59 protein-coding genes (2 of these 59 cut by a window edge) are annotated in these 53,268 nt (G+C 66.9%); 29 read left to right on the top strand and 30 right to left on the bottom strand.

The genetic code is table 11. The annotated features are described in order from the left end of the window. Positions 1–145 carry the 3' portion of a hypothetical protein gene (locus VAPA_RS27925; protein WP_021003566.1) on the top strand. Its footprint begins 56 nt before the window's first position, so 145 of the gene's 201 nt are visible here — the last part of the coding sequence; its start codon lies off the left edge, out of view; it ends in the stop codon at positions 143–145. Between the two features lie 141 nt (positions 146–286). Beyond that, positions 287–733, top strand: a complete 447-nt coding sequence (locus tag VAPA_RS27920; RefSeq protein WP_021003565.1) for an SRPBCC family protein — start codon at positions 287–289, stop codon at positions 731–733. An 11-nt stretch (positions 734–744) separates the two neighbouring features. Here VAPA_RS27920 and VAPA_RS27915 read toward each other — a convergent pair whose 3' ends face one another. Beyond that, a complete protein-coding gene (locus VAPA_RS27915; RefSeq protein WP_041946649.1) occupies positions 745–1,494 on the bottom strand; it encodes a TerC family protein in 750 nt (249 codons plus the stop codon). Between the two features lie 191 nt (positions 1,495–1,685). Between VAPA_RS27915 and VAPA_RS27910 the strand changes: the two genes are divergently transcribed. The 5 genes from VAPA_RS27910 to VAPA_RS27890 all read left to right on the top strand — a co-directional run bounded on the left by VAPA_RS27910 (position 1,686) and on the right by VAPA_RS27890 (position 5,033). After that, positions 1,686–2,054, top strand: a complete 369-nt coding sequence (locus VAPA_RS27910) for a hypothetical protein (protein ID WP_021003563.1) — start codon at positions 1,686–1,688, stop codon at positions 2,052–2,054. Positions 2,055–2,114: 60 nt separating this feature from the next. Further along, the gene (locus VAPA_RS27905) at positions 2,115–2,528 is read left to right on the top strand and encodes a GNAT family N-acetyltransferase (protein ID WP_021003562.1); all 414 of its coding nucleotides are present in this window, start codon (positions 2,115–2,117) and stop codon (positions 2,526–2,528) included. A 79-nt stretch (positions 2,529–2,607) separates the two neighbouring features. Beyond that, positions 2,608–3,162, top strand: a complete 555-nt coding sequence (locus VAPA_RS27900; RefSeq protein WP_329604104.1) for a P-loop nucleotide/nucleoside kinase family protein — start codon at positions 2,608–2,610, stop codon at positions 3,160–3,162. A gap of 148 nt (positions 3,163–3,310) precedes the next feature. Next, on the top strand, positions 3,311–3,733 hold the full coding sequence (locus VAPA_RS27895; RefSeq protein ID WP_021003560.1) for a VOC family protein: 423 nt from the start codon (positions 3,311–3,313) through the stop codon (positions 3,731–3,733). Between the two features lie 175 nt (positions 3,734–3,908). Next, a complete protein-coding gene (locus VAPA_RS27890; protein ID WP_021003559.1) occupies positions 3,909–5,033 on the top strand; it encodes a 3-deoxy-7-phosphoheptulonate synthase in 1,125 nt (374 codons plus the stop codon). A gap of 166 nt (positions 5,034–5,199) precedes the next feature. Here VAPA_RS27890 and VAPA_RS34615 read toward each other — a convergent pair whose 3' ends face one another. Next, positions 5,200–5,352, bottom strand: a complete 153-nt coding sequence (locus tag VAPA_RS34615) for a hypothetical protein (protein WP_155248130.1) — start codon at positions 5,350–5,352, stop codon at positions 5,200–5,202. A 119-nt stretch (positions 5,353–5,471) separates the two neighbouring features. Between VAPA_RS34615 and VAPA_RS35635 the strand changes: the two genes are divergently transcribed. Further along, positions 5,472–6,326 carry an acyl-CoA thioester hydrolase/BAAT C-terminal domain-containing protein gene (locus tag VAPA_RS35635; protein ID WP_413470493.1) on the top strand — a complete coding sequence of 285 codons (855 nt, stop codon included), beginning with the start codon at positions 5,472–5,474 and terminating at the stop codon, positions 6,324–6,326. Positions 6,327–6,621: 295 nt separating this feature from the next. Here the strand turns inward: VAPA_RS35635 and VAPA_RS27880 are convergent, their stop codons facing one another. Further along, positions 6,622–7,506, bottom strand: a complete 885-nt coding sequence (locus VAPA_RS27880) for an AraC family transcriptional regulator (protein WP_021003558.1) — start codon at positions 7,504–7,506, stop codon at positions 6,622–6,624. Between the two features lie 136 nt (positions 7,507–7,642). Here VAPA_RS27880 and VAPA_RS27875 point away from each other — a divergent pair, with 136 nt between their 5' ends. The 5 genes from VAPA_RS27875 (at position 7,643) to VAPA_RS27855 (ending at position 12,421) form a co-directional block, all read left to right on the top strand. After that, positions 7,643–8,395 carry an SDR family NAD(P)-dependent oxidoreductase gene (locus VAPA_RS27875; RefSeq protein ID WP_021003557.1) on the top strand — a complete coding sequence of 251 codons (753 nt, stop codon included), beginning with the start codon at positions 7,643–7,645 and terminating at the stop codon, positions 8,393–8,395. Positions 8,396–8,410: 15 nt separating this feature from the next. Then, entirely contained in the window at positions 8,411–8,812 is a 402-nt protein-coding gene (locus VAPA_RS27870) for a VOC family protein (RefSeq protein ID WP_021003556.1), read from the top strand. After that, positions 8,809–9,801, top strand: a complete 993-nt coding sequence (locus VAPA_RS27865; RefSeq protein ID WP_021003555.1) for a saccharopine dehydrogenase NADP-binding domain-containing protein — start codon at positions 8,809–8,811, stop codon at positions 9,799–9,801. The genes VAPA_RS27870 and VAPA_RS27865 overlap by 4 nt, the downstream gene beginning before the upstream one ends. Before the next feature lie 148 nt (positions 9,802–9,949). Next, on the top strand, positions 9,950–10,432 hold the full coding sequence (locus VAPA_RS27860) for a nuclear transport factor 2 family protein (RefSeq protein ID WP_021003554.1): 483 nt from the start codon (positions 9,950–9,952) through the stop codon (positions 10,430–10,432). Positions 10,433–10,972: 540 nt separating this feature from the next. After that, a complete protein-coding gene (locus VAPA_RS27855) occupies positions 10,973–12,421 on the top strand; it encodes an IS1182 family transposase (protein WP_021003553.1) in 1,449 nt (482 codons plus the stop codon). Positions 12,422–13,094: 673 nt separating this feature from the next. Here the strand turns inward: VAPA_RS27855 and VAPA_RS27850 are convergent. Further along, a complete protein-coding gene (locus VAPA_RS27850) occupies positions 13,095–13,523 on the bottom strand; it encodes a hypothetical protein (RefSeq protein WP_021003552.1) in 429 nt (142 codons plus the stop codon). Positions 13,524–13,622: 99 nt separating this feature from the next. Further along, positions 13,623–14,102, bottom strand: a complete 480-nt coding sequence (locus tag VAPA_RS27845; protein ID WP_021003551.1) for a VOC family protein — start codon at positions 14,100–14,102, stop codon at positions 13,623–13,625. A gap of 98 nt (positions 14,103–14,200) precedes the next feature. Here VAPA_RS27845 and VAPA_RS27840 point away from each other — a divergent pair, with 98 nt between their 5' ends. Both VAPA_RS27840 and VAPA_RS27835 read left to right on the top strand, forming a co-directional pair. Beyond that, positions 14,201–14,695 carry a helix-turn-helix transcriptional regulator gene (locus VAPA_RS27840; RefSeq protein ID WP_021003550.1) on the top strand — a complete coding sequence of 165 codons (495 nt, stop codon included), beginning with the start codon at positions 14,201–14,203 and terminating at the stop codon, positions 14,693–14,695. Further along, positions 14,692–15,099, top strand: coding sequence for a VOC family protein (locus VAPA_RS27835; protein ID WP_021003549.1), 408 nt, complete (start codon positions 14,692–14,694; stop codon positions 15,097–15,099). The genes VAPA_RS27840 and VAPA_RS27835 overlap by 4 nt, the downstream gene beginning before the upstream one ends. 21 nt (positions 15,100–15,120) lie before the next feature. On the opposite strand, the gene VAPA_RS27830 is transcribed toward VAPA_RS27835, so the two are convergent. Genes VAPA_RS27830 through VAPA_RS27795 form a run of 8 tightly spaced genes read right to left on the bottom strand, consistent with a single transcriptional unit; the run spans position 15,121 to position 22,793 of the window. Then, on the bottom strand, positions 15,121–15,813 hold the full coding sequence (locus VAPA_RS27830) for a substrate-binding domain-containing protein (RefSeq protein ID WP_021003548.1): 693 nt from the start codon (positions 15,811–15,813) through the stop codon (positions 15,121–15,123). After that, on the bottom strand, positions 15,810–16,715 hold the full coding sequence (locus VAPA_RS27825; RefSeq protein ID WP_021003547.1) for a DUF1932 domain-containing protein: 906 nt from the start codon (positions 16,713–16,715) through the stop codon (positions 15,810–15,812). Before VAPA_RS27825 ends, VAPA_RS27830 begins: the two co-directional genes overlap by 4 nt. Positions 16,716–16,732: 17 nt before the next feature. Then, the gene (locus VAPA_RS27820) at positions 16,733–17,728 is read right to left on the bottom strand and encodes a Bug family tripartite tricarboxylate transporter substrate binding protein (RefSeq protein ID WP_021003546.1); all 996 of its coding nucleotides are present in this window, start codon (positions 17,726–17,728) and stop codon (positions 16,733–16,735) included. A gap of 4 nt (positions 17,729–17,732) precedes the next feature. Further along, positions 17,733–18,716, bottom strand: a complete 984-nt coding sequence (locus VAPA_RS27815; RefSeq protein ID WP_021003545.1) for a Bug family tripartite tricarboxylate transporter substrate binding protein — start codon at positions 18,714–18,716, stop codon at positions 17,733–17,735. Beyond that, positions 18,713–20,020 carry a gallate dioxygenase gene (locus VAPA_RS27810; RefSeq protein WP_021003544.1) on the bottom strand — a complete coding sequence of 436 codons (1,308 nt, stop codon included), beginning with the start codon at positions 20,018–20,020 and terminating at the stop codon, positions 18,713–18,715. The genes VAPA_RS27815 and VAPA_RS27810 overlap by 4 nt, the downstream gene beginning before the upstream one ends. A 24-nt stretch (positions 20,021–20,044) precedes the next feature. Then, positions 20,045–21,025, bottom strand: coding sequence for a Bug family tripartite tricarboxylate transporter substrate binding protein (locus VAPA_RS27805; RefSeq protein WP_021003543.1), 981 nt, complete (start codon positions 21,023–21,025; stop codon positions 20,045–20,047). A gap of 30 nt (positions 21,026–21,055) precedes the next feature. Next, on the bottom strand, positions 21,056–21,760 hold the full coding sequence (gene ligK, locus VAPA_RS27800) for a 4-carboxy-4-hydroxy-2-oxoadipate aldolase/oxaloacetate decarboxylase (protein ID WP_021003542.1): 705 nt from the start codon (positions 21,758–21,760) through the stop codon (positions 21,056–21,058). Between the two features lie 4 nt (positions 21,761–21,764). Beyond that, positions 21,765–22,793 (bottom strand): amidohydrolase family protein, encoded by a 1,029-nt coding sequence (locus VAPA_RS27795; protein WP_021003541.1) that lies wholly within the window; start codon positions 22,791–22,793, stop codon positions 21,765–21,767. A gap of 191 nt (positions 22,794–22,984) precedes the next feature. On the opposite strand from VAPA_RS27795, the gene VAPA_RS27790 reads away from it, so the two are divergent. Then, positions 22,985–24,286, top strand: coding sequence for a LysR family transcriptional regulator (locus tag VAPA_RS27790; RefSeq protein ID WP_021003540.1), 1,302 nt, complete (start codon positions 22,985–22,987; stop codon positions 24,284–24,286). A 21-nt stretch (positions 24,287–24,307) separates the two neighbouring features. Here VAPA_RS27790 and VAPA_RS27785 read toward each other — a convergent pair whose 3' ends face one another. From VAPA_RS27785 to VAPA_RS27745, 9 genes are all read right to left on the bottom strand, one after another. Continuing rightward, positions 24,308–25,162, bottom strand: coding sequence for an NAD(P)-dependent oxidoreductase (locus tag VAPA_RS27785; protein ID WP_196232605.1), 855 nt, complete (start codon positions 25,160–25,162; stop codon positions 24,308–24,310). Between the two features lie 61 nt (positions 25,163–25,223). Continuing rightward, on the bottom strand, positions 25,224–26,306 hold the full coding sequence (locus tag VAPA_RS27780) for an isocitrate/isopropylmalate dehydrogenase family protein (protein WP_021003538.1): 1,083 nt from the start codon (positions 26,304–26,306) through the stop codon (positions 25,224–25,226). Positions 26,307–26,412: 106 nt separating this feature from the next. Beyond that, positions 26,413–27,141, bottom strand: a complete 729-nt coding sequence (gene nanR, locus VAPA_RS27775) for a transcriptional regulator NanR (protein ID WP_021003537.1) — start codon at positions 27,139–27,141, stop codon at positions 26,413–26,415. A gap of 60 nt (positions 27,142–27,201) precedes the next feature. Further along, a complete protein-coding gene (oiaK, locus tag VAPA_RS27770; RefSeq protein WP_021003536.1) occupies positions 27,202–28,566 on the bottom strand; it encodes a 3-oxo-isoapionate kinase OiaK in 1,365 nt (454 codons plus the stop codon). Beyond that, entirely contained in the window at positions 28,566–29,834 is a 1,269-nt protein-coding gene (locus VAPA_RS27765) for a ribulose-bisphosphate carboxylase large subunit family protein (protein WP_051255414.1), read from the bottom strand. Before VAPA_RS27765 ends, oiaK begins: the two co-directional genes overlap by 1 nt. 65 nt (positions 29,835–29,899) lie before the next feature. After that, entirely contained in the window at positions 29,900–31,192 is a 1,293-nt protein-coding gene (locus VAPA_RS27760; protein ID WP_021003534.1) for a TRAP transporter large permease, read from the bottom strand. Beyond that, on the bottom strand, positions 31,189–31,701 hold the full coding sequence (locus VAPA_RS27755) for a TRAP transporter small permease (protein WP_021003533.1): 513 nt from the start codon (positions 31,699–31,701) through the stop codon (positions 31,189–31,191). The genes VAPA_RS27760 and VAPA_RS27755 overlap by 4 nt, the downstream gene beginning before the upstream one ends. Before the next feature lie 55 nt (positions 31,702–31,756). Further along, positions 31,757–32,749: a TRAP transporter substrate-binding protein gene (locus VAPA_RS27750; RefSeq protein ID WP_021003532.1), complete on the bottom strand. Its 993-nt coding sequence runs from the start codon at positions 32,747–32,749 to the stop codon at positions 31,757–31,759. 98 nt (positions 32,750–32,847) lie between these two features. After that, positions 32,848–33,678, bottom strand: coding sequence for a phosphogluconate dehydrogenase C-terminal domain-containing protein (locus VAPA_RS27745; protein WP_021003531.1), 831 nt, complete (start codon positions 33,676–33,678; stop codon positions 32,848–32,850). A gap of 226 nt (positions 33,679–33,904) precedes the next feature. Between VAPA_RS27745 and VAPA_RS27740 the strand changes: the two genes are divergently transcribed. Continuing rightward, positions 33,905–34,366 (top strand): GNAT family N-acetyltransferase, encoded by a 462-nt coding sequence (locus VAPA_RS27740; RefSeq protein ID WP_041946776.1) that lies wholly within the window; start codon positions 33,905–33,907, stop codon positions 34,364–34,366. Positions 34,367–34,448: 82 nt separating this feature from the next. Here VAPA_RS27740 and VAPA_RS27735 read toward each other — a convergent pair whose 3' ends face one another. The 4 genes from VAPA_RS27735 to VAPA_RS27720 all read right to left on the bottom strand — a co-directional run bounded on the left by VAPA_RS27735 (position 34,449) and on the right by VAPA_RS27720 (position 37,948). Next, a complete protein-coding gene (locus VAPA_RS27735; RefSeq protein WP_021003529.1) occupies positions 34,449–34,853 on the bottom strand; it encodes a nuclear transport factor 2 family protein in 405 nt (134 codons plus the stop codon). A 79-nt stretch (positions 34,854–34,932) separates the two neighbouring features. After that, positions 34,933–35,910 carry a Bug family tripartite tricarboxylate transporter substrate binding protein gene (locus tag VAPA_RS27730; protein WP_021003528.1) on the bottom strand — a complete coding sequence of 326 codons (978 nt, stop codon included), beginning with the start codon at positions 35,908–35,910 and terminating at the stop codon, positions 34,933–34,935. Positions 35,911–35,968: 58 nt separating this feature from the next. Next, the gene (locus VAPA_RS27725) at positions 35,969–36,940 is read right to left on the bottom strand and encodes a Bug family tripartite tricarboxylate transporter substrate binding protein (RefSeq protein WP_021003527.1); all 972 of its coding nucleotides are present in this window, start codon (positions 36,938–36,940) and stop codon (positions 35,969–35,971) included. 54 nt (positions 36,941–36,994) lie between these two features. Then, on the bottom strand, positions 36,995–37,948 hold the full coding sequence (locus VAPA_RS27720) for a 2-hydroxyacid dehydrogenase (protein WP_021003526.1): 954 nt from the start codon (positions 37,946–37,948) through the stop codon (positions 36,995–36,997). A gap of 111 nt (positions 37,949–38,059) precedes the next feature. Here VAPA_RS27720 and VAPA_RS27715 point away from each other — a divergent pair, with 111 nt between their 5' ends. Beyond that, positions 38,060–39,208, top strand: coding sequence for a citrate/2-methylcitrate synthase (locus VAPA_RS27715; protein ID WP_021003525.1), 1,149 nt, complete (start codon positions 38,060–38,062; stop codon positions 39,206–39,208). Positions 39,209–39,259: 51 nt separating this feature from the next. Here VAPA_RS27715 and map read toward each other — a convergent pair whose 3' ends face one another. After that, complete coding sequence (map, locus tag VAPA_RS27710; protein WP_021003524.1) at positions 39,260–40,051, bottom strand: type I methionyl aminopeptidase; 792 nt, start codon at positions 40,049–40,051, stop codon at positions 39,260–39,262. Further along, positions 40,051–40,305: a ParD-like family protein gene (locus VAPA_RS27705; RefSeq protein ID WP_021003523.1), complete on the bottom strand. Its 255-nt coding sequence runs from the start codon at positions 40,303–40,305 to the stop codon at positions 40,051–40,053. Before VAPA_RS27705 ends, map begins: the two co-directional genes overlap by 1 nt. Positions 40,306–40,489: 184 nt before the next feature. Between VAPA_RS27705 and VAPA_RS27700 the strand changes: the two genes are divergently transcribed. The 5 genes from VAPA_RS27700 to VAPA_RS27680 all read left to right on the top strand — a co-directional run bounded on the left by VAPA_RS27700 (position 40,490) and on the right by VAPA_RS27680 (position 45,372). Further along, positions 40,490–41,131, top strand: a complete 642-nt coding sequence (locus tag VAPA_RS27700) for a dihydrofolate reductase family protein (protein ID WP_021003522.1) — start codon at positions 40,490–40,492, stop codon at positions 41,129–41,131. Between the two features lie 86 nt (positions 41,132–41,217). After that, a complete protein-coding gene (locus VAPA_RS27695; protein ID WP_021003521.1) occupies positions 41,218–41,589 on the top strand; it encodes a VOC family protein in 372 nt (123 codons plus the stop codon). 70 nt (positions 41,590–41,659) lie between these two features. Continuing rightward, a complete protein-coding gene (locus VAPA_RS27690) occupies positions 41,660–42,313 on the top strand; it encodes a glutathione S-transferase family protein (protein ID WP_021003520.1) in 654 nt (217 codons plus the stop codon). Between the two features lie 258 nt (positions 42,314–42,571). Next, the gene (locus VAPA_RS27685) at positions 42,572–44,662 is read left to right on the top strand and encodes an O-linked N-acetylglucosamine transferase, SPINDLY family protein (RefSeq protein WP_051255413.1); all 2,091 of its coding nucleotides are present in this window, start codon (positions 42,572–42,574) and stop codon (positions 44,660–44,662) included. Then, positions 44,659–45,372: a glycosyltransferase family 2 protein gene (locus VAPA_RS27680; protein WP_021003518.1), complete on the top strand. Its 714-nt coding sequence runs from the start codon at positions 44,659–44,661 to the stop codon at positions 45,370–45,372. The genes VAPA_RS27685 and VAPA_RS27680 overlap by 4 nt, the downstream gene beginning before the upstream one ends. A gap of 187 nt (positions 45,373–45,559) precedes the next feature. On the opposite strand, the gene VAPA_RS27675 is transcribed toward VAPA_RS27680, so the two are convergent. Continuing rightward, entirely contained in the window at positions 45,560–47,047 is a 1,488-nt protein-coding gene (locus VAPA_RS27675; RefSeq protein ID WP_021003517.1) for a GAD-like domain-containing protein, read from the bottom strand. Between the two features lie 448 nt (positions 47,048–47,495). Here VAPA_RS27675 and VAPA_RS27670 point away from each other — a divergent pair, with 448 nt between their 5' ends. Continuing rightward, entirely contained in the window at positions 47,496–48,248 is a 753-nt protein-coding gene (locus VAPA_RS27670) for a DUF4336 domain-containing protein (RefSeq protein WP_021003516.1), read from the top strand. A 3-nt stretch (positions 48,249–48,251) separates the two neighbouring features. On the opposite strand, the gene VAPA_RS27665 is transcribed toward VAPA_RS27670, so the two are convergent. Next, a complete protein-coding gene (locus VAPA_RS27665; protein WP_021003515.1) occupies positions 48,252–48,686 on the bottom strand; it encodes a nuclear transport factor 2-like protein in 435 nt (144 codons plus the stop codon). A 145-nt stretch (positions 48,687–48,831) separates the two neighbouring features. Here VAPA_RS27665 and VAPA_RS27660 point away from each other — a divergent pair, with 145 nt between their 5' ends. The 5 genes from VAPA_RS27660 to VAPA_RS27640 form a co-directional block, all read left to right on the top strand. After that, complete coding sequence (locus VAPA_RS27660; RefSeq protein WP_021003514.1) at positions 48,832–50,013, top strand: CaiB/BaiF CoA transferase family protein; 1,182 nt, start codon at positions 48,832–48,834, stop codon at positions 50,011–50,013. A 64-nt stretch (positions 50,014–50,077) separates the two neighbouring features. Beyond that, on the top strand, positions 50,078–51,091 hold the full coding sequence (locus VAPA_RS27655; protein ID WP_021003513.1) for an AraC family transcriptional regulator: 1,014 nt from the start codon (positions 50,078–50,080) through the stop codon (positions 51,089–51,091). 98 nt (positions 51,092–51,189) lie between these two features. Further along, a complete protein-coding gene (locus VAPA_RS27650; RefSeq protein ID WP_021003512.1) occupies positions 51,190–52,692 on the top strand; it encodes a class I adenylate-forming enzyme family protein in 1,503 nt (500 codons plus the stop codon). Beyond that, positions 52,692–53,111 (top strand): PaaI family thioesterase, encoded by a 420-nt coding sequence (locus VAPA_RS27645; protein ID WP_021003511.1) that lies wholly within the window; start codon positions 52,692–52,694, stop codon positions 53,109–53,111. The genes VAPA_RS27650 and VAPA_RS27645 overlap by 1 nt, the downstream gene beginning before the upstream one ends. Before the next feature lie 46 nt (positions 53,112–53,157). After that, positions 53,158–53,268 carry the beginning of a tripartite tricarboxylate transporter substrate binding protein gene (locus VAPA_RS27640; RefSeq protein WP_021003510.1) on the top strand. It continues 870 nt past the right edge of the window, so 111 of the gene's 981 nt are visible here — the first part of the coding sequence; its start codon is at positions 53,158–53,160; its stop codon lies off the right edge, out of view.

The raw sequence follows: 53,268 nt of genomic DNA, 5'->3' as shown, positions 1-53,268 counted from the left end.
GCACTGCGACGATGGCCTGTGGGTGCCCGAAACCCCGGCGGCGCGCAGGGAGGCCCAGGTGATCTGCGAGGTTCAGAACGCGATCTACGGGCACGGGTCGCACTGGATCGAGGAGCGCGAGGCTCTTCTTCTGCGCTCCGCCTGACCAGAGCGCGCAGGCCCGACTGCGAACTTTTGGCCTCAAAAAATTCTTATCGCGCGGCGCTACAGTTCGCTGTCGATTTTCCGCAGCCTCGTTCGTCGTGTCAGTTGAGGGTCATCCTCTGCACTTCAGGAGAACACAGCCATGGCTACCAACACCGTCCGTCTGCACCGCGTGCTGCGCGCCCCACCGGAGCGGCTCTACCGTGCCTTCGTCGAACCCAGTGCCTTCGAGCGCTGGCTGCCACCGTTCGGATTCACCGGCAAGGTCCACAGCATGGAGCCCGTGGTCGGGGGTGCCTGGCGCATGTCCTTCACCGCTTTTGGCAGCGGCCACAGCCACTCGTTCGGCGGGAAGTACCTGGAGCTTATCCCCGGCCAGCGCATTGCCTACGACGCGGCCTTCGACGACCCCAACCTGCCGGGCACCATGAAGACCACCGTGACGCTGACGCCCGTGTCCTGCGGCACCGACATGTCCGTCGTGCAAGAAGGCATCCCCGAAGTGATTCCCGTGGAGATGTGCTACCTGGGCTGGCAGGAGTCGCTTGTCGCGCTCGCCCAACTGGTCGAGCCCGAGATTTCCGGCTGAGAAGCCAGGCTTCAGTCGCCCGGAATATGGGGCGGGTGCAGCTCCACGGGTTTGGCTGATTTCTTGCGCAGCCGGATGTTGAGCATCTCCACGGCCAGCGAGAAGGCCATCGCAAAGTACACGTAGCCCTTGGGCACGTGATGCCCGAAGCCCTCCGCCACAAGAACCACGCCCACCACCACCAGGAAGGCCAGCGCCAGCATCTTGATGGTGGGATGGTTCGAGACGAAGCGCCCGATGGGGCCGGCGAACAGCATCATGAGCAACACGGACACGATCACCGCAGCGATCATGACCCGCACGTCATCCACCATTCCGACCGCGGTGATGATCGAGTCCAGCGAGAACACCAGATCGATGACCATGATCTGGAGGATGACGGAGGCGAAGGTGGCCTTGACGGCGCTGGACTTCTGCTCGTGGCCGCCCTCCAGCGACTGGTGGACCTCGCTCGTGCTCTTCCAGATCAGGAACAGCCCGCCCAGGATCAGTATCAGGTCTCGCCCAGAAATGTCCTTGCCAAGCACCGAGAAAAACGGAGCGACCAGCCCCACGATCCAGGCGAGCACCAACAGCAGCCCGATGCGCATGAACATGGCCATGAACAGTCCGGTCCGGCGTGCGAATTCGCGCTTGGCGGCCGGCAGCTTGTCGACCAGGATCGAGATGAAGATGATGTTGTCGATGCCCAGCACGAGCTCGAGCGCGGTCAGGGTCGCAAAGGCGATCCAGACCTGGGGATCCGTCAGCAGTTCAAGCACGGAAGATCTTTCGGCACGGCAGCGCCGGCAAAAAAAGAAGGGTTGGAAGCAGGAACGAAGTCTGCCATGCGGCTTCCCGAGGGTTTTCGTGTGACATCTTGAAATGTTCTTCACCGAAGCGATGTGTGCGATCTTGCGCAGCCGAACGTTGGAAGAGGCATCGGGACCATTCCCATATCTCAGGAGACGAGATGACTTTTCCTCGAACCGTCCTCAAGCTGGCTCTCTCGGGCACGATTGCCGCAGGCGCTCTTTTCGGCGTGGCCGCCGCAACCGCGGGCACAAGCTGGTCCATCGGCGTGTCGCTGCCCGGCGTGGTGGTGAGCGAACCGGCACCGGTGTACTACGAACCCGCGCCGGTGTACTCGCGGCCGGCCCCCGTCTACTACCAGCCGGCGCCACCGGTGCGCTACCAGCCGCCCGCTTACGTTGCACCCGCCCCCGTTTACTACGAGCCGGGGCCGAGCTGGGAAGAACGCCGCGCGGAGCGCCGCGAATGGCGCCGCCGTGAATGGGAGCGCCGCGAGCACTACCGCCACTATCGCGAAGATCGGGACTGATCGCAGTCGCACGAACGGCTACAGTCGACCTCGATGCCTTTCAATTCTCGAGGAGCGGGTATGCAGATTCGCAGCGCTGTGGCTTCCGATGCCGATGCGGTTCATCGCCTTCTTTCGGCCAACGGATGGGCACACCGGATCGCCGGCCTCGAGCACCTCGGCCAGCTGATCTCGGCGTCGCAGCAGGCGGTGATTGCGTTGGCAGATGATGGTGAGATCATCGGGTTTGCACGCGCCATCAGCGATGGCATGTCCAACGGATACCTGTCGATGGTCGTGGTTGCCGAGCCGTTCCGTCGGCAAGGCATCGGGCAAGCGCTGGTCCAACACGTCTTGGGGTCGGAGACGGACATCACATGGGTGCTGCGGGCAGGCAGGTCGGGTGCCGCCGAGTTCTTCGCCAAGCTGGGCTTCAGCCCTTCGTCGGTCGCGATGGAGCGGCCGCGGGGGCAACGCCTGCGCATCGAGGTTTGATCCTGCTGCACAGCCTGAGCTCGTCGCGCTGCTTCAGCAGAAGGCCGGTCGACATCTTCACCAGCGGGGAATCACGCGCATGGCGAACCCGGTGCTGATTGTTCTCGGCGGGCTGCCGGGCACCGGCAAGACCACCATTGCGCGCGAACTCGTTGCCCGTTCGCCCTGCACCTATCTGCGCATCGACACCATCGAGCAGGCGCTCATGAAATCGAGCTCCCTCGAGGAGGTTGGCCCCGCAGGCTACGTCGTTGCCTGCGAGCTTGCCGGATCCATCCTCGCGCTTGGCATGTCAGTGGTCGCCGATTGCGTCAATCCACTCCCGGTCACCCGCGAAGCATGGCGCGCGGTGGCAACGGGCACATCCTCGGGCTTGCTCGAGGTTGAAATCGTGTGCTCTGACCAGGCCGAACACCGCAGGCGCGTGGAGAGCCGGACGACCGACATTCCGGGCCTCATTCCGCCGACGTGGGAAGCGGTTATGCGCCACGAATACGAGACCTGGACCACGAGCCGCCTGGTCATCGATTCGGCGCTCGTCGGCGCGAGCGAGGCGGCCCACCTGATTATGGAGCGGTCGCGCGGCCAGTTGCGGGCGAGTGAACGGCCTACATCCGGCTGCGAGCGAGGCTGATCAGCATGTACTTCGAGAGGCATACGGTGGCCCTTCGGCATGACCCATTCCTGCCGCTGCGACGTGCGAGGCGCTGCGGGCATTTCCATTTCGCGCTGAACTCGGGCGTGCAGCCTGATCCGGGCAACATCGTTTCTTGGAGACCTTCATGCAACCAAGAATCACCGTCATCACCCTTGGCGTCGAGGATCTGGAGAGAGCCGTCGCTTTCTATCGCGACGGGCTCGGCCTGCCTACCGTCGGCATCGTGGGCCAGGAGTTCGAAAACGGCGCCGTCGCCTTCTTCGACCTGCAGGACGGGCTCAAACTCGCCGTGTGGCCGCGCTCGAGCATCGCCGCCGATGCCGGCCTCGCGCTGCGCGCAGGCGGGCCGCTTGAATTCACCCTCGGGCACAACGTCGCGTCGAAGGCCGACGTGGACGCGGTGATGCAGCAAGCCACGAGGGCCGGTGCCACCGTGGTGAAAACTGCGGCGGACACTTTCTACGGTGGATACGCCGGCTACTTCATGGACCCGGACGGGCACCTGTGGGAGGCGGTCTACAACCCCCAGTTGCTACCCAAAGGTTGAAGCTGCGTGGGGACTCCCCGTTCCCACGTCGCCGCTTGCTTCCATTGCCCGCCGGCGCGGTGGTTGCATATCTCCGGCTCTGCCACAAGCGCATGCGTCGAACGCGTGTCGGCCGGGGGCGCCTTCGAGAGGACAATCGAAGAAACTCCGTTCGAAATCACAGCCTGCCACGACCATGCCCCGCCTCGACGACCCCCTCCACGACGCCGAAATCGGCTCCCGCGACAGCACGCTCGACACCACCCGGATCGACGACGTGCGCATCGGCGCCGTTCGCCCGCTCATCACCCCTGCCTTGCTGCAGGAACGCGTGCCCGTGCGCGACAACACGCTGGCGCTGGTCGAAGGCAGCCGTGCGGCGATCGCCGACGTGCTGCACGGTCGCGACGACCGGCTGGTCGTGGTGGTCGGCCCATGCTCCATCCACGACCACGACCAGGCCATTGAATACGCACAGCGTCTGAAGACCGTTGCCGATTCCCTGCAGGACGACCTGCTGATCGTGATGCGTGCCTACTTCGAGAAGCCGCGCACCACCGTGGGCTGGAAAGGCTACATCAATGACCCGCACCTGGACGGCAGCTTCGCGATCAACGAAGGGCTGGAGCGCGCGCGGCGCCTGCTGCTCGAGCTGACCACTCTGGGCCTGCCGACCGGCACCGAGTTCCTCGACCTGTTGAGCCCCCAGTTCATTGCCGACCTGATCGCCTGGGGTGCCATCGGGGCTCGCACCACCGAAAGCCAAAGCCATCGGCAGCTGGCCTCGGGCCTGAGCTGCCCCGTCGGGTTCAAGAACGGCACGGATGGGGGCGTCAAGGTTGCGGCCGACGCCATCCTCGCGGCCCGTGCGCCGCATGCCTTCATGGGCATGACCAAGATGGGCATGGCGGCAATTTTCGAGACTCGCGGCAACGACGACTGCCATGTGATCCTGCGCGGTGGCAAGGCACCCAACTATTCGGCCGCGGATATCGCGGCCAGCTGCGAGGCGCTGCTCGCGAACGGCCTGCGGCCCCAGGTCATGGTCGACGTCTCGCACGGCAACAGCAGCAAGCAGCATCAGCGGCAGATCGTGGTCGCCGAAGACGTGGCGGCGCAGATCGCGGCCGGCGAGCGGCGCATCACAGGCATCATGATCGAGAGCCAACTCGAGGAAGGACGGCAGGACCTGAAGCCAGGCGTCCCGCTGAAGCACGGTGTCTCGATCACCGACGCCTGCATCGGCTTTGCCCAGACGGTGCCGGTGCTCGAAGGTCTGGCTTCGGCGGTCAAGGCGCGGCGGCGCCTGTCGAAGGTGTGAGGCTGGAGGGTGCCAACCCGGATCATGAAGTTCGACACACTGCCCAAGACATGTCTCGTCGACGAGACCCTTGTGGTTCGCGTCCTGGAGCTTCAAGCCGGCACTCGAGTCACCCCGAAGCTCTGGAGTGGCTTCAATAATGTCGTTCTGCTGTCCAGCGCCACCTTCACCGCAACGCACTGCCCAGGGGGAAGAAGGCACACCGCCCATCTTCCACGCCGTCACACGTGTCTTCCTCGGACCGTCCGTCGTATCGCGGGACATCAAGGTCGATGGACTCGTCGACCGAATGTTCGAGCTCGAGCAGCCGGGCCTGCATCGGGCGGTACTTATGGTTGAAGCTTCCAACGGCGGTTTGGGCTGGTCTCATGAGATAGCGGCCTTGCTGGCCTCCCGCGGGTATGCGGCACTGGCGCTGGCGTACTTCGCCGCCGAAGGATTGCCGCCCACGCTCGACCGCATTCCGATCGAGTACTTCGGCACGCGCTGGAATGGATGTCGGCACAACCCGGTGTCTCGGCAAAGCACCTGGCGGTTGTGGGTGTCTCGCGAGGCGGAGGGCTGGCATTGCTGCTCAGTGCGACCTTCCTCAGCATTCGCGCGGTTGTCGCCTATCTCCCCAGCGGCATCGTGTGGCCGGCTTACCCGCCGAGTTGTCACGGCGCATGGACGCTGAGCGGCAAAGAGATCCCGTACGCAGACACCCTCTCTTGCGACCCATGGCGCAGGCCATCGTCCACCGTCATCAAACCGAGCAAGTTCGACTGCTACCTTGTTCCATTGGAGGACGCCGACCACGCGGCCAGGACGTCCATCCCGGTGGAGCACATCAACGGGCCGGCCCTCCTGATTGTTGGCGCCGGCCGAAATTTGACCCACCCGGGGTGCGGTTGCCGGAACTGGTCGCTTGGCTGGCGGGAGTCTCTCCCGACGTTGTGCATCCGCTCGAGATCGACTGGCTGGCGAGTCGCTCGCAGCAACCCCGACCTAAACGCCGCTTCATTGCTCCGCCGCCTGGCGGAGGTGTCGCCCAACACAGCCGCCGAGAACTACAACGCCATTCACACAGGAAGTCTTTCGGAGCATGACCTGCGCGAAAAAGTTCATTGGTTGGACACGCGGGAGCGACGGCCCGTAAGCGTTCAAGGCAGCGAGCACCATGTCGAGTTGCGACTTGACGATGGATTCAACCACCATGCGTGGATACTCTTCGATGACCTCTGGGCATCGTCGCACCCAGAGCTAGCACTCTCTATCTTGCGGTTCTCCGGGCCACTCGACGTGAACTTGTAGTCGCTGTCGGTCCACTGCGGACATTCACTACGCCTCTCCAAATCACGCCCCTGAGCGTCCGCGCTCAACAGCGAGCTGGGATATCCGCTCCCGATATCTGGGGGGCGAAGTTGCCCTACACAGCTTCGTCGGCGGGACCGCCGTCCGGCCCTCGGACTGAAGACACTAATTCGCCACGCCGTCGTGCCGGTGTTCATTGCGCCCGTTCTGACCGGGTGCCACTCGGCCGCCCAGGGTCAGCTGCCCCCCCCGACCTTCGGCGCTGAGTCCGTCCAAGCATTGGAGAGAGTAGAAATCATCCGCGAAGACCAGTCTGCAAGCGCGATGAATCCCGCCCGGGAGGCAGCCCGAACTCCCTGGCGTACTCGCGACTGAACTGCGTGGCACTTTCGTAGCCAACCTCGAGCGCGGCGGATGTAACGCTACTGCCTTTCGAAATCAGCAGAGTTCGCGCCTGCAGCAGCCGGACCCGCTTCTGGTACTGCAGCGGGCTCAGAGATGTCACGGCCTTGAAGTGCCGATGGAATGCCGAGGTGCTCATCGCAGCCTTGTCGGCCAGGAATTCCACGCGCAATGGTTCTGCAAAGTCGCGACGAATCAGCTCGATCGCCAGATTGACGCGTGACATGGCGGAATCCGGTGTAGCGATGTCGCGCAGCATGCGCCCGTGAGGCCCCTGGAGCACCCGGTAGAGGATCTCGCGTTCGTACGCTGGCGCCAGCGCAGCAATGTCCCCTGGCCGCTCCATGAGCCGAAGCATGCGCACCCACGCGTCCATCAGTTCGCTGGTGACCGCAGCGACCGAGAACCCGACAGGCCGCGCCTCGCTGTCGGCAGATTCAGGCAAGTCGGAAAGCAGGGTCGAGATCACTGCAGAGTCCAGCAGGAGCGCGACCGCCAAGTACGGCTCTCCAGACGCAGATGGGTTGACGACACCCGCCGCAGGCAGCCCGACCGACATGACGAAGTAAGTGGCGGGGTCGTAGTGCAATGTCGTGTCGCCGATCGCCATCGACTTGCTGCCCCTCAGGATCAGGTTGACCATGGGCTCGTAGACGGCATTCAACTCGTGCTCCGGAATCTTGCCTTGGACCATCGCAACACGGGGAATGCCCGTTTCGGTCAACCGATTCTCTGCCCGGGACGCCAGCGCGCGCAATTCTTCGAGTTGAGTTTTCATGCGGTCGATCAGACCGGATTTTCGCGTGACCCGCAAGACGAAAAGCAGGATCAGGCAGGTTCGAGGTCGGAAAAGGCAGGCCCGGATGCGCCCTGCGCCCTAACGTCCATCCATCGCGAACTCAACGGAGAAACACATGGGCATCGTCATCATCACCGGCGCCAGTCGAGGCATCGGCGCCAGCACCGCAGTCCAGGCCGCCCAGCACGGCATGGGCGTCATCCTCACCTACAACAGCAATCCCTCGGGCGCCGACAAGATCGTGCGCGCCGTCGAGGCCGAAGGCGGCAAGGCCGTGGCCATCGGACTGGACGTGAGCAAGGTCGGTACCTTTGCGGCCTTTCGCGCCGATGTAGCCAAAGCGCTCAGCGCGACATGGGGCCGCGACCGGTTCGATGGTCTCGTCAACAACGCCGGCTACGGCCTGTTCAATCCGATCGAGACAGTCACCGAAGCAGAATTCGACGGATTGCTGAACGTCCATCTCAAGGGCCCGTTCTTCCTCACGCAGGCGCTTCTGCCATTGATGGCCGACGGCGCGAGCATCGTCAACATGGCGAGTGCGACCAGCCGTGTGGCCACCCCGGGCGTGGCGCCGTACGCTTCGTTCAAGGGAGGTCTCGAAGTGCTGACCCGCTACATGGCCAAAGAATTCGCCCCGCGTCGCATCCGTGCGAACTCGGTCGCGCCAGGCCCGATCCGCACCGACATGACCAGCGAGGCGCTGGACCAGAACCCGGAGTGGGTGGCGATGCTCGCGGGGCAGACCGCGCTCGGCCGGATCGGCGAGCCCGAGGATGTCAGCCGTGTCGTGGTCAACCTGCTGTCCGCCGACAGCGGCTGGGTCAACGCGCAGAACATCGAAGTGGCCGGCGGCTACAACATCTGAGCGAAGGACGCCGCCATGCTCGACCACGTATTTCTGTCCGTGCGGGACGTCGCCCGCTCCGTCGTGTTCTACACAGCCGCCTTGTCGCCGCTGGGCATCGTCAATCGTCTGGACTACGACGGCAGGCAAGGACCACCCGGACATCCCGACCTCAAGGGATTCGGCGCCGACGGCCGAATGTTCTTCTGGCTGCGCGAAGGTAGGTCCGACGGGAGCTCGACGCACGTCGGCTTCGTGGCATCCAGCAAGGACGCTGTCGATGCGGCGTACGCGGCCGCAATGGCCGCCGGAGCGACGGACAACGGTGCCCCAGCGGCCCGCCTGCACTACGACCCACGCTACTACGCCGCCAATGTGCTGGACCTCGACGGCTACAGCCTCGAGTTCGTCTACAAGAGCTGGCAGCACCACGCATGACGAACACGCTCATGATCTACGGCGCTGCGGGCTACAACGGGCGCATGGCGGTGGCGCAGGCGAAGGCGCTCGGCCTCGAGACGATCCTCGCCGGACGCGAGGAACAGGTTCTTGCCAAACTCGCCTCGGAGTCGGGCTTGCCTTACCGCGTGTTCCCGCTCGACGACGCGGCAACCGTGGCTGCTCGGCTGGCGGGCGTGAACGTGCTCCTGAATTGCGCAGGCCCCTTCATGCGCACAGCAGAGCCGCTGATGCGAGGCGCGATTCGCTGCGGCGCCCATTACCTCGACATCGCCGCCGAGATGGACAGCTACCGGTTGGCCGAGGCACTCCATGAAGAGGCCGTTCTCGCAGGGGTGATGCTCGTGCCCGGTGGTGGGGGCAGCGTGGCGATGCTGGGCTGTCTGGCGGAACACGCCATGAAGCGTGTGACGAGGCCGGGCAAGGTGAGCATCGCGCTGCATGTATCGGGCAGCATGTCGCGCGGCTCTGCGACCAGCGCCGCGCAGAACCTCACCCCCGAATGCCTGGCGCGGGTCGACGGAGTGCTGGTGCCGCGCGATCCGCGGGACATCCGGCAATTCGACTTCGGCAAGGGAATGGTCGATTGCTTCCCGGTGACCTTGCCCGACCTGGTGACGATCTGGCGCGCCAGTGGCACACCAAACATCGAGACTTTCGTGCACGTGTCCGGCGCTGCCTTCCCCACAGCCGACCATTCCACCCTGCCTGACGGTCCCAGCGCCGAACAGCGCGACGCCAACCGCTACCAAGCATCGGTGGTCGTTACCGGTGTCGACGGCGAGTCGGTGAGTTCGCTGCTCGACACGGTGAACGGGTACTCGTTCACACCCATGGCTGCGGCTGAGGCGGCACGGCGCATGCTGCTCGGCGACGTACGACCGGGTTTCCAAGTGCCGGCGAGGCACTTCGGGGCGGGCTTTGCGGTGACCATCGCCGACACTCGCATCACGGACGTTCCAACATGAAGGCCCCGACCCTAGGCCGCCGAACCGACTACGTTTCGCCTTGCACGCGGCGTGACATCACTCCATCTCCGCGGGCAACAGCGTCGCGGCGACCTGAGGAGACTTACTCGGGTCAATTCTGGAAAACACAAACTTCAAGGAGTTCGACATGAACAATCACAATACCCAACGAGAATGCACCGTAGGGGACGTCGCGGACAAGGTTGCCGTGGCGGAAGCGCTCTATCGATTCGCAGCCGGCATCGATCTCCGCGACAAAGAACTTCTGACAGCGTCGTTGGCGCTGGACTCGGTCTCCGACTTCAGGCTCGCGGCGGCAAGAGCAGGGTTCGACTATCCGGTTCTCACGGGACGGGAGACCATCGTCAGCGCGCTCCTGACATCGCTCGCTCAACTAGACACCACGCACTCTGTCAGCAACCCGCGGGTGACCATCGACGGGGATACGGCAAAGCTGGAGGCGATGGTTGAAGCGCAACATGTGCCACGCAAGGACCACTCGCGCCACTATCTCATGAAGAACCGCTACGACGTCGAACTCGTGCGGCACGAGGGAACCTGGGTCATCCAACGTTCAACCGTGGACAACGTGTGGCGCACTGGCGATGTGACGGTGATGTCCGGCGTATAGCTCTTGCGATGTCCGCCATAGGGGGCGGTCGGGGTCCGCTATGGTTAAGGGTTGTCCGACACCTGCCCGTGCAACACCACGAGCCCGCGCACGACAACGGCCTGAGGGCAGGTGTTGGACAAGCCTCTAAGGAGGAAACCGCGAAATGCTCTGCGGCGGACTGGGAAGGCTACGGGCCTATGGGGATTCGGGACGCGTGGCCCGATCGCACCCCTCTCGGCAGTTGCACTGTGGGCATTGCGAGAGTCGCCATAGTGGCCTCCGGCATTGCTATCGGCGGCAGGCTTGGCGTTGCTACTGTTCTCAAAGTGGTTCACATCACCAATGGGCGCAGTCGTCTCCTGCACAATGATGGCGTACCTCGTGCTTGCGGCCTTCGTCGACAGATATGTGGGCCGGCTTGCGGCAGCGGTGATGCTTTGGATGTATGCCCGCTCGTTGTGAATGTGAAGGCAGCACCCGGCCGAGGTTGTGTGAAAACACTTCGTTGATCGCTTCGCTCCAAATAAAATCTGCCGACCCGTCAGAGCGAGGTGGCGCATGAAGCGATTCATCGAAGGCGAAGACCGACAGCAGGTCGCGTTGTTGCCGGAATGTCTTGATGACTATATCGGCGAAGACAACCCGGTGCGAGTGGTCGACGCCTTCGTCGAGGAACTGGATCTTCAGGCACTCGGCTTCAAAGGCGCAGACCCCGCTGCCACCGGTCGGCCTGCGTACCACCCGGCGGTGCTGCTCAAGCTCTACATCTACGGCTACCTGAACCGCATCCAGTCCAGCCGGCGTCTGGAGCGCGAGGCCCAGCGCAACGTCGAGTTGATGTGGCTCACCGGCAGGCTGGCGCCGGACTTCAAGACCATTGCCGACTTCCGTCACGACAACGGCGCGGGTATCCGCAACGTCTGCAAACGCTTCGTGGGCATGTGCCGGGAGCTCAAGCTGTTCACGCAGGCCATCGTGGCCATCGATGGCAGCAAGTTCAAGGCGGTCAACAGCCGGGATCGCAACGTCACGCCGGCCAAGATCGATGCGCGCCAGCGGCAGATCGAGCAGAGCATTCAACGCTACCTCGACGCGCTGGAAACCGCCGACCGCACGCAGCCCGCGGAGGTCGAGGCCAAGACCGAGCGGCTGCAGGACAAGATCAAGAGGTTGCGCGAACAGATGCGCCAGCTCGACGAGACCAAGGAGCAACTGAAGCACGAGCCCGACGGCCAGCGCTCCACCACCGATCCCGATTCACGCTCGATGAATTCGCAGGCCAAGGGCTCGGGCCTGGTGGGCTACAACGTGCAGGCGGCCGTCGATGCCAAGCACCATCTGATCATGGCCCACGAGGTAACGAACATCGGCAATGACCGAGCCCAACTGAGCAAGATGGCGCAGGCCGCGCGCGAGGCGATGGGTAAAAGCAGGCTGCGCGTCTTCGCTGACCGCGGGTACTTCAACGGCACTGAGCTCAAGGCCTGTGAAGACGTTGGCATCACAACCTTCGTGCCCAAGCCGATGACCTCGGGCGCCAAGGCCCAGGGGCGCTTCGACAAGAGCGACTTCATCTACATCGCCAAGGATGACCAGTACCAGTGTCCAGCAGGCGAGCGCGCCATCTATCGGTTCAACACGATAGAGGGGAATGGCCTCAACGCACGCGTCTACTGGACCAGCGCTTGCCCTCGTTGCTCCATGAAAGATGAGTGCACGACCAGCGACTACCGGCGCATCCGTCGATGGGAACACGAAGAGGTTCTGGAGCGCGTCCAGCGGCGGCTGGACAGGAAACTTGACGCCATGACCTTGCGACGACGCACTGTGGAGCACGTGTTCGGTACGCTGAAACACTGGATGGGGTCCACCCACTTCCTGACGAAGACGCTGGCGCACGTCAGCACCGAGATGAGCCTGCACGTGCTGGCACATAACCTCAAGCGGGTGATGCGAATCCTGGGGATCGCGAAGACGATGAAGGCGATGCAGCTGGTGGGGGCGTGAGCCTCTCAAATGCAGCCTTACCGACATGCGGTGCTTCAGCGCACATCAAACGCAGTCATTCTCGACAGCCCGCCTACTGGCTGTCCATCGAGGCCCACAAGGCATCAACAGCACGAGAGTTCGGCATACTGGCGCGACGAGGGCGTTTCCACACAGCCTCGGCCGACTGTAGCCTGTCGCGCTCATCTGAGCTTCGGGCCCGAAGGCGACATTCGGCTTTCTCCAAAGCCGACGCTCAATCGCCGTCGTGTTGTTTCACCGCCTGCGGCAGACCGACGAGCAGGGTCGCCCATTGGGGGTGTTCCAGCGCCGGAACATGTCTTTGACTGATTGGAACTTGGCCAAGTAGGGAAGTGCGTGCCTGTTCAATGCAGGCAGAACCGCCCGAGAGAGCGCGGCATCAAGTGCGTTGCGGTCTCGAGATGAGAAGCGAGATGCTCCGCCTCCCACCCCCCCCAGCTTCGCATTGAGGCCGGCCGCCTGCTCCGTGGGGATGCCTACGAAGTCTGGAAAGTCGGTCCACTGCTCCGAACCGAGCAATGGGGTCCCAGGAAAGACCATGACCTCGAACTCACAACCGCCAGACCGTTGAGCGAAATGGATGAAGTGGAAAAGGTCTTCGTGAAATGCGCACCCTGGCAGACGCCAATCGAGACATCGCCATTGGCGCAGCCTATGCCGCTTGCGTGCTCAACGTGACACGAAACAGCGCGTCGTCCCGAAACTCGTAGTGCCGTGTGTTGGACCCAAAATCGCCTTTGACCCACCACTTCTCCCCAGGGCTTTCCCTGAAAGAAATTCCCTCCCGCGTGAAGCCCTGCTTCGCCTCATCGAAGCTCTCATATAAGGGGACGCCCGCTTCGTCACGCGCGATAGGCCTAAAACCCTCGCTGGCCGCGATATAGAGAAACACAACGTCTAGTTTCTGGTTTTGGTCGAATCGGAGTTGAAAACCGGACGCTTGTGCTGCAGCCCAATAAACATCCTCCAGGTTCTCGTGTGTTCGGTCGAAGTCGTAGACGACTTGCATGTCCTGCACCTCCAACACTTCGACAACCTCGTCGTCCTTCAACTGCCGCCCCAGCAGCGACGCGAAATCCATAGCACTTCCCTTGCTAGAAAAGGAAACCTTGCTCGTTAGTCCAGGGCCTCACAGGACTGGATTTGACCGCACGGTGAAGGTCCGGTTCTGGCCGCCTCCTCAGCCGCGCCGAGCCGCATCGATCGCAGCGATGTCGATCCTTCTCATCTCCATCATGGCTTCGAACGCGCGCTTCGCGACCGCTCGATCGGGATCGGTGATCGCGGCCGTCAGGGCGCGTGGTGTGATCTGCCACGACAGTCCCCACTTGTCCTTGCACCAGCCGCACGCGCTTTCCTGGCCGCCGTTATCGACAATCGCATTCCACAAGCGGTCCGTTTCGGCCTGGTCGTCGGTCGCGACCTGGAACGAGAAAGCCTCGTCGTGCCTGAACGCCGGGCCTCCGTTCAGGCCGAGACAAGGAATGCCCATCACCGTGAACTCGACCGTCAGGACATCGCCCTCTTTCCCCGAGGGATAGTCGCCGGGCGCGCGATGGACGGCGCCCACCGCGCTGTCCGGGAAGGTCTCGGCGTAGAACTTGGCGGCATCCAAGGCGGTGCCGTCATACCAAAGACAAATCGTGTTCTTGCTGATCATCTTGGGTCTCCTGAATTGGACAGATACGAACGCCTGTTACGATCCCCGGCAGGATAGCGCCTCCGGCCGCTGCACGGCGCGTCCCCGATAATTTTGCGATGGCCATCCACTCGATCAATCAGGATCCCTCGCTGCTGCGGCGGCTGCTGCGCGCCAAAGACCGGATGGACGCCGCATCGCACGAGGAGTGGCCCGTCGGGCGGCTGGCGCAGGTGAGCGGCGTGTCGGAGGCCCACTTCGCGCGATCGTTCAAACAGGCCTTCGGCATCCCGCCGCATCGGTACCTGCTCACGCGGCGCATCGAACGGGCGATGGCACTGCTGCGCGACAGCGATCTGCCCATCACCGACATCGCCTTCGAGACGGGGTGGGCCAGCCTGGGCACCTTCGGGCGCACTTTCCGCGACATCACGGGCGACAGCCCGAGCGCGGTCCGCTCGCGCGCGAAAGCGACGCCGCACGAGCTCGGCCGCGTACCCGTCTGCATCGTCAGCGCCGCGCATCGGCCCGGCCTCACGATCGCAGTTTCGGAGAAGCGGCGCCTGGCGGCAGACGGTACAAACGGGCCCGAACAACAACAGGAGATCCCATGAATCAGGGCATTGAAGTCGTCGGTCTGTACGTGCACGACCAAGACGAAGCGCTTGCGTTTTATGTCGAGAAGCTCGGTTTCCGCGTCCACACGGACGTGGGAAACGGGGACTACCGCTGGCTCACGGTGCAGCACCCGGACCAGCCGTCGTTCCAGCTCGGCCTGTTCACGCCCGGGCCGCCGGTGCTCGATGCGGCCACGGCGCAGGCCGTGCGCGCCATCGTGGCCAAGGGCGCGATGCCGCCGCTCGTTCTGACGGTCGACGACTGCCGCGCCGCCTACGCCCGGTTGCTTGCGCTGGGAGTGGAGTTCACGCAGGAGCCGGTGGATCGCTACGGCACCGTGGACGCGGGCTTTCGCGATCCATCGGGGAACGGGTGGAAGATGATCCAGGGGCGCGGCTGATGAGCCACCGCCGAACACGCCTCAGGCCGGCGCCATGCCATGCCGGCGCTTGGCGTCGGCGCTGTCCGCCGAACGCATGAATTCGAGCAGCGCGCGCACTGCGGCCGGCTGGGCACAGCCGACAACCGGCGCGGCGGAAAAGACCGTGGTGATCTGAACCTCCGGCGGCAAGGGACCGATCAGATCGATGCCTTCGATGCCGATCAGCTCGCTCCATTGCTGGAACCCCAGGGCGGCATCGCCGCGTGCGAGCAGCGAGCCGACCGGCACGCCGGGCGGCGCCTGCACCAGGCGGTCGCGGATCTCGTCGGCCATGCCCCAGCGCTCGAACAATGCCATCAAGGCGACACCGCTCGGTCCGGTCGAGTACGCGATGCCGGACGCAGCCCGGACCGCGCTGCGCAGCGCGTCTTCGGTGGAAATATCGGGATGCACCGCGCCCGCAGGCACCGCCACGGCCACGCCCGAATGCACCAGGTCGACCTTGCCGGCGGCATCGAGCCTGCCCTGTGCGACGAGCTTGTCGATCGCGTCCGAGGCCAGCACCACCACGTCGAAGGGCTCGCCCGTGGACACGCGCCGCGCAGCCTCGACACCGCCAATCGCCAGGAAGGCGGCCGGCACACCGGTGCGTTGCGCATGGGCGGCCACAAGCTCATCCAGCAAGCCCCGGGTCGCCATCGAGCAGAGGCCCTGGATCGTCGGCGCCGTCATTTTTCGCCGCCCTGCCCTGCGCCGATCAGGCGGTCGGCGTAGTCCTGCCACGGGCTCTTGCCGTCCAGTCCGTCGAAGAGGCCGGTGCGTGCCTGTTGGGCGACCCAGTCCTGCTTGTCTGCAATGGCCGCCGCCATGAACGGCTCGAAGCCGGTCTCGCGAACGGTCTGCGCTGCTTCGCGCATTTCTTCCGCGCGCCGCTTGCCATGCTGCACGACGCGGCTGAAGAAGTAGGCGCCCTGCCGCTCCCAGTCGATCTGCGGGAAGGTCTCCGCGAGCGTGGGCAGCACATGTGCCTCCACGCCGTAGCGCCGCGCCGTGGTGTAGCTTTCGATGACCAGCGCCTCCAGTCCCTTGATCATGATGCTGCGGCTCATCTTGATGGCCGACGCCACGCCGAGCCGCTCGCTCACGGCGCGTGCGTCCATGCCCCATGCGCACAGCGTGGCCGCCAGTGCCTCGGCCTGGGCGCCGCCCAGCAGCATGGGCACGCGGATGCCGTAGGGCGGCACCGAGGTCATCACGCCGGCTTCCACATAGCCGACGCCGGCGGCTTCGAGCACGGCGCCGGCCCGCTGCTTGGTGCCGGGCGAGGCCGAATTGAGATCGAGAAAGCGCATGCCCACTCGCGCATGCCGCGCCGCCTCCTCGGCCACCGCGAAGGTGCTGGATGCGGTCACGGCCGAGATCAGCAGATCGGCGGCGGCGCACAGGGCCTGCATGCCCGAGGCAACGCGCAGGCCGTCGGCTTCGGCGGCAGCCCTTGCAGCCGCGCCGCCGTCGGAGTCGGCGAATTTCAGGTCCCAGGCCCAGACCGTCTCGATGCCTTCCTTGTGCAGCAGGCCGCGGCCGAAGATGCCTCCCACTTCGCCGTAGCCGACGATGCCCAATGCGATGCCCATGTGTGTCCCCTTGCTGTTCAATCGACGGTGATGCGGGCCGACTTGATCACGCGCTCCCAGCGCACGATCTCGCTCGCGATCAGCTGGCCGAAGGCCTGCGGCGTGGCGGGCGTGGCCTCGGCGCCCTCGGCCGCCAGGCGCGCCCTGACCTCCGCCGAGTCGAGCGAGAGGTTGATCTGCTGGTTGATCATCGCGACGATCGGCGCGGGCATGCCGGCCGGCGCCACCACACCGTACCACTGGTCGGCCTCGAAGTCGCTGGTGCCGGCCACGCCGCTCTCGGCCACCGTGGGCACGTCGGGCAGCAGCGCGATGCGGCGCGGGCTCGACACCGCCAGCGCACGGAGCTTCCCCGCCTTGATGTGCGGCAGCAGCGCGGGCGCTCCGGTGAAAAGCGCCTGCAGCTGGCCCGCCAGCAGGTCGTTCACGGCCGGCGCGGTGCCACGGTAGGGAATGTGCAGCAGCGAGGCGCCGGTCTGCAGCTTGAGGTATTCCATCGCGATGTGCGCCGCGCTGCCGTTGCCGCCGGAGCCGTAGGCCAGCTGGCCGGGCCTGGCCTTGGCCAGCGCCACCAGCTCGGCCAGCGTGCGCGCCGGCACCGACGCATGGACCACGAGCACGTTCGGCACCCGTGCGACCCATGCCACGGGCACGAAGCTGCGCAGCGGGTGGTAGCCGAGCTTCGGGTAAAGAGACGGGTTGATGGCCAGCGTACCGATGTGCCCCATCAGCAGCGTGTAGCCGTCCGCGGGCGCCTTCGCGACCTTCTCCGCGCCGACGGAGCCGCCCGCGCCGGGCACGTTGTCGATCACCACCGCCTGGTTCCACGCGCGGCCCAGCTCCTGCCCGATGCCGCGCGCCAGCACGTCGGTGGAGCCGCCGGGCGTGAACGGAACGACGAGGTGCGGCGGATGGTCCGGATAGGTCTCGGCTGCAGCGCTGCGGCTCGCGAGCCAGAGCGCGCTGCCTGCGGACCAGACGCAGGCCTGGCGACGGGTGATGCCGGTTGTCATGGCGTCAATCGGGCTTGATGTTGGCTTCGCGGATCAGCTTGCCGTAGCGCGCCGCATCGGTCTTGAGCAGCTTGTCGAATTGCGCCGCCGGTCCGGGCAAGGCAACGCCGCCTGCCGCGGCGAGCTGGTCGCGCACTTCGGGCGATTGGAGCGCCTTCTGCACCGCGTCGTGCAGCTTGTCGAGCACCGGCTGCGGGAGCCTGGCGGGCGCAACGAATCCATACCAGACGCTGGACTCGAAGCCCGGATAGCCCGACTCGGCCACCGTCGGCACACCCGGGAGCACCGCGGCGCGCTCGCTGCTCATCACCGCCAGCACCTTCAGCTTGCCCGACTTCGCGAGCGGCAGCACCTCGAGCGCGTTGACCGCCACCACGTCGACATGCCCGCCCAGCACGTCCGTGATGGCCTGCGCGCCGCCCTTGTAGGGCACGTGGCGCAGCGAGAGGCCGGCCGTATGCTGGAACAGTTCCATCGCGAGATGCGGCGTGGACCCGTTGCCCGGCGTGGCCACCGTGACGCCGCCCGGCCTGGCCTTGGCCGCTGCCACCAACTCGGGCAGCGTCCTGATGGCCGAGCCTTCGCGCACCGTGAACACCACGGGCACGCGGCCGACCGAAGCGACCGGTGTCAGATCGCGCTCGAGGTCGTAGGGCGCGGGCTCGAAGAGCGACGGGTTCACTGCCAGCGCGTTGGCCGCGAGCAGCAGCGTGTAGCCGTCGGGCGGGCTCGCGATGAGCGCCTTCACCGCGATGTTGGTCCCCGCGCCCGGCTTGTTCTCCACCACCACCGGCTGGCCGAGGATGGCCGACATGCGCTGGCCGACCGAGCGCGCGATGGCGTCGACCGCACCGCCGGCGCTGTAGCCGACCAGGATCTTGATGGGCTTGGAGGGATAGGCATCGGCGGCGCTGGCGTGCACCGGGGCGCCGAGCGCCAGCGCACTTGCCAGCGTCAGAAAGTGGCGGCGGATCAGAGTTGTCTTCATTGTCTTGCGGAGTGAGGGGATTTCTCGTCCCAGGTTTGTGGCGCCGCGTCCTTGCCGGCCACCGAATACAGCGCGGCGGGCGCGTTGCGTGTCTGCTGGAATTCCTCCAGCGATTGGCCGCGCATGGCGGCATAGATGTGCAGGTTCGACACCCCGAGCACCGCGCCCAGCTTCTCGAGCATGAAGAAAATCACGCCGTAGCGGATGAGCCCGCGCCAGTCGCGCCGGCGCACCAGCTCGCGCTCCTGCGGCGCCAGGCCGGCCGCTTCGAACGCCGCTTCTTCATCGGCGAGGAAACGCGCACGATGGTCCGGGCGCGTCATGCCGTGCAGGAACTTGTTGAGTCTGTACGCGCGCACGCTGGTCTCGAGCGTGAACGGATAGGAGCCCTCGAGCGCCTCGATGCCCGCGAGCTGCTGGTCCATGTGGCGCCGGTGCCGCTGCACCTCGCCGGCCACGGGCGGGCTCGCGAGGTTCTCGTAGATCGCGGTGGCGATGCCGGTCATCGACGGCAGGTAGTAGCTCTGGTGCGTCTTGCGCACGTTGGACGACAGCGCGCCGCGCATCACCAGCCACATGATCACTTCCGCGCCTTCCATGCCGCCCAGCGTGGCCAGCTCGGCCTGCGTCATCTCGGTGAGCCGCACGGGGTCGTTCTCGATCAGGTCGAGGAACTGCGCGTCCCAGGCCGTGTTGTTGAAGCCCGCGCGCTCGCCATGCACCTGGTGCGACAGCCCGCCCGTGGCCACGATGGCCACGTCCAGGTCGTCCGGATAGCTCTCGATGGCGCGGCGCAGGGCCTGCCCCAGACGCCAGCAGCGCCGCGCCGACGGCACGGGCGACTGCAGCACGCCGACCTGCAGCGGGATGACCGGCGTTGGCCACTCGGGCTCGTGCGGGCACAGCAAGGACATCGGCGAGAACACGCCATGATCCAGCGCCCGGTCCTGGAAGAAGGATATGTCGAACTCGTCGGCCACCAGCGAGCAGCCGACGTGCTGCGCGAGCGCCGGGTGACCCTTCAGTGCAGGCAGGTCGCGCGCCCCGCCGCCCTCGTCGGCCACTTCGTGCCGCTCGCCCACGCCGAGCGAGAACGCCGAGTAGTGGTCGAAGAAGAACGAGCTGACGTGGTCGTTGTAGATGAAGAAGAGCACGTCGGGCTTGCGCTCTGCGAGCCAGCGCTGCACGGGCGCGAAGGCCTCGAAGATGGGCGCCCACACCGGGTCCTGCTGCTTCTTCTTGTCGAAGGCGAAGCCGATGGTGGGCGTGTGCGAGCACGCGACGGCGCCGATGATGCGAGCCATGAGTTTTTTTCCTCTGCCTTGCCGTCAGTCGAGCGACACCTTGGCGTTCCTGATCACCGCCGCATAGCGCGCCGACTCCCTCTGCACGAACTGCTGGAACTGCTCGCGCGCGACCGGGAAAGCCTCGTAGCCGAAAGCCTCGTACTTGGCCTTGAAGTCCGCCTCGGCCAGCGCCTTCTCGACATCGCGCCGGATCTTGTCGGAGACGGCGCGCGGCAGGCCGGCGGGTGCCGCGATCGTGGTCCAGCCGGTGACTTCGAAACCGGCCGGCCCGCCCGATTCGTCCACGGTCGGCACATTGGGGAAAGCCGGATGGCGCTGCGGCGCCGCCACCGCCAGGTAGCGCAGCTTGCCGGCCTGCAGCAGCGCGCGGGTGCTGCCCAGCGTGCCCAGTGCAAAAGACAGTTCCTGCGTCGCCACGCCGGTGTAGAGCTGCGTGGTTTCCTTGTAGATGACGTGCGCCATCGAAGCTCCGGTGGTCGATTCGAAGAGTGCCGAGCCCAGGTGCACCGGGTTCCCGATCGACCACGAGCCGTAGTTCAGCTTGGCCGGATTGGCCTTGGCGTCGACCACGATCTGGCCGACCGACTTGTACTTGCTGTCGGTCGCCACCGTGAAGAAGAAGTTGGTGCGAAACAGCGGATCGATCTGCTCGAAATCGCGCACCGGGTCGTAGGGCAGCTTCTTGAACAGGTGCGGATAGGCGACCAGGTGCACGTTGTCGAGCTGGATCAGGTCATGGCCGTCGGTAGCGCCGCGCTTGAAGGCATCGATGGCGATGAAGCCGTTGCCGCCCGGGCGGTTCTCCACGGTCACCGGCTTTCCCCACGCACGGCTGAGCTTGTCGGCCAGCAGCCGCACCACGCCCTCGGGGCCGCTGCCGACGGGGAACGGCGTGATGATGCGCACCGGCCGGGCGGGATAGTCCTGCGCATGGGCCGGCGCCGCGGCCAGCGAGAAGACGGCGGCTGCAAAGGCCGCCAGGGTGCCGAGCTTGTTCTTCATGATGTCTCCTGTCCTTCTTGCATCGCCCGGTCAGTCGATGTAGCGCAGGCCGGCCTTGGCCAGCGGCTCGCGCATGGCGTACATGTCGAGGCCGAGTTCGCCGGCCGCGAAGCGCGCGCGCTTGGCCGTCTCGTTGGCCTCGCGCGCTTCGGCGGCGTCGGCCACCTGCTGCGCGCACGCGGCCGGCACCACCACCACGCCATCGATGTCGGCCACCACCACATCGCCCGGATGCACCAGCGCGCCGGCGCACACCACCGGCACGTTGACCGAGCCGAGCGTGGCCTTGATCGTCCCCTTCGAATGGATGGCGCGGCTGAACACGGGAAAGCCCATCGCGTTGAGGTCGCGCACGTCGCGCACGCCGCCGTCGATCACCAGGCCCTTGCAGCCGCGCGCCTTGAAGGAGGTGGCGAGCAGGTCGCCGAAGAAGCCGTCGGTGCTGTCGCTGGTGCAGGCCGCCACCACCACGTCGCCGGGCTGGATCTGCTCGGCCGCCACATGCAGCATCCAGTTGTCGCCGGGCTGCAGCAGCACCGTGACGGCCGGGCCGCAGAAGCGCGCATCGGGATGGATCGGACGGATGCGCGGCTGCATCAGACCGAGCCGCCCGAGCGCCTCGTGCACGGTCGAGACGCCGAAGCGCGAGAGCTTTTCGACCGCGGCGGCGTCCGCGCGTGCGATCTGGCGATGAACCACGCCGAGCTGCTGGAGGGCATTGGAAGAAGAAGACATGAGATCAGAGCCCCTTGGCGATGAGTGCGCGGTCCAGGCGCGGGTACACGCGGCGTGCGTTGGCTTCGAACACCTTGTGCCGCGCTTCGGCGTCGAGCATGGGCGTGGCGTCGATGTAGCGGCGCGTGTCGTCGTAGAAGAATCCGGTCTCGGGATCGATGCCGCGCACGGCGCCGATCATTTCGCTCGCGAACAGGATGTTGTCGACCGGGATCACGCGCGTCAGCAGGTCGATGCCCGGCTGGTGGTACACGCAGGTGTCGAAGAAGATGTTGTCGAGCAGGTGGTCCTTCAGCAGCGGCTTCTTCATTTCCTGCGCCAGCCCGCGGAAGCGGCCCCAGTGGTAGGGCACCGCGCCGCCGCCGTGCGGGATCACGAAGCGCAGCGTCGGAAAATCGGTGAACAGGTCCGACGTGAGGCACTGCATGAAGGCCGTGGTGTCCGCATTCAGGTAGTGCGCGCCGGTGGTGTGGAAGCAGGCGTTGCAGCTCGTGCTCACATGCACCATCGCCGGAATGTCGTGCTCGACCATCTTCTCGTAGAGCGGGTACCAGTGGCGGTCCGACAGCGGCGGCGAAGTCCAGTGCCCGCCCGAGGGATCGGGGTTGAGGTTGACGGCGACGAAGCCGTATTCGCGCACGCAGCGCTCCAGTTCCGGAATGCAGCTGCGCGGGTCCACGCCCGGCGACTGCGGCAGCATGGCCGCGCCGATGAAATGGTCCGGAAACAGCTCGCTCACGCGAAAGCACAGCTCGTTGCAGATGGCGGCCCAGGTCGACGAGGTCTCGAAATCGCCGATGTGGTGGGCCATGAAGCTCGCGCGCGGGCTGAAGATCGTCAGGTCGCTGCCGCGCTCCTTCATGAGGCGCAGCTGGTTGTCCTCGATCGATTCGCGCAGCTCGTCGTCGCTGATCTTCAGGTCGGCGGCGCGGGGCTTCAGCGCAGGGTCTTTCAAGCCCGCGATCTGCTGGTTGCGCCAGTTCTCGAGCGCCTTGGGCGCCGTGGTGTAGTGGCCGTGACAGTCGATGATCATTTGCAGTTCCGTTGGTCGCTGGGGTGATGGCGCCTGGCGCCCGAAAGAGGCGCCGGCCCTCGCGTCAAGTGTGGTTCCCGGCGCCGCCGCGTGGCGTGAGTTCGGGTTGGTCTACCATCAGACTTTCTTATTGGCAAGGGTTTACCCCTAAACACCCTCGGATCGGTTGGCTCGATGCCAGCCGTTAAAAAGTGACCCCCGCCCATCCAAGAGACAAAGTTATCGACCGAGCGCACACGCGTGCGCTCGGCATCAACCTGCGGCACCTGCGCGCGTTCTCGGCCGTGGCGGCGGCCGGCAGCATCGCCAGGGCCGCGGACGAGCAGCTGTTCCGCGTCGCCTCGGGCGTGACGCGCTCCATCTCCGAGCTCGAAGGCGCGCTCGGCCGGCCGCTGTTCGACCGCGGCTCGCGCGGCGTGGCACTGAATTCATACGGCGATCTGGTGCTGGTGCGCGCGCGCCGCATCGAGCGCGAGTTCGAGGACGCGCGCGCCCAGCTCGTCGCGCGCGGCGGCATCGGCGCCTCCGCCGACGTGCATTCGCTCTTCGCGTCGATCCTCAATGGCCGACGCCTTGCGGTGATTGCGAGCCTGGTGGAAAAGCGCAACATGCCGGCCGTCGCGCGCGAGTTCGGCATCACGCAGCCGGCGATCAGCAGCGCGCTGAAGGACCTCGAGGGCGGACTCGGCGTCGCGCTGCTCGAGCGCAGGACGCGCGGGCTCGTGCCCACGCCGGCCGGCGACATCGTGGCGTTCTATTTCAAGCGCGTGCTCGCGGAGTTGCGCCACATCGGCCCGGACATCGCCGCCAGCGAAGGCACGCTGCAGGGCAGCGTGAACGTGGGGGCGCTGCCGCTCGGCCGCACGCAGATACTGCCGGAAGCGATCGCCTCGCTGCTGGCGCGCCATCCGGGGCTGCATGTCGCCACGGTCGAGAGTCCTTACGACGCATTGGCGGCGTCGCTGCGAAGCGGCGACATCGACTTCATCCTCGGCGCGCTGCGCAGCAGCGCCGAGGCGCGCGACCTGCAGCAGGAAGCGCTGTTCGAAGACCACATCTCGGTGATCGCGCGCGCCGGCCATCCGCTGGCGCGCGGCGTGCGTGTCGACTTCGATGCGCTGCGGCAGGCGACCTGGGCGCTCTCGCGGCAGGGCACGCCTTCGCGCGAGCTGCTCGAACGCTTTTTCTCGGCCGCGCGGGAAGCGCCGCCGATCCCCGCCGTCGAGACCGGCGACCTTGCCGTGCTGCGCGGGTTGCTGCTCGAAAGCGACATGCTGACCGCGATCTCGGCCCACCAGCTGCGCCACGAAATCCGCAACGCCAGCCTGGTGGTGCTCGACTTTCCGCTCGCGCAAACGCGGCGCGAGATCGGCCTGAGCCAGCGCCTCGGCGCATTCCCCTCGCCCGGTGCGCGCGCGCTGATGCAGGAGATCCGCTCGGTGGTCGCCCGCTCGCCCGACTTCCGCACAGCTGCGGCGAGCCACAGCCAGTGAAATGCGGGCGGCCGATGGCGCTCAGCGCGGGGCCAGCAGGTCCGGCAGTTCGGGTATCAAACCCTCGGGCGCCAGGCTTTGCGCATGCTGCAGCGTCTGCAGCACCGCCGCCGCGATGTCCCGGTGCGCACCGGCATCGCCCGCCATCGTGTTGTAGTAGCCGAGGTCCTTGCTCGCGTTGGCGATCGAGAAGCGCAGGCTCGACGTGTCCTTGGCCGTGAGATAGGGCCGCAGCCGCTCCAGCGCCACGCCGCCGCCGCCGCCCTTGGCCAGGATCTCCACGAACATCTCGGGCGCCACGCCATGCTGGCTCGCGCAGGCCGCTGCCTCGGCGATCAGCGCCACCGTGCCCAGAGAGACGAAGTTGTGCAGGAGCTTCATGCCGTGGCCCGCGCCCACCGGGCCCGCGTGCAGGATGTTCTCGGCAAAGCACGACAGCAGCGGGCGGCATTCTTCGAGCAGGGCCGCATCGCCGCCCACCAGCAGGTTGAGCCGGCCTTCGGCCGCTTCCTTCGGCGTGCGCGTCATCGGCGTGTCCAGGAAGCGGCTGCCCGCGGCCTGCACGGCCTGCGCCATGCGCAGCGTGGAAGCGGGAATCGCGGTGGAGCAGTCGATGACAATGCTGCCCGGGCGCAATCCCTGCAGCACGCCGCCTTCACCCGTGAGCACGGCCTCGACCTGGGGCGAGCCCGTGAGCACGAGGATGACGATGTCGGACTGCGCCGCCAGGTCGGCCGCACGCGTGAAGCTGCGCGCGCCGGCGGCCTTGAGCGCGTCCAGCGGCTGGTTGCCCGGGTGCTCGAGCACGGCCAGCGGGTAGCCGTGCTTGACGATGTTGCTGGCAATGCCGTGGCCCATCATGCCGATGCCGATCATGCCGATGTTCTTTTTCAAGGAAGTCTCCTGGGTTGCGAATGTGTAGAGGATGCCACCGCCTTCAGCCGAGCTGCCGGCACACGGCCTGCGTGATCTCGCTGCAGCGCGCCTGGCCGCCGAGGTCGCGCGGCACCGTCTGCCCTGCGGCCAGCACGTCCTCCACGGCGCGTTCCACGCGCGCGGCGCCTTGCGCCAGTGCGTCGTCGCCATGGCGCTCGCCGAGCCAGCGCAGCATCAGCGCGCCCGAGAGGATGGTAGCAATGGGGCTGGCCAGGTCCTGTCCCGCGATGTCCGGGGCCGAGCCGTGCGCGCCCTGGAACAGGCCATGCGTGTCGCCGAGCTCGGCCGAGGCCGCGATGCCCAGCCCGCCCACCGTGCCGGCGCCGAGGTCGGAGATGATGTCGCCGAACATGTTCTCGGCCACGATCACGTCGTAGAAGTCGGGCTTCTTGAGCATGTGCACGGTGATGGCGTCGACGTAGGCGTAGTCGATCTCCACGTCCGCGTAGCCGCGCGCCACCTCGTCGCAGATGGCGCGGAAGAACGCATAGCTGCGCAGGATGTTGGCCTTGTCGCACACCGTCACGCGGCGCCGGCCGTCGCGCGGTGCGCCCTGGCGCCGGCGGGCGAGTTCGAACGCGAAGCGCGCCACCCGTTCCACGCCCTTGCGCGTGACCACGAGCGTGTCGGTGGCGACCTCGCCGCGCAGGTTCACGCCGGCGCCGCGGCTGGCGTACAGGCCTTCGGTGTTCTCGCGCACGATGACGTAGTCGATGCCGCCGGCCTCCCAGCCGGCCAGCGGCGAGCGCACGCCGCGGTACAGGCGGATCGGGCGCACGTTGGCGTACAGGTCGAGCCTGAAGCGCAGCTGCAGGTGCAGGTCGTTGCCGACCTCGGTGCCATCGGCGTAGGTGATGCCGGGCAAGCCGGCCGCGCCATGCAGGATGGCGTGCGCGCTGCGGCAGGCCGCGAAGGTCTCCTCGGGCAGCACGGCGCCGGTCCGCGCATAGTGCGCGGCACCGCCGGGCCAGGGGGTGAAGTGCAGCCGCGCGCCGCAGGCGTGGCGCAGCACGGCAACGGCCGACTGGCAGACCTCGGGGCCGATGCCGTCGCCATCGATGGTGGCAATGTCGTAGGTGTTCATGGTGGATTGCGTGAAGAGCGGGAACACACGGGCGCGCACGGCCGCGGGCCGCGCGCACGAACGGAAACCGCAGCGGCTGCGAAACGGGCGCCGGCACGGCGCACGCTCAGCGCCGAACCTGCGCTTCTTCCTCGATGCGCTGGTACAGCGCATTGGAGCGCGTGACGTGCGCGCGCACGGCCGCCACCGCAGCCTGCGGATCGTGCGCCTCGATGGCATCGACCAGGCGCGCGTGCTCCTGCAGCGTGAGCCGCTCGGCGCCGGGCGCGCGCACCAGGGGCTGGTAATAGTCGCCGGCCCACTGGAACACGGCCTCGATCACCGCGGGAAAGATCGGGTTGCCGCTGATGCGCGCGATCTCGCGGTGAAAAGCCATGTCGTGCGCAAGAAAGCCGTCCATGTTCACGAGCGAGGCACGCTGCTCCTCGATGCGCGCGCGCAGCGCCGCCACGTCCTCGGGCGTGGCCAGCTGCGCCGCCATGCGCGCGGTGCCTTCCTCGAGGAGCAGGCGCGCCTGCTTGAGGTGTTCGAGCATGTCGGGCTGCGCCTGCAGCATGTGCCGCGTGCCGCTGGCGATCTGCGCGATCAGGTCGCGCGCAGTGGGAATCACCACCCGCGCGCGCTCGCCGTGCGAGATCTCGACGATGCCCGAGTGTTCCAGCGCCTGCAGCGCCTCGCGCACCGCGGGCCGGCCCACGCCGTACACGTCCATCAGCTCGCGCTCGGGCGGCAGCTGGTCGCCGGGCCGGATCTCGCCCGTGCTGATGCGCTGCATCAGCCGGTCCACCACGTCCTGGTAGAGCTTGCGTTTCTGGATCGGGTTGACTGCCGTCATGGATTGGATGTTCGCAAAGGGAGAAGGGCACGGGGCCGCGCGGCTGCCTGCAGGCCATTATCACTTGGCCACACCGTCGCGCGCGGTGCCGAAGAAGTCCTCGGCGCCCATCTGGCCGCCCTTGAGCACGAGTTCCAGCCCGTCGCGCCGCGCATCGCGCGAGGCGGCCCGGCACAGGGGTGCGCCGGGCGCGAGCCGCGCGGCCATGGTCAGCGCCTGCACGCCCAGGGCCGAGGCCACTTCGCCCGAACTGTCGCCGCCGGCCACCACCACGCGGCGCAGCGCGGGGCAGCGGTCGAGCAGCGCACGCGTCACGCGCGCGAGCGCCTGGCCCGTGCGCGCAGCCGCCTCGGCGCGCGTGAGGCCGGCCGCGCGCGCGCTGTCGTCGAAGGCCTGCACGGCCGGGTCGTCGGGGCCGCGCGCGGTGTACAGCAGCGGGCTGTGGCCGCGCGCCAGGGCCTGGGCCGCGGCTTCGGCGACTTGCCCGATGGCGCGCTCGTCGCCGGCCAGCAGCGGTGCAATGTCCAGCCGCTGCGCGGCAAAACCGTGCCCGGCAGCCCAGGCGATCTGCGCGGCCGTCGCGGGCGAGCAGCTGCCGCTGACCACGGCCAGCCCGCTGTCGGCCGCGCCGGCCTGCGGCAGCGGCGGCCGGCCCGCGAGCAGTCCGCTGGCCTGCCAGTGCGCGGCCAGTGCGTCGTCGAGCCCCGAGGACGAGGCGCTGAACAGGCCCGCGCCGCGCTGCTCCCACACCAGCCGTCCGGCTTCTCGCAGGGTCTCCTCGTCGAGCACGTCGATCAGCACCACCGGCACCTCGCCAGCATGCGCCTCGGTGATGGCGCGCAGCGCGGCATCGGCGCCACCGCTCTTGAGCTGCGTGAAGTCCACGAGCGCGCGTGCGCGCCGCGTCTGCGCGCCCAGGTGCATGCGAAGGTCCGACTCGTGCATGGGCGTGACGGGATGGCGCGACATGGTCGGGTGCCGGTCCAGGCGATGGCCCTCCCCGTCAGCCACGGCGAACAGGTGGCCGAAGGCCTGGTGGCGGCGCAGGCGCGGCGCACCCACCACCATGGGCGACCAGCGCCCGCGCATGAGCGGCACGCCCAGGTCGATGGCGCAGCCGATCGAGCCGATCGCGGGTGAGGAGTCGAAGGTCGAGCAGATCTTGTACTGCAGCACCGGCGCACCGAGCCATGCGAGCGCGGCGAGCGCAGGCGCGAGGTGCTCGCGCATCCACGCGGGATCGCGGCTGCGCGCCTGGCCGGCCAGTCCCACGGCGCGCACGCCGGGAAAGCGCGCAAGCATCTGCGCATCGGGCGTCTCGAAGAAAAGCACCGTGGATACGCCTGAATTGGTCAGCGCCTCCAGCGCGTCAGTGGACCCGGTGAAGTCGTCGCCGTAGTAGGCCAGCAGCAGTCCGTCCTGCATCACCAGACCTCGAGCGCCTGGGCGAGCTCGGCGTGCGCGGTCGCGTGCGTGGTCAGCGGCACGCCGGCCACGGCGGCCTGCCAGGCCTGGCGCATTGCGGCCACGCCCGCGGCGATGCCCCCCGGGTGGCCGAGGATGCCGCCGCCGGCGGCATGGATGAGGTCGGTGGTGCCGAGCGCCGCATAGGTCGGCGCGGCCTGCAGCCCGGTCTGGCCCGAGCTGAAAACAGGCATCGCGGCCATGGGATTGCGCGCGGACAGCGGTGCCAGCACGGCGCGCGCCGCGGCGATCACGCTTTCGTCGCTCTCGCTGAACTTGTTGGCCAGGCCGTTCACGTGCAGGTGATCGGCACCCGCCAGGCGCCACAGCGTCTGCCAGGGCGCGAAGTCCCAGCCGAGCGCGGGGCAGCGGTTCAGGTAGCCCCAGCCATTGCGGTGCGCATGGATCGGCAATTGCGCATGGCGGCGCAGCGCGAGCAGCCCGGCGAGGCCCACCGAGTTCAGGCTGACCATCACGCAGGTGCCGCCCTGCGCCAGCACCAGGTCGTGGCGGCGGCGCATCTCGTCGACCTCGCCCGTGAGGTTGAAGGCCACCATGGGCTTGCGCCCGGTGCGCTCGGCCGCCTCGCGGACCACGACCATGACGGCGCGCACGCGCTCGTCGAACGGGCAGTGCGGGCCGTCGGCCTGCAGCTCGTCGTCCTTGATGAAGTCGATGCCGCCGGCCACGAGTGCGCGCACGGTCTCGGCCGTCTCGGCGGGCGACAGGCCCACGCTGGGCTTGACGATGGTGCCGACCAGCGGGCCGCGCGCCACGCCCGAGAGCGCGCGCGTGCCCGCAATGCCGAAGGCCGGGCCGGGGCAGCCGTCGACGAAGGCCTGCGGCACTGCCAGGTCGAGCAGGCGCAGGCCCGAGACCTGCCGCAGCTCGAACAGGTTGCCCGCCACGGTGGCCATCAGGTTGGGCAGCGAGACGCCGAAGTTCGCCAGCGGCCACGACAGGTCGAGCACGCACTGCGTGTAGCTCGCGGCGCGCTGGCGCGTGGGCAGGCTTGGCGTGCCCACGCGGCCGAGCACGTGCACGCGCTCCACGTGCGCGCCCGAGCGCTCCTTGAGCGCGGGCGTCTCGCCGGGCACGGCCGTGAAGGTGCCGCTGGACTGCTCGCCCGCGATGACTTCGGCGGCGCGCTCGGGGTTGTCGCCGGTTTCCAGCCAGTAGCGTGCGCGCACGCGGCCGTCGGCTGCGGAAAGTGCGGGCAGCCCGGTCATGGCGAATCGCAGTGTTCGAGGAGGAGGAAGGGGCGGGGCAGGACCATGGATCGGTGTCTTTCTCTCTACTTGAATCCGAGCGTGCGTGGCAACCAGGTGGACAGCATCGGCATGAAGGTCAGCAGCACCAGCACGGCGCCGTGCGCCCAGAGGAAGGGCACGAGCTCGCGCACCAGCTGCGCCATCGGCACGCGCGAGACATTGCAGGTGACGAACAGCAGCCCCCCCACCGGGGGCGTGATCATGCCCAGCGTGAGGTTCACGATCACGACCATTGCGAAGTGCACCGGGTCGATGCCGAGCTTGAACGCCACCGGTGCCAGGATCGGCACCAGCACCATCACGCCCGGCAGCGGCTCGATGAAGATGCCGAACAGCAGCAGGAAGATGTTCACGATGAGCAGGAACATCCACGGCGACAGGTTCATGCCGACCAGCCACTGGGCGAGCATCTGCGGAATGCCTTCGATGGTCAGTATCCAGGCGAACGAGGCCGACATGCCGATGATGATGAGCACCGAGGCCGACAGCAGCGCCGAGCGCGCGAGGATGTCGGGCAGCGCCTTCCACTCCAGCGTGCGGTAGACGAACTTGCCGCAAACCAGCGCGTAGAACACCGCCACCACGGAGGCTTCCGTCGGCGTGAACCAGCCCGCGCGCATGCCGCCCAGGATCACCACCGGCAACAGGATCGCGGGAATGGCGCGCCAGGTCGTGGCCAGGATCTCGGCCAGCGGCGGCATCGCGCCTTCGCCGCGGTAGTTGCGCTGGCGCGAGACGCGGAAGTTGACGATGCACATGGCCACCGCGATCAGGATGCCGGGCATGATGCCGGCCGCGAACAGCGCGCCGACAGACACCGCGTCGTCCTGCAGCGCGTAGATGATCATGATGATCGACGGCGGGATGATCGGCCCGACGATGGCGGTCGACGCCGTGAGCGCTGCCGCGTAGGCGCGGCCGTAGCCGGCCTTGTCCATCATCTTGATCAGCATCGAGCCCGGGCCCGCGGCGTCGGCCAGCGCCGAGCCCGAGATGCCCGAGAAGAAGGTCAGCGACACCACGTTGGTATAGCCCAGCCCGCCGCGCTTGTGGCCGACGAACTGGCCGGCAAAGCGCAGCAGCACCTCGGTGAGCGAGCCGCCGCTCATGAGCTCGGCCGCGAGGATGAAGAAGGGCACGGCCATCAGCGGAAAGCTGTCCATGCCGGTGAACGTTTCCTTCAGCAGCACCATCAGCGGATAGTTCTCGGCCAGCACCAGCGTGGCGGCCGTGGCCAGGCCCAGCGCAAAGGCCACCGGCACGCCGATGGCCAGGAAGAAGCAGGCCGAGAAGACGAGGACGAGGGAAGCGCTCATAGCGAGGCACTCGCGTTGGCGTCGAAGTGGCCGTCCGCCGCGAACTCGCGCCGCAGCGCATAGCCGCGCACGATGAACAGCAGGTGCACGATGAGCAGCACGCCGCCGATCACCATGGCGCTGTAGACGTAGGCGAACGGGATCTGCGTGACCGGCGTGAGCTGGGACATGGTGCGCTCCATGTAGAGCCAGCCGTACCAGACCATGAAGCCGAAGAAGGCGAACAGCAGCAAGGCCACGAGCGCGCGCAGCGCCACGGCGGCCGGGGGCGGCAGCGCGTCCTGCAGGTTCTCCACGGCGATGTGGCCGCCGTAGCGCAGCACGGGTCCCGCGCCGAGGAAGGTCAGCCAGATCATGAGGTAGCGCGCGACCTCCTCGGCCCATTCGAGCGAGGCATTGGTGAGGTAGCGCAGCGCCACGTTGACGAAGATGATCACCGACATGGCGGCCAGCAGGAGGATCAGCGCCCAGCGGTTGGCACCGAGCAGGTAGCGTTCGAATGTTTGCATGGTGTTGGCGAACGTAGGTCGGCCCCGCCCGCTGGGCGCGGCGGGGCCGGTGGCGTCAGTGCACGTCCTGGATCTTCTTGATGTTGTCGGCGCCGAATTCCTTCGCATAAGCGGCGTAGGCGGGCTTGAGCGCATCCTGGAAGGCCTTCTTGTCGACGTTGCGCACGACCTGCATGCCCTCCTTCTCGAGCTGGGCCACGCCGGTGGCGTCGTCCTCGTCGACCTTCTTGCGCTGCGCGGCCACGCTCAGGCGCGCGGCATCGGCAAACACTTTCTTGTCGGCGTCGCTGAGCTTGTTCCAGACCTTCGGGGTGAGCAGCAGCAGCGCGGGCGAGTACACGTGGCCGGTGAGCGAGAGGTGCTTCTGCACCTGCGAGAACTTGGCCGTGGTGATGATGGGGATGGGGTTCTCCTGCCCGTCCACCGTGCCCTGCTGCAGCGCGCCGAACACTTCCGGGAAGGACATGGGCGTGGGCTGCATGCCGAAGGTGCGGTAGCCGTCCATGTGCACCTTGTTCTCCATGGTGCGCACCTTCAGGCCCTTGGTGTCCTCGGGCTTGAGAATCGGGCGCTTGCTGTTGGTGAGGTGGCGAAAGCCGTTCTCCGTCCAGGCCAGTGCAACCAGGCCCTTGCTCGCGAACTTGGTCAGCAGGTCCTGGCCGATCGGGCCGTCGAACACCTTGCGCGCGTGTTCGTAGTCGCGAAACAGGAAGGGGATGTCCACCACCTTGATTTCGGGCACGAAGTTGCCCACGGGGCCGGTGGAGGTGATCACCGCGTCCTGCGTGCCGAGCTGCACCGCCTCGATCTGCTCGCGCTCGCCGCCGAGCGCCGAGCTCGGGAACTGCTGGCACTTGTAGCGGGCCTGCGTGCCCTTCTCGATCTCGGCACAGAAGGTGGTGGCGCCCACCCAGTAGTGCGAGCCCTGTGCCGGCGTGTAGCCGATCTTGAGCACGGTCTGCGCCTGCGCGCCGGCGGCGGCCAGCGTCAGGAGCGCGGCGGCCAGGGGCGCGCCCAGGATGGGGCGAAAGCGGAAGCGATGGGTCACGGTTGTCTCCTCGTGGGGTTGTCGATGCGGTGAATGCGGTCGCGCGCCCGTGTCGGCGCTTTGCGGTTGGTGGCGGAAAACCTGCGGCGCGCGTGCGCTCAGGTGATGCGCTGGATGCTCTCGGCGATCTCTTCGCGATCGAACACCTTGAGCCAGTCGTCGCGCAGCAGGCGCGGCTTGCCGAAGGTGATGGCCTTGTTGCAGGCGTCGGAGAACACGCCGGGGATCTCCTTGAAGATCACGGCGGCGAGGATGGTCATGTGGCCCAGCAGGAAGTCGCGCGCGCAGTCGTGCGGCACCCCGCGTGCGACCACCGCGTCCATGGCCTCGCGCATGGTGTCCAGCAGCGTGGCGCAGACGGTCTCGGACAGGCCGGGCTCGAGCAGCGCCATCTGCTCGACCGTCACGCGGTAAGAGCGCAGGATGGGCGCGTAGATGGTCCTGGCGATCTCCTCGCCCAGGTCGAAGTCGGCCGGCGTGCCCTGCATGAGCGCGCTCACCACGGATTGCGGTGCGTGCGCGCCGCCGAAGAAGTCGGGCTGGCCGTTCCGGTGCAGCGCGTCGCTGAAGATCGGCGGGTGGCAGGGATGGGCGACGAAGTACACCAGGTCGGGCCGCTGGGGCAGGTGGCCGGCAAAGGGCGCGGCCGCATCCAGCGTCATCACCATGGTGCCGGGGGCGAGCTGCGGCGCGATCTGCGCGGCGACCTTGCCGATGGCGGTGTCGGGTATGGCGAGGACCACCACCTGCACGTTGTCCAGCGCGCGTACCGGGTCAACGCATTCCACGCCCAGTTCGTCGCGCAGGCGCTGGCGACCGACGTCGCTGACCTCCACGTGGCGCACCTCGAAGCGGGAGTTGCGCAGGTTCTTCGCGAGCCGGACGCCCATTTTTCCGCCGGCGCCCAAGAGGGCGATGGAAGTCTTCATACCGAATTTCTCCTGAGGTCGTATAGTGGCATGATGGTATGATGACATCATGAGTCGATGAGCCGGTACTAACCCGTAGGCTTGCCATCGGGGGGAGCCAAGGCTCGCGGCCGGCTACAGTCGGCCGCGAACGAGCATTCAGCAAACGGGCCGAATTCGGACGATGACTCGCGATGACGAGAGTCGGGTCTTCCGAGCCAGTTCCCAACACTCGTTTCAACCCGACATGAACTCAACTTCCGTCCGCCAAGCTGTTCTGGCCGATCTCGAGGAACTCGCGACGCTCTTTGACCAGTACCGACGGTTCCAGGGACAGGCAAGCGATGTGGCCGCCGCACGTTCGTTTCTGTGTGACAGGTTCGATCACGGAGAGTCGGTTCTTCTCATCTGCCTTGACGGCGCAACGGCCGTGGGATTTGCTCAGCTCTATCCGAGTTTTTCCTCCGTCTCGCTCTCCCGCGTCTTTGTCGTGAATGACCTTTTCGTCCAGGAGTCGGGGCGTCGCAAGGGCCTGGCTTCCAAGCTGCTCTCCGCCCTCGAGTCATACGCCTGGTCGCTTGGATCTGCTCGCTTGACGCTGAACGTCGCGCGTGGCAACACCTCGGCCCAGAGTCTCTATGAGGAGAGAGGCTGGAAGCAGGACGATCAGTTCTTCATGTATCACCGCTTCCCGGAGGACCATTCATGAGGGACGCGCCGCTCCCTGACCGGGAAGACCTATGGGGATCACCGCGCGCCGAAGCCGACCTGGTGGAAGGAAGGATCGGGCGTCATCGCGTTGGCGCCGCAGCGGGCGGGCGGTTCTTGCGGTAGGAGTTCTTCAGAAGAATCTTGCCGGCGCGAAAAGTAAACAGATCGCAGCCTTGGACTTCGACGCGGGCTCCGTCCGCGCGTGTTCCCGTGAACGTCCACTCCGACACGCCGCGGTCCCCATGGACGAAATGGCGCGCGTTCCCCCAGTGGGCATCGGGAAAGACAGCCCAGACCTCCGCAAAGGCAGCTCGCACCGCCGCACCGCCGACGTATCGGGTGCCGCAGGCATCGGCGCCGGCGGAGGCTTCGAAGACGCAGTCGGGCGTCATGAACGACATGAGTGCATCCACATCGTGCCGGTTCCATGCATCGGCAAATGCCTGCAACACTTCCGTGGTCACTTCGGGATTCACCGTTTGCATGATGGGCACCTCCGGCCGGCGGGCGGCTTGAAGGCCGAGATTAGTCCGATCGAATCCGGCCATCAAGCTCTCGGGGCCCTCACTCCGCCTGTATCCCCGCCTCCTTGACCACCCTGCCCCACTTGGCGAGGTCGGACTTGATCAGCGCACCGTACTCCTGCGGCGTGCCGCCCTGTATCTCTATGCCGGCAGCCTCCAGCTTCGCCCGCACATCGGGCAGCTTGAGCGCCGCGTTGATCTCGGCATTCAACTTGGCGACGACAGCCTTGGGCGTGCCGGCCGGCGCCAGGAAGCCGCCGTTCGTGTTGGCGTCGTAGCCCTTCAATCCCTGCTCGTCCGCGGTCGGTACGTCGGGCAGCGAGCTTGTCCGCTTGCGCGTCGACACCGCCACGGCGCGCACGTTGCCGGCCTTCACCTGCGGCTGGATGGCACTGATGGTGTCGATGAAGAGCGCGGTACGTCCGGCCAGCAGGTCCGGGTGCGCGGCGGACGAGCCCTTGTAGGGGACCAGCAGCATCGGCGCGCCGCTCGCCATGCGGAACATCTCGGCCGCCATTTCCTGCGCACTGCCGCGGCCGGAGGTGGCGACCTTGGCCTCGTCCGGATGGGCCTTCATCCAGGCCACGAACTCGGGCAGCGTCCTGGCCGGAAGCTGCGGGTAGATGGCGAACACCAGCGGCACCTCGTGGCTGTAGACGATGGGCTCGAAGCTTTTTTCCGGATCCCAGCCGAGGTTCCTGAACAGGAACTTGTTGATGTTGTGGCTGCCGCCCACGATGCCGATCGTGTAGCCGTCGGGCGCCGACTTGGCGAGAACGTCCGTGCCGAGGTTGTTGGAAGCGCCGGGCCTGTTGTCGACGATCACCGGCTGGCCCATCGACACCGCGAGCTTGTCCCCGACGACGCGGGCAATGGTGTCGATTGCGCCGCCCGGCGGGGCGGGCACGATGATCTTGATGGCGCGGGCCGGGTAAGCCGCCTCGGCCGATGCGACGATCGGCATCGCGGCCAGCGACGCCGAGACTGCAAGGATCTTGATCAGGGATGTGAGCTGCATGGATGTCTCCTCTTCGGGGTGGGTCTGTCGTTTGTTCTGAAAGGCCGGCTTGCCGCGCTCACTCGATCGTGATCTTGCGGCTGCGGATGATCTGGGCGTAGCGGCCCTTGTCGTCGGCGATCAGCCTGGCAAACTCCTGCGGCGAGGTGGCGCGCGGCACGCCGCCCAGGCCCACGAAGCGTGCCTTGACCGCTTCGTCGGACAGCACGGCGCGCAGGTCGGCGGCGATCTTGTCCACCACCTCCGGCGGCGTGCCCGCCGGCGCCAGCAGGCCGATCCAGGAGATCGCGTTGAAGCCGGGAATCACACTTTCCGCGAGCGTGGGGACTTCGGGAAACGCCGGCACGCGCTTGTCGCCGGTCACGGCCAGCGCACGCAGCTTGCCCGCCTTGATGTGGCCGGAGGCCTCCAGCACCGTCATGAACGACAGCTGCACATGGCCCGCGAGCAAGTCGGCGATGGCCGGGCCGCCGCCGCGGTAAGGCACATGCAGGATGAAGGCACCCGTCTGGTCCTTGAACATCTCGGCCGCCAGGTGCGGCGCGCCGCCGGCGCCCGAACTGCTGTAGCTCATCTGGCCCGGCCTGGACTTGGCCAGCGCCACAAAGTCAGCCGCCGTCTTCGCGGGAACCGACGGATTGACCATCATGGCCAGCGGCAGCTCGGCCACCAGGGAGACCGGGGCAAAGGCCCTGTCGGCGTCGTAGGGCAGCTTGGGATACAGCAAGGGATTGATCGCCTGCGTCCCGATGTTGCCCAGCAGCAGCGTGTAGCCGTCCGGCCTGGACTTGGCGACGAAGTCGGCACCGATCTGCCCGGCGGCGCCACCCTTGTTCTCCACCACCACAGGCTGGCCCCAGCGCCGGCTCAACTGCTCGGCAATGACGCGGCCGCCGGTATCCGTCCCGCCGCCCGGCGGGAACGGAACCACCAGCGTGACGGGGCGCGAAGGAAAGGTCTGCGCGAAGCTCGGCGCGTGAATCGCGCAGAGGACAAGGGCCAGGGGAATCGCAAGGCGTCGAGTGAACAAGGGTGTCTCCTTTTATAGGTTTGGGTGCGGTCGCTGCGCCGCGACCGCAGGGGCTCAAGTGGTGAGGCTCATGGCGGGCCGCTCGCCTGCCAAGGCTTGGGCGACGCTCGCCAGCACCATCTCGGCCATGGCGGTGCGGGTCTCCCAGGTGGCGCTGGCGCGGTGGGCCTGCAGAGTCACGCTGTCGGACTGGCGCAGCGCCAGCGGCACGCGCGGTTCGTCGACGAACACGTCCAGGCCCGCACCCGCAATGCGGCCGCCGGCCAGCGCTTGCGTCAGGTCGGCTTCGTTGACGAGCCGGCCGCGCGCCACGTTGACCAGGAAGCCCCGCGGGCCCAGCGCGTCGAGCACGGCCGCGTCGACGATGCCTTCGGCCTGGTCCGCGGCTGCGCACAGCACCAGCGCGTCCGATTCGCGCGCCAGGTCCACCAGGCCCGGTACGAAGCGGTACGCGACGTCGTCCATGGCGCGCAGGTCGGTATAGCGGATGGGGCAACCGAAGGCGGCCGCGCGCACCGCGACGGCACGGCCCACCCGGCCCATTCCGACGATGCCGACGCGCATGCCGCTGAACCGCCGGGCGAGCGGAATGGCGTTGGGCTGGGGATGAAGCTCCCACTGGCCGTTCCGCACGAAGCGGTCGCCGGCACACAGGTTTCGGCAAGCCGCGATCAGCAAGCCGATGGCCAGATCGGCCACGTCTTCCGTCAGCGCACCCAGGGTTGCGGTGACGGGCAGGCCGCGATCCCGGCAGTACGCCAGATCCACGGCGTCGGTGCCGACGCCATTGACGGCCACCACCTTCAGAGCGGGCAACCGCTCCAGCATCGCCCGCGAAATGCCGGTGTGCCCGCCGGTGATCACGGCGTCGATCGACGCGCCATGTTCACGCAGCCAGGCCTGTGGATCGGGCAGCTCGAAGTGCTTGTGCACGACGTAGAGCGACGCGAGCTTGTCGTTGATCGCAGGGATCAGGATCGGATTGAGTTGAAGGACTTGGGGTTTCATATCGCTGGTCGAGAAAGCTCTTCACGGAGCTGGACGCATGCTAGTAATAGATTGACATATAGGTCAATCTTGATCCATATAATCAATAGAAATTGACTTTGTCGACGCACCATGGCTTCCTGGATTTCAATGACCGAGGCGTGCAACCTCCTGGGTGTGCAGCCGCAGACGATCTACGCGTACGTGAGCCGCGGCAAGCTGGAAGTCATGCCCGACCCGGCCGACACGCGGCGCAGGCTGTACCGCGCCGAGGACGTGGCCGGCCTGGCCAGGCGCAAGCAGGCCGGCCGCAAGCACGAGACGCTGGCCGCCAACACGCTGTTCGGGTCGGAGCCCAGCATTCCAACGGCCCTGTGTGCGTTTTCTCGCGGGCGGCCGTACTACCGGGGCCGGGACGCCGTGCACATGGCCCGAACGGCCACGCTGGAAGATGCGGCTCAACTCTTGTGGGCCGCCGAGCGCACCGTCGATTTCTCCTGCTCGACGCCCATGCGCTCCGGCAAGCCCGGGCGAGGCGCGGCCTTCGCCGCCTTGGCCAGCCTGGCGGCCGCCGGGCATTCCACCGGTGGGCGCCTGACCCGGGTGCTGCATGCCGAGGGCCAGGGCCTGGTGGGCCAGTTGGCCAACGCGTTCGGCGCTTCACCAGACCACGAACCGCTGCATCTGCGCTTTGCGAAAGGGTGGAAGCAATCTTCCAAGGTGGCTGATCTGCTGCGAACAGCCTTGGTGCTGCTGGCCGATCACGAACTGACCAGTTCAGCCTTTGTCGCGCGCATTGCCGCGTCTACCGGCGCTTCCTTGCCGGCATGCCTGCTGGCCGGGTTGACCACTCTCTCAGGCCCCCTGCATGGCGATGCCTCGGGCCGCGTCCGGGCACTGTTCAGCGAGGTGGAGCGACTGGGAGAGGACCAGGTGCTGGCCCACTACCTGTCGAATGGTTTGTCGCTGGCCGGATTTGGCCATCACCTCTATCCCGATGGCGATCCCCGCGCCGCCGCATTGCTGGCCTTGTTCGAGCCTCCCAAGGTGATCGCGCGCTTCATCGCAAAGGTGACGAAGCTGACCGGGTTGCAGCCCAACATCGACGTCGCCCTGGCCGCCATGGTCGCTCACCATCGACTTCCTGCCGATGCGGCCTTTGGCCTGTTCGCAACGGCGCGCAGCGTCGGGCTGTTGGCGCACAGCCTGGAGCAGTTGGGTGTGGCGCAAGTCATCCGCCCGCGCGGGCGCTATGTGGGGCCGATGCCCGAGCCCGCATGACCTGTCCGCATCGACGCATTTGCCTGGCGCCGAGCCTCGGGCAGCTGCCCGTCAAACCGGCGCGTAGCTACCCGTGCCTCCCGGCCAGGCCGTCAGCACTTCATATCCCTCGGGCGTTACAGCGACCATGTGTTCCCACTGGGCAGACAGGGACCTGTCCTTGGTCACGACTGTCCACCCGTCGGGCAATTGTCTGGTTTCGCGCTTGCCTGCATTGAGCATCGGTTCGATGGTGAAGACCATCCCCGGTTCCAGCTTGAGCCCTGCCCCGCGCTGCCCGTAGTGCAGCACGTTCGGTTCATCGTGGTAGATCTGGCCGATGCCGTGGCCGCAGTATTCGCGCACCACGCTGAATTGCTCCCGGTGGGCGACCGACTGGATGGCATGGCCGATATCGCCCAGAGTCGCTCCAGGCTTGACCTGCCGGATTCCGGCCCGCATTGCTTCGTACGTCGTCTCCACCAGGCGCCGAGCCAACACACTGGGGGCTCCGACGAAGTACATGCGGCTGGTGTCGCCGAACCAGCCATCCTTGATGACGGCAACATCGATGTTGATGATGTCGCCCTTCTTCAGGATCTTGGTCGGAGACGGGATGCCATGGCAAACCACCTGGTTGACGGAGGTGAGGATGGTTTTGGGATATCCCTGGTATCCCACGTTGGCTGGCATGGCGCCCTGCACGTTCACGATGTGGTCGTGGCAGATTCGGTCGAGCGTTTCCGTGCTCACCCCCGGCACCACGTAGGGCTCGACCACACCGAGAACCTCTGCGGCAAGCCTGCCGGCCCGCCGCGCCATCTCGAGTTCCCCGGCGGACTTGATGGGAATGCCGTGAGCCACTAGTGTTTTCCAGCCGAGGATCCGCGGGGCTTGGCAGGCTGGGTGGAGACAGCCACGGCGATGTCCAGGCCCCCAGCGAGTTCAGCCTGTATCAATAGTTGGCAGATTTCTCGATAGTCCAACTCCGGGTGCATCTCGGTCAGCATGCCGACTCGCATCCAGTGCTCTGCCTGCGCATTGATGGACCTGCTGAGGGCGTTCCCCGCGACTCGCAGGTTCTCGTGCATCAGGTCCGAAATTTTCACGATGCCCATCATTTGCCTTTGTATGAAACGTGGATGAATTATATACGTTTCGTATTGTCCTGAATTATCCAGGATGTCGGGGGTGGCGCGTGAAATGCGCATTCGCGGCAGAAACCGCGGCTTCATCGTCATTGCCGCGCGAATCCGCAACTCCTAGACTCGCCGCTTCGGTCGCGCATGCAGGAGACGCAACATGTCGAAGCTTCGATTCAGGATCTCGATGTCGCTGGACGGGTTCGTCGCCGGTCCGAGCCAAAGCTTGCAGGAACCGCTCGGCATTGGCGGCGAGCAATTGCACGAGTGGGTGTTCCCGCTGGAGGCGTGGCGGCGTCCGCATGGCATGGATGGCGGCGTGGTGAACGAGAGCACGCCCGTGATGGAGGAAGAACTTGCCAACATCGGTGCGACCATCATGGGCCGCAACATGTTCGGCGGCGCTCCGGGCCCGTGGAGCAAGACAGATCCCTGGACCGGCTGGTGGGGCCGCAATCCGCCGTTCCATCACCCGGTGTTCGTGCTCACGCATCACGCGCGCGACCCGTTGATCATGGAGGGCGGCACGAGCTTCACGTTCGTGACCGACGGGATCGAGAGTGCGCTGGACCAGGCCCGCCGCGCGGCGGGCGGGAAGGACGTGGCGCTCGCGGGCGGCGCGCGCGCTGCGCAGCAATATTTGAAGGCCGGCCTGGTCGACGAAATGCAGCTTCACCTGGTGCCGACGTTACTCGGCGGCGGCGAACGCCTGTTCGACGGCGTCGAAACCCTGCATGCCCTCGACATGGTGAAAACGGTCGTGGCGCCGAACGTGGTTCACCTGAAATTCGTGAGAAAGTAGAAGCGTGCGATGCAGTGTCTTGCTGCAGGCAGAGCTTGGGCCTAGCATGCCGTCCATCAGCAACCACACGCTTGTCAGGAGAAGCCATGCAGCTTCGCACCGCACGCATTTTTGTTCGAGACCTGCCAGGCGCCTCCCGTTTCTATGAAGAGGTACTGGGCTTGCCACTCAAGGCCCAAGGAAGCGAACAGGGGTTTTGCGTGTTTGACGCGGGGCCAATGAGCCTGGTCGTCGAGCATGTCGATGCGGATGCTCCCGTGGAAGACCAGGTCCTTGTGGGGCGCTTTACAGGGCTGTCTTTCGACGTCGCGGACGTGCAGTCAAAGTACAGGGAGCTGTCGTCGCTCGGCGTTGCGTTTACCGGGCTTCCGGAGCGACAGGACTGGGGCGGGATTTTTGCCACGCTTCGTGACCCTTCCGGCAACGAGCTTCAGCTGGTGCAGCAGCCGTTGCGATAGCCGTGTGGCCGACCCGTACTTGCTTGCCAGTTCAGGAACAACTTGGCCGTGCGTCGAAAGGACACACACGATGACCATCACCATCACCGCCTTTGAACGCTCGCCCGACGGCGGCAAGGGTCTGGCGCGCGACACGCGCGTGCGCTGGGCGCTGGAGGAAACCGGCCTGCCCTACGAGGTGCGCCTGGTGTCCTTCCGCGCGATGAAAGAGGCCGCGCATCTGGCGCTGCATCCCTTCGGCCAGATCCCCACCTACGAGGAAGGCGGCCTCGTGCTGTTCGAGACCGGCTCCATCGTGCTGCACATCGCCGAGCGCCACCCGGGCCTGTTCCCCGCCGATGCCAACGCAAGGGCGCGCGCCATCACGTGGATGTTCGCGGCGCTCAATACGGTCGAGCCTCCCATCCTCGAACTCGTCACTGCCAAGCTGGCGGAAGGCGACAGGCCCTGGAAGGCCGAGCGCCTGCCCCTCGTCGAGGACCGGGTGCGCGCCCGACTGAACCAGCTGGCCGCCCGCCTCGGGGATGCCGACTGGCTGGACGGCGGCTTCAGCGCGGGCGACCTGCTGATGGTGTCGGTGCTGCTGCGGCTCCGACCGTCCGGCCTGCTGAACGAGTTTCCAAGCCTGGCCGCCTATGTCGCTCGCGGCGAAGCGCGGCCGGCCTACCAGCGGGCGTTCGCCGCGCAACTGGCGATCAACGCTGCCCCCTTGCCGGCGGGCTGATGGAGCGCCGTTGCCGGCGCGGACGAAGCGGTGCACAGCCGTCGTCCTGGCCGCCGGAGGCAAGCCGTTAAAGGTGGGTTCGCCGGACGCTCAATACCGCGCCAAAACCACATTTGCATTGCCACAAGCCGAAACCATTTGTATCCTCCTTGCCGAGGGAACCAAGGTCTGGATGGCGTGTTGAAGACACCGCGCGTTCGACACGCGCTCGCGCGGCCGCTGTGCCGGGCGGGTGCGCTCTTCTTCCGCAACGCTCCGATGATGCAAACCACGCACCAGAAAATCGTCGTGGCCGAACGCTACTTCCGAACCGGACAGCTCCAGGTTTGCGAGGAGCTACTGCGCCAACTCATCCGCCGCGGCAAGGCGCTTCCCAGGGCCTGCGAGCTGCTGGCCTACATCTGCGGCAACCGCGATCAGTTGGAGGAGTGTGAAGAACTCCTGCTCAAGGCGTCGACCCTGCGCGGGTGCTCGGCAGAAGCGCTCTTCTATCTCGGAAAGGTCCAGTTGCAGCGCGGGCAGGCGCGTGCCGCCCTGAGGTCGTTCCAGCGCGCCATCGCACGGGGTGGCGATTTCTTCGAGGCCTGGCACGAAACGGGCGTCGCCCACAGCGCCCTCGGCGACCACGAGCGGGCGCTGGCAGCCTTCCAGCGCGCGCTGGACATCGATGCCGGTTCCCCCGTGCTTTATGCCAACCTCGCAAGGACCCTGGCCGAGCTGCACCGCTTCGACGAGGCGCTTCGGCACTGCGACCGGGCGCTGGCGTCGGATCCGGAACTGGTGCGCGCGTGGGCGGATCGCGGGCTCGCGCTGGCCGAACTCGGACGCGGATCGGAGGCGCTGCGAAGCTGCGAACAGGCCCTGGCGCTGGCGCCGCAAGACAGCGCCGCGCTCATGACCCACGCCATGATCCTCGCGCGCCTCGGCCGGCATGCCGAGGCCCACGCCGTGCACGCGGAGATCGCGAAGCTTCCTCCCGATAGTGCCTACGAGCGAGGCCACTGGCTCTACAACACGATGCTCATGTGCCGCTGGTCGGGGTGGGCGCCGATGGTGGCCGACATGCTCGCGCGCGTCGGCGCCGGCGAGAAGGCGGCCGTCCCGTTCTCGTTGCTGGCGACGCCCGCATGTCCGGCCACGCTGCTGGCATGCGCGCGCACCTACGCGCAAGACCAGTATCCGAAGCGCGAGGGCACCGCGGGCTTCGCGTCGTGTCCATCGAAGCAGAAGCTGCGCGTCGGCTATTTCTCGTCCGACTTCCGCAACCACGCCACGTCCCAGCTGATGGTGCGATTGTTCGAATGCCACGACCGCCAGCGCTTCGAGTTGTTCGGCTTTGCCTTCGGGCCAGCGACCACGGACCCGATGACACGGCGCGTCGCGGCAGCGTTCGACCGCTTCATGGACGTCGCCGATCGAAGCGATGCGCAGATCGCGTCGCTGGCGCGGGCCGAAGGGATCGACATCGCGGTCGACCTCAATGGATTCACCGAAGGCGCGCGGCCGAGCATCTTTGCGCGCCGTGCGGCACCGGTGCAGGTCAACTACCTCGGCTTTCCGGCCTCGATGGGGTGCGACTTCATGGACTACATCGTTGCCGACGCGACGCTGATCCGCCCCGACGAATACGGCCACTACGCGGAAAAGGTGGTGATCCTGCCCGGGTCGTACCAGGCCAACGACGACACCAAGGCCATCGGTGATGCGGCCTCGACCCGCAAGGACATGGGCCTGCCGCCGCAGGGCGTGGTCTTCGCGTGCTTCAACAACAACTACAAGATCACGCCCGATGTCTTCGAGGTCTGGATGCGGCTGCTTCGCCAGGTGCCCGGCAGCGTCCTGTGGCTGTTGAGAGGCAGCGATGCGGCGGTGGCCGGCATCGAGGCCGAGGCCATCGCGCATGGCGTCGAATCCGGGCGCGTCGTCTGGGCCGAACGCCTGCCGCTCGCCGACCACCTCGCACGCCACGCGCACGCCGACCTGTTCCTGGACACCTTCCACTACAACGCGCACACCACCTGCAGCGATGCACTGTGGGCCGGTCTACCGGTGCTGACGCTTGCCGGCCGTACCTTCGCATCCCGGGTCGCGGCGAGTCTGCTGAACACCATCGGGCTTCCCGAGCTCGTGACTAGGTGCGTGGACGAGTACGAGGCGGCGGCACTGTCCCTGGCGACCTCGCCGGAAAAGCTCGCCGACCTGCGCCGCCGCCTTGACTGCAACCGCACCGAGACTCCCCTCTTCGACACCCCGCTGTTCGCAAGGCGCATCGAAACCGCCTTCGCGGCCATGTGGGACCGCCATCGGCTCGGCTTGCCGCCGGACCACATCCACGTTGCCGCCTCATGACAAAGTCCCTGCCGCTCGTTTCCTGCCTTTGCGTCACGCGCGGCCGCGTGGCGATGCTCAAGCGCGCGGTCGCGTGCTTCCGGTCCCAGACCTGGACAAACAGGGAGCTGGTGCTGCTCTACGAGTCCGACGATGCCGCGACGATGGCCTACGCCGCCACCCTGGCCGACGATCCGTCCGTCCGTTGCGTCGAGGTCCTGGCCTCGCCGAAGCAAACGCTCGGTGCGCTGCGCAACCTGTCGATCGAGGCCGCGCGAGGCGAATTCGTCGCCCAGTGGGACGATGACGACTGGCACGGCCCGGCGCGACTCGCGGTGCAGGTCGGAGCGACCCAGAAGCACGGGCGCCCGGGGTGCGTGCTGGTGCGCTGGACCATGTACGACGCCGTCGAGAAGCGCGCCTACGTCTCCGGCCAGCGCGCCTGGGAAGGCAGCCTGCTTGCGCGACGCGACGTGGTACCGCCGTATCCGGAACTGCCGCGCGAGGAAGACACGCCGGTGATCCAGGCGATGCTGCGCCAGCGCCTGCTGGTCGGACTCGATTTCCCGGAGCTCTACATCTATACCTTCCACGGCACCAACACCTGGGACGTCCATCACTGGAAGGAAGGGTTGCTGCCGTCGGCGCAACCGCTCGGGCCGGACGAGCTGCGGGACATCGAGAAGGTGCTGGGCGTGGAGTCATCGCCGGCGCTTGGGGCGGGCGGTTGAGCTGTGCGCAAGGCCGGCCGAGAGACGATTACCGGTGGCGCCATGAAATCCCTCGATCTTGGTCCACGGCCAGGGCGGCAACGAATTCGGCCGCGTGGCAGGATGGGGGCACTCGGCCATTCCCAAGACTTTCTCATGGCATCAGCGGCGCGTGTCCATCGTTTGCTTGTCGTGGCTTCCAAGCGCTTCAATCCGCCCGGCTGACAAGGACATCGCCTGGCTCGGGTCCATTGACGATGGCGCCTGCCGCATCGCGTCGCACCTTGATGCCAACTCCGCAACGCTCCGGGTCCATCTGCCACACCCAGCCGTAAAGAGCGCGCGGGCTGTCCTTGGGCGACATGAGCGGCATGTTCATTCGCAGCCCGTCGTTCTTTCCCAGATCCACCCAGACCATCACGGTGGAGTCTTCCGGGTCGTTGTCGGCGCCGACCTCGATTATCGTGGCCCTCAACGGCTCGCGGTGCACCAGTGCCTGCAGCGCAGCCGGCAGGTCCTCGAACGGCGGAGCGTCCATTCCGTCGGAGTTCTCGACAGGAAAAGGATCGTCCAGCCGCACGGGCTGGAAGTAGTGTTCGGAGCTGCCCATCGTTGCGCGCCCGCCGATGGCCGTTGCCATGTCCTCGAGGCGGGCGGCCTGCAACAGCAGCGGCTGTCCGCCGCTGCGCATCAGGTACAGGCCGTCATCGTCGGCATCGCTGCCCAGCGACTTGCCGGTGAACACCAGGTCGAGCCGCAGCAGGCAGTCGCCTTCTTCGGTATCGAGCACCCGATACCGCCCGCTGTAGTGCCGGATGCCCGATGCTTCGCCCGTCTTGTGATCGTTCTTCCAGAAGAGCAGCCGATAGTTGCCATCCGCGTCGAGCCCGACCAGCCGGCGCCAATCGATGTAAGTCGACAGATAGAGCCCGCTCGGTTGGCCGTCTTTTCTTTCCATGTCCTTGAAGGACTCGCGGTAGTTGGTGGGCAAGGCTGCGCGGATGCTGTCCGGCGGCGGCGCGGGCGGCGCCTGCTCGTGGTCGACCTGTGCGCGAAGCTTCTGGTGAAGCGCGAGCGCGTTCGTCCTGGTGATCTTCAGCATCTGCATGGACAACAGCATCGGATCGACGTGGTACGCCTCGCCGGGAGCCAGCGTTCCTGCTTGCTGCTGCGCGGTTTCGAGCATGGCCGGTTGGATGAACTCATCGGCCTGGCTCGGGTCGCTCAGAATCTTGTTGAACAGATCCGCCAGGTCCCAGCTCAGGATGCTGATGCTGCGAGTCACGGGGTTCAGCGCCGCGACGTCCTCGTCCGAAGCCGTGAGCTTCCTGTAGAAAAGAAGCGTGCCGAATGGCGTCAGCGCAATGGGCACGCGCACGGTGGCGCTGGGCGGCGAAACGATCCATCGGTCGAGCGTGGATTGCCATGCCTGCGGATCGATCAGGCAGATCTGCCGGCGGCCGTAGAGCCCAAGGCCGTGCTTGCGCCACAACTCGAGCAGCGCGGCGGGCAACTGCCCCTCGTACCTGCCCAGCAGGTCCTTCGTCGCCGGTGCGCAGTCCGCGTGCGGAGGGTTCGCCCTGATGAATGGATGGAGCTTGGTTCGGCCGAACATGGATTTCGATTTCGGAAATGGGTTTGAATTCTTCGCAGAGGCACAAGCCTCTTGGCGAAGGGTGATGCGCGGGTCGGCCATCAATGGCAGACGGGCATCGCCGAATTCAGGGACCGTTGGCCTCACCGCCGGGCAGACTGAAGGAGTCGGGTCCCGGGAATCTCTTGTCAGGCCTGTGGATCGGGCGCCTGTGAAGGGACGCGAAGCTCATGCAGCATGCGGCCCCGATCACAGGAATCAACCACACCAGGGCCAACTGGAGTTGGCGTTGCAGCGGCGAATAAAAATCGCTGCGCAATACTACAACGACCGTTGCGACCAGATTTCCCGCGAGCACTGCGACGGCAACGAAAGCGAGTATGAAGTACACATGTCCGGGCAATGTGGTTTCTCCAAGAGCTTTTTGGGAATGTAGCCAGGGGTGCATGCCGGCGTCAACCGATCGGCATGGTCTGGCATATAGCATGGCGATGTTCATGGTCGGGTGAACTTGCTCTGTGCTTCAGGCAAGATGTATCCGGGACGCAATATGGCCGCAGCACGTTACGAGCCGATCAACGTGTACAAGCCCGTGGCGGCAAACATCGGAGTTGTCGATGGGCCCTTTGAATACCTGACCGTGGCTGGTGTCAGGCTGCCGCTGCCGTTCACCACCCGCATGACGGTAGTGCGCCTCTCGAACGGCGATCTTTTCCTTCACTCGCCGACGAAGTTCGATCGCAGGCTCGCGGACGAGCTTGAGCGCATCGGGACTGTCCGACATCTGATCTCTCCCAACCAGTTTCACTATGCCCACATTGGAGAATGGTTGAAGGCCTTTCCGGATGCCGTCGCATGGGCCTCGCCGGGCGTGCGCAGAAGGAGCAGAGCGCGGCACGTGGAGATCCGTTTCGGGAGAGACCTCGATCGGGACCCGCCCGACGAATGGCGCAACGAACTGGACCAGACGCTGTTTCCGGGTGGCTACTTCAAGGAATACATCTTCTTCCATCGGGAATCAGAATCTCTCATCGTGACGGATGCCATCGTCAACATCGAGTTGGACAAGATGGACGAGCCCTGGCGAACGTTCACGAGAATGAGCGGGATGTACCACCCACGGGGGCAGTTGTTCTTCGGGATGCGCCTGCCGCTGTTGCTGCAGCGGAAAGAGGCAGCTGCGACCATCGCGAAACTTCACGCTTGGCGGCCTCGTCGCATCTTGCTCAGTCATGGGCGCTGCTTCGACGTGGGTGCAGACGAGGTCATCCGCCGAATCTTCGGAAAGCATCTCGGGAGGTGAGGGTCAGGCGATACCGTGCTTTTTCAGTTCAGCGTTTTCGTCCCCGGTGATCCAGCCAAACACCTTGCCCTTGGTGCCGTCGACCCGAATCAGATACACGTTGGTGAAATCAATCACCTTCAGGGCACCATCGACATGGTAAGTGGCACGCCAGTCGACATGCGCCAGACCATGGATCTCATCGATCGGCGTCACGCGCAGATCGCTCACTTCCATCTTCTTCGTGCCCATCTCGCGATAGCGTGCGAAGCCGTCGGCCATCACCTTCCTGAGTTCATCGTCGTTCTTGCCCGACATGATCCCGGATGGCGATGCGGCAACGAACGTGTCGGTGTACAGGTCGGCAATGGCTTCGAGATCGGGCTCGGCGGTCAGCGCATCGTTGAAATGCCGCGCATACCGCTCGAACAGCTCTTTCACCGCTTGCTGCATTTTCATGATTCGTGCTCCTTCAGGTAGTGGCAGGCAGTCCGATCCGTGCCGGGGGGCCGATCGGCCGCCGACCTGACGCTTTTCGCCAATCGCCAGGAGCGGTGCTGCCATTGCCGCGGCGGCCCGCGCCGCCTAGATTGCAGCCCACATGATGACCTCTTCCCCCGAATCCCTGGCAAGCGCATCGAAAGGCGCGCCGCTCGCCGGCGTGCGCGTGCTCGACCTGACCCGCCTGCTTCCCGGGCCGCTCGGCGCCATGCACCTGGCCGACCTCGGCGCCGACGTGATCAAGATCGAAGACACCGGTGCCGGCGATTACGCGAGCCCCAGCGTGCGCGCGCTCGTCAACCGCAACAAGCGCGCGATCCGCATCGACCTGAAGCACGCGCAGGGCGTGGCCACGCTGCTGCGCCTGTGCCGCGAGGCCGACGTGCTGGTGGAGGGCTTCCGGCCCGGCGTGATGCAACGGCTTGGCGTCGGCTATGAAGCGGTGGCGGCCGTGAACCCGCGCATCGTCTACTGCAGCATCAGCGGCTTCGGCCAGACCGGGCCGCTCTGCGACACGCCGGGGCATGACCTGAACTACTCGGCGCTGGCCGGCGTGGCCGACCAGATCGGCAATGCCGCGGGCCCCGCCCTGTCGAACCTGCCCGTGGCCGATCTGCTGGGCGGCACCATGACCGCGGTGGCCGGGATTCTGGCCGCGCTGTTCGATGCCGCACGCAGCGGTCGCGGGCGGCATGTCGACATCGCGATGGCCGATGGTGTGCTGGCCCATGCGGTGCTGCCGCTGGCCGGCCTGCACCAGCACGGCAGCGTGCCGCGCATCGGCCACAGCGCGCTGACAGGCGCGCTCGCCTGCTACGGCTACTACCGCACGGCCGATGGCCGGCAGCTGGCGGTGGGTGCGCTCGAGCCCAAGTTCTGGAACGACCTGTGCCGCCTGCTCGAGCGCCCCGACCTCGCGCCGCTGCACCGCAGTGGCGATGCCGCCACCGAGGAACGCCTGCGCGCGGAGCTGGCCGCCATCTTCGGCGCGCGGCCGCTCGCGCACTGGCGCGGCCTGTTCCACGACGGCACGGGCTGCGTGACGCCGGTGCTGCGCATCGACGAGACGCTGGCGCATCCGCATTTCCGCGCGCGCGGCATGCACGTTGCGGCCGATGCCGCAGCGCCGCCGCAGCTCGGCTGTCCGATCAAGATGACCGGCTTCGAGCCGGCCGTTGCGCGCCCCGCCCCGCGCGCCGGGGAGCACACCGACGAGATCCTGCGGCAGGCCGGGCTCGACGCATCGGCCGTGGCCGCGCTGCGGGCGGCCGGCGCCATCGATTGAGGCGCTGCCTCCCGGGGCGCTGCCTACAATCCCACCGGCCGAGTTGCAGCAGCGGCCGCCACTGATGACGCTCACCCACCACACCGTTGCCATCCAGCAGGTGCACAGCATCCTGATGGGCGCGCGCCACCGCGGCGTTGACGCGGCGCGCGTGCTGGCCCGCGCGGGCATCGCGCCGTCGCTGCTGGAGTCGCCGCTGGCGCGCATCTCGCAGCGCCAGTACGCGTTGCTGATCCGGGCGCTGCGGCGCGAACTGCGCGACGAGATCTGGGGCCTCTTGAGCTGCCCGCTGCCGCCCGGCAGCTTCGGCCAGTGCATGCGACAGCTGGTGCGCAGCGCCACGCTCGGCGAGGCCCTGCGCGAGGGCTTCGCTTCGTACCACCTGCTGCTGCACGACTTCGTGCCGCGCCTCACGGTGCAAGGCGGCAGTGCGCATGTGCAGTTCGTGTTGCGGCGCGCCTCCGATGCACGGCTCGACTACGCGGTGAAGGCCTTCATGCTGTTCGCCTTCAACGCCTCGTCATGGCTGGTGGCACGCCGCATTCCGCTGCTCGAGGTCGACTACACGGCGGAACAGACCAACACCGAGACCTCGCGCGTCTACCAGGTTCCGATCCGCTACGGCCAGGCGCATGTCGGCATGTCGTTCGAGGCGCGCTGGCTCGACCTGCCGGTGGTGCAGTCGCCGCAGAGCCTGCGCGAATTCCTCGCCGGATCGCCGGCCAACCTGATCGTGAAGTACCGCGACACCAGCAGCCTCACCGAGCGCATCCGCCGGCTGCTGCGCAAGGGGCTGGGCAGCGAGCTGCCGTCGCTGGAGGAAGTGGGCGAAACGCTGGCCGTGACGCCGCAGACGCTGCGCCGGCGCCTGCGCGATGAGGGCCGCGGCTTCCAGCAGATCAAGGACGAGCTGCGGCGCGACGCCGCCATCGAATACCTGCTGCACACGCCGCTGCCGCTGCTCGACATCGCCAACCGCGTGGGCTTCTCGGAGGCCAGCACCTTCCACCGCGCCTTCAAGCAATGGACCGGCGTGGCGCCCGGCGAGTACCGGCTGACGCACGGCCCCGAACGCTGAGCGGTTTCGCCAAGCCCTTTGGCGCTTCCCGCCATGGGTGCGGCGCGCGGTGCGGCCTAAGCTGTGCCGCATCTTCGTTACCCGTCGGTGGCTCCATCGTGTACCTGACCCAAGGCCTGCATCGCGCGCTCCAGCGCAACCCCGGCATGGCGGCCCTCACCCACGTGGGCGACGCCGGCGTGCGCCGCCAGACGCATGCGCAGATGGCGGACGGCATCGCGCGCCAGGCGGCCGCGCTGGCCCGGCGCGGCATTGCGCGCGGCGACCGTGTGGCGCTGCTCGCGCCCAACAGCGACCAGCTGGTGCGGGCCATCCTCGCGTGCTGGTGGCTCGGCGCCGTCGCCTGTCCCTTGAACATCCGCTGGAGCACGCCGGAACTCGCGCATGCGCTGCAGGACAGCGAAGCTTCGCTGCTGCTCGTGCACGAAAGCCTGCGGGCGCTGGCACCGGCCGATGGGCCCGCACTTGCACAGCTGGATGCGCTCGAAGACGAAGGCTCGGCGCTGGAACCCTTGCCCGACACGCGCACCGGCGGCGACGCGCTCGCCGCCATCCTCTACACCGGCGGCACCACCGGCCGCTCCAAGGGCGTGATGCTGAGTCACGCCAATTTCTGGACCGCATCGATGACGCGCGGCGCCGAGCTCAACAACGCGCCCGATTCCATCTCGCTGCTGGTGGCGCCGCTGTTCCATGTCGCCGGGCTCGGCCGCCTGGTGGGCCAGTTGATCGTCGGCGGCGGCTGCGTGACGATGGCGCAGTTCCGGCCCGCCGCGGTCATCGACGCGATCGAGGAGCACCGCATCGGCGACATCGTCGTGGTGCCGAGCATGCTGCAGTCGCTGCTCGACGATCCGGCGTTCACGCCCGGGCGCGTGCGCAGCCTCACGCGCATCGCCTTCGGTGCGGCGCCGATGCCGCCCGACCTGCTCGACCGCGCGCTGGCCGCCTGGCCGCATGCCGAGTTCTTCCAGGCCTACGGCCTCACCGAAACCGCAGGCGCCGTGTGCATCAACCTGCCTTCGAACCACCGGCCGGAGGCGCGCGCGCTCGGCCGGCTGAACTCGGTCGGCCGCGCCGGCCTGGGCGCCGAGATCATCATCGCGGACGAGAGCGGCCGCGAACTGCCGCGCGGTGAAGTCGGCGAAGTGCTGGCGCGCGGGCCGATGGTGATGCAGGGCTACTGGCGCAACCCCGAGGCCACGGCCGCCGCGCTGCGGGACGGCTGGCTGCGCACCGGCGACGCGGGCCGCATGCTGCCCGACGGCCACCTGTTCATCGTCGACCGCCTCAAGGACATGATCATCAGCGGCGGCGAGAACGTCTACTGCGCCGAGGTGGAGGCCGCACTGCGCAGCCATCCGCAGGTGCGGCAGGCGGCGGTCATCGGCGTGCCCGATGCGCGCTGGGGCGAGGCGGTACATGCGGTGGTGGTGCTGGCCGACGATGCGCGTGCCGACGCAGATGAACTGCGCGCCTGGTGCCGCGAGCGCCTGGCCGGCTACAAGTGCCCCCGCGGCATCAGCTTCCTGCGCGAGCTGCCGCTGTCGGCCGCGGGCAAGGTGCTGAAGAACGTGCTGCGCGAGCGGCTGCAGGCGTGATGCAACCCGTCATCGGCGCGGACCACCGAAACCTGTTCGGCCAGGTGCCGTTCATGCGGCTGCTGGATGCGCGCCGCGAGTTCTCCGAAGGCGGCCGCGCGCGCCTCGTCATCGACGCGCGGCCCGAGCTCGGCAACGTCATCGGCGCGGTGCACGGCGGTGTGGTGGTCACGCTGCTCGACGTGGCCATGGCAAGCGCGGCGGTGTCGCTGTTCGACTTTGCGCGCACCGCCGTCACGCTCAACCTCAACACCAGCTTCCACGCGCCGGGCCGCGGCCGGCTCACCGCCGACGGTGAGGTGGTGCAGCACGACGCCAGCGTGGCCTGGTGCCGCGCCACGGTCAGCGACGAGGCCGGCCGCCTGGTCGCGCAAGCGCAGGGATCGTTTCGCTACCTGCCGCTGCCGCAGGCCGCCTGAGCCGCATGCGCCACCGCCAATTTCAAACGACAGGAGACACGACACCATGAACCGCAGCTTCCGCCCGCTCAGCCGGCGCGCCGCGCTCGGCGCACTGATCGCCCTCGGCGCCAGCGCAGCCGCGCCGGCCTTCGCCGCCGACCCGTATCCGAGCAAG

Origin of the sequence: Variovorax paradoxus B4, from assembly GCF_000463015.1 — a bacterium.
Classification (GTDB): Bacteria; Pseudomonadota; Gammaproteobacteria; order Burkholderiales; family Burkholderiaceae_C; genus Variovorax; species Variovorax paradoxus_E.
The sequence above is the reverse complement of the archived record's forward strand: the minus strand, read 5'-3'. Positions and strand labels throughout refer to the sequence as shown.

What these genes read in the sequence shown, in the direction of transcription:
- VAPA_RS27920 (WP_021003565.1), top strand. Translation starts at nt 287, where the DNA reads ATGGCTACCAACACCGTCCGTCTGCACCGCGTGCTGCGCGCCCCACCG.
- VAPA_RS27910 (WP_021003563.1), top strand. Translation starts at nt 1,686, where the DNA reads ATGACTTTTCCTCGAACCGTCCTCAAGCTGGCTCTCTCGGGCACGATT.
- VAPA_RS27905 (WP_021003562.1), top strand. Translation starts at nt 2,115, where the DNA reads ATGCAGATTCGCAGCGCTGTGGCTTCCGATGCCGATGCGGTTCATCGC.
- VAPA_RS27900 (WP_329604104.1), top strand. Translation starts at nt 2,608, where the DNA reads ATGGCGAACCCGGTGCTGATTGTTCTCGGCGGGCTGCCGGGCACCGGC.
- VAPA_RS27895 (WP_021003560.1), top strand. Translation starts at nt 3,311, where the DNA reads ATGCAACCAAGAATCACCGTCATCACCCTTGGCGTCGAGGATCTGGAG.
- VAPA_RS27890 (WP_021003559.1), top strand. Translation starts at nt 3,909, where the DNA reads ATGCCCCGCCTCGACGACCCCCTCCACGACGCCGAAATCGGCTCCCGC.
- VAPA_RS34615 (WP_155248130.1), bottom strand. Translation starts at nt 5,352, where the DNA reads ATGCAGGCCCGGCTGCTCGAGCTCGAACATTCGGTCGACGAGTCCATC.
- VAPA_RS27880 (WP_021003558.1), bottom strand. Translation starts at nt 7,506, where the DNA reads ATGAAAACTCAACTCGAAGAATTGCGCGCGCTGGCGTCCCGGGCAGAG.
- VAPA_RS27875 (WP_021003557.1), top strand. Translation starts at nt 7,643, where the DNA reads ATGGGCATCGTCATCATCACCGGCGCCAGTCGAGGCATCGGCGCCAGC.
- VAPA_RS27870 (WP_021003556.1), top strand. Translation starts at nt 8,411, where the DNA reads ATGCTCGACCACGTATTTCTGTCCGTGCGGGACGTCGCCCGCTCCGTC.
- VAPA_RS27865 (WP_021003555.1), top strand. Translation starts at nt 8,809, where the DNA reads ATGACGAACACGCTCATGATCTACGGCGCTGCGGGCTACAACGGGCGC.
- VAPA_RS27860 (WP_021003554.1), top strand. Translation starts at nt 9,950, where the DNA reads ATGAACAATCACAATACCCAACGAGAATGCACCGTAGGGGACGTCGCG.
- VAPA_RS27855 (WP_021003553.1), top strand. Translation starts at nt 10,973, where the DNA reads ATGAAGCGATTCATCGAAGGCGAAGACCGACAGCAGGTCGCGTTGTTG.
- VAPA_RS27850 (WP_021003552.1), bottom strand. Translation starts at nt 13,523, where the DNA reads ATGGATTTCGCGTCGCTGCTGGGGCGGCAGTTGAAGGACGACGAGGTT.
- VAPA_RS27845 (WP_021003551.1), bottom strand. Translation starts at nt 14,102, where the DNA reads ATGATCAGCAAGAACACGATTTGTCTTTGGTATGACGGCACCGCCTTG.
- VAPA_RS27840 (WP_021003550.1), top strand. Translation starts at nt 14,201, where the DNA reads ATGGCCATCCACTCGATCAATCAGGATCCCTCGCTGCTGCGGCGGCTG.
- VAPA_RS27835 (WP_021003549.1), top strand. Translation starts at nt 14,692, where the DNA reads ATGAATCAGGGCATTGAAGTCGTCGGTCTGTACGTGCACGACCAAGAC.
- VAPA_RS27830 (WP_021003548.1), bottom strand. Translation starts at nt 15,813, where the DNA reads ATGACGGCGCCGACGATCCAGGGCCTCTGCTCGATGGCGACCCGGGGC.
- VAPA_RS27825 (WP_021003547.1), bottom strand. Translation starts at nt 16,715, where the DNA reads ATGGGCATCGCATTGGGCATCGTCGGCTACGGCGAAGTGGGAGGCATC.
- VAPA_RS27820 (WP_021003546.1), bottom strand. Translation starts at nt 17,728, where the DNA reads ATGACAACCGGCATCACCCGTCGCCAGGCCTGCGTCTGGTCCGCAGGC.
- VAPA_RS27815 (WP_021003545.1), bottom strand. Translation starts at nt 18,716, where the DNA reads ATGAAGACAACTCTGATCCGCCGCCACTTTCTGACGCTGGCAAGTGCG.
- VAPA_RS27810 (WP_021003544.1), bottom strand. Translation starts at nt 20,020, where the DNA reads ATGGCTCGCATCATCGGCGCCGTCGCGTGCTCGCACACGCCCACCATC.
- VAPA_RS27805 (WP_021003543.1), bottom strand. Translation starts at nt 21,025, where the DNA reads ATGAAGAACAAGCTCGGCACCCTGGCGGCCTTTGCAGCCGCCGTCTTC.
- ligK (WP_021003542.1), bottom strand. Translation starts at nt 21,760, where the DNA reads ATGTCTTCTTCTTCCAATGCCCTCCAGCAGCTCGGCGTGGTTCATCGC.
- VAPA_RS27795 (WP_021003541.1), bottom strand. Translation starts at nt 22,793, where the DNA reads ATGATCATCGACTGTCACGGCCACTACACCACGGCGCCCAAGGCGCTC.
- VAPA_RS27785 (WP_196232605.1), bottom strand. Translation starts at nt 25,162, where the DNA reads ATGATCGGCATCGGCATGATGGGCCACGGCATTGCCAGCAACATCGTC.
- VAPA_RS27780 (WP_021003538.1), bottom strand. Translation starts at nt 26,306, where the DNA reads ATGAACACCTACGACATTGCCACCATCGATGGCGACGGCATCGGCCCC.
- nanR (WP_021003537.1), bottom strand. Translation starts at nt 27,141, where the DNA reads ATGACGGCAGTCAACCCGATCCAGAAACGCAAGCTCTACCAGGACGTG.
- oiaK (WP_021003536.1), bottom strand. Translation starts at nt 28,566, where the DNA reads ATGCAGGACGGACTGCTGCTGGCCTACTACGGCGACGACTTCACCGGG.
- VAPA_RS27765 (WP_051255414.1), bottom strand. Translation starts at nt 29,834, where the DNA reads ATGACCGGGCTGCCCGCACTTTCCGCAGCCGACGGCCGCGTGCGCGCA.
- VAPA_RS27760 (WP_021003534.1), bottom strand. Translation starts at nt 31,192, where the DNA reads ATGAGCGCTTCCCTCGTCCTCGTCTTCTCGGCCTGCTTCTTCCTGGCC.
- VAPA_RS27755 (WP_021003533.1), bottom strand. Translation starts at nt 31,701, where the DNA reads ATGCAAACATTCGAACGCTACCTGCTCGGTGCCAACCGCTGGGCGCTG.
- VAPA_RS27745 (WP_021003531.1), bottom strand. Translation starts at nt 33,678, where the DNA reads ATGAAGACTTCCATCGCCCTCTTGGGCGCCGGCGGAAAAATGGGCGTC.
- VAPA_RS27740 (WP_041946776.1), top strand. Translation starts at nt 33,905, where the DNA reads ATGAACTCAACTTCCGTCCGCCAAGCTGTTCTGGCCGATCTCGAGGAA.
- VAPA_RS27735 (WP_021003529.1), bottom strand. Translation starts at nt 34,853, where the DNA reads ATGCAAACGGTGAATCCCGAAGTGACCACGGAAGTGTTGCAGGCATTT.
- VAPA_RS27730 (WP_021003528.1), bottom strand. Translation starts at nt 35,910, where the DNA reads ATGCAGCTCACATCCCTGATCAAGATCCTTGCAGTCTCGGCGTCGCTG.
- VAPA_RS27720 (WP_021003526.1), bottom strand. Translation starts at nt 37,948, where the DNA reads ATGAAACCCCAAGTCCTTCAACTCAATCCGATCCTGATCCCTGCGATC.
- VAPA_RS27715 (WP_021003525.1), top strand. Translation starts at nt 38,060, where the DNA reads ATGGCTTCCTGGATTTCAATGACCGAGGCGTGCAACCTCCTGGGTGTG.
- VAPA_RS27705 (WP_021003523.1), bottom strand. Translation starts at nt 40,305, where the DNA reads ATGGGCATCGTGAAAATTTCGGACCTGATGCACGAGAACCTGCGAGTC.
- VAPA_RS27700 (WP_021003522.1), top strand. Translation starts at nt 40,490, where the DNA reads ATGTCGAAGCTTCGATTCAGGATCTCGATGTCGCTGGACGGGTTCGTC.
- VAPA_RS27695 (WP_021003521.1), top strand. Translation starts at nt 41,218, where the DNA reads ATGCAGCTTCGCACCGCACGCATTTTTGTTCGAGACCTGCCAGGCGCC.
- VAPA_RS27690 (WP_021003520.1), top strand. Translation starts at nt 41,660, where the DNA reads ATGACCATCACCATCACCGCCTTTGAACGCTCGCCCGACGGCGGCAAG.
- VAPA_RS27685 (WP_051255413.1), top strand. Translation starts at nt 42,572, where the DNA reads ATGATGCAAACCACGCACCAGAAAATCGTCGTGGCCGAACGCTACTTC.
- VAPA_RS27680 (WP_021003518.1), top strand. Translation starts at nt 44,659, where the DNA reads ATGACAAAGTCCCTGCCGCTCGTTTCCTGCCTTTGCGTCACGCGCGGC.
- VAPA_RS27675 (WP_021003517.1), bottom strand. Translation starts at nt 47,047, where the DNA reads ATGGCCGACCCGCGCATCACCCTTCGCCAAGAGGCTTGTGCCTCTGCG.
- VAPA_RS27670 (WP_021003516.1), top strand. Translation starts at nt 47,496, where the DNA reads ATGGCCGCAGCACGTTACGAGCCGATCAACGTGTACAAGCCCGTGGCG.
- VAPA_RS27665 (WP_021003515.1), bottom strand. Translation starts at nt 48,686, where the DNA reads ATGAAAATGCAGCAAGCGGTGAAAGAGCTGTTCGAGCGGTATGCGCGG.
- VAPA_RS27660 (WP_021003514.1), top strand. Translation starts at nt 48,832, where the DNA reads ATGACCTCTTCCCCCGAATCCCTGGCAAGCGCATCGAAAGGCGCGCCG.
- VAPA_RS27655 (WP_021003513.1), top strand. Translation starts at nt 50,078, where the DNA reads ATGACGCTCACCCACCACACCGTTGCCATCCAGCAGGTGCACAGCATC.
- VAPA_RS27645 (WP_021003511.1), top strand. Translation starts at nt 52,692, where the DNA reads ATGCAACCCGTCATCGGCGCGGACCACCGAAACCTGTTCGGCCAGGTG.